The 57,671-nt window shown below is 36.9% G+C and carries 63 protein-coding genes, 2 pseudogenes and 1 riboswitch (1 of these 66 running past the window's edge); of the genes and pseudogenes, 50 read left to right on the forward strand and 15 right to left on the reverse strand.

Annotated features, from left to right (window positions below; genetic code table 11):
• Window positions 1-14 precede the first annotated feature (14 nt).
• Complete coding sequence (locus GPDM_RS02140; protein WP_008428499.1) at window positions 15-1,325, reverse strand: hemolysin family protein; 1,311 nt, start codon at window positions 1,323-1,325, stop codon at window positions 15-17.
• A gap of 169 nt (window positions 1,326-1,494) precedes the next feature.
• On the opposite strand from GPDM_RS02140, the gene GPDM_RS02145 reads away from it, so the two are divergent.
• The 6 genes from GPDM_RS02145 (at window position 1,495) to GPDM_RS02170 (ending at window position 5,428) form a co-directional block, all read left to right on the forward strand.
• The gene (locus tag GPDM_RS02145; RefSeq protein ID WP_008428500.1) at window positions 1,495-3,069 is read left to right on the forward strand and encodes an amidohydrolase; all 1,575 of its coding nucleotides are present in this window, start codon (window positions 1,495-1,497) and stop codon (window positions 3,067-3,069) included.
• Between the two features lie 2 nt (window positions 3,070-3,071).
• Complete coding sequence (locus tag GPDM_RS02150) at window positions 3,072-3,809, forward strand: SDR family NAD(P)-dependent oxidoreductase (protein ID WP_008428503.1); 738 nt, start codon at window positions 3,072-3,074, stop codon at window positions 3,807-3,809.
• On the forward strand, window positions 3,806-4,024 hold the full coding sequence (locus GPDM_RS02155) for a hypothetical protein (RefSeq protein WP_237704120.1): 219 nt from the start codon (window positions 3,806-3,808) through the stop codon (window positions 4,022-4,024). The genes GPDM_RS02150 and GPDM_RS02155 overlap by 4 nt, the downstream gene beginning before the upstream one ends.
• A gap of 289 nt (window positions 4,025-4,313) precedes the next feature.
• Window positions 4,314-4,550 (forward strand): hypothetical protein, encoded by a 237-nt coding sequence (locus GPDM_RS02160; RefSeq protein WP_008428507.1) that lies wholly within the window; start codon window positions 4,314-4,316, stop codon window positions 4,548-4,550.
• 279 nt (window positions 4,551-4,829) lie between these two features.
• The gene (locus GPDM_RS02165; RefSeq protein ID WP_006830166.1) at window positions 4,830-5,042 is read left to right on the forward strand and encodes a helix-turn-helix transcriptional regulator; all 213 of its coding nucleotides are present in this window, start codon (window positions 4,830-4,832) and stop codon (window positions 5,040-5,042) included.
• Window positions 5,039-5,428, forward strand: coding sequence for a hypothetical protein (locus tag GPDM_RS02170; RefSeq protein WP_008428510.1), 390 nt, complete (start codon window positions 5,039-5,041; stop codon window positions 5,426-5,428). The genes GPDM_RS02165 and GPDM_RS02170 overlap by 4 nt, the downstream gene beginning before the upstream one ends.
• 197 nt (window positions 5,429-5,625) lie before the next feature.
• Here the strand turns inward: GPDM_RS02170 and GPDM_RS02175 are convergent, their stop codons facing one another.
• Together GPDM_RS02175 and GPDM_RS02180 are read right to left on the reverse strand one after the other, a co-directional pair.
• Window positions 5,626-6,576, reverse strand: a complete 951-nt coding sequence (locus GPDM_RS02175; RefSeq protein ID WP_008428512.1) for a nucleotidyl transferase AbiEii/AbiGii toxin family protein — start codon at window positions 6,574-6,576, stop codon at window positions 5,626-5,628.
• Window positions 6,545-7,192: a DUF6088 family protein gene (locus GPDM_RS02180; protein WP_008428514.1), complete on the reverse strand. Its 648-nt coding sequence runs from the start codon at window positions 7,190-7,192 to the stop codon at window positions 6,545-6,547. Before GPDM_RS02180 ends, GPDM_RS02175 begins: the two co-directional genes overlap by 32 nt.
• A 312-nt stretch (window positions 7,193-7,504) precedes the next feature.
• Between GPDM_RS02180 and GPDM_RS16705 the strand changes: the two genes are divergently transcribed.
• The 4 genes from GPDM_RS16705 (at window position 7,505) to GPDM_RS02195 (ending at window position 9,912) form a co-directional block, all read left to right on the forward strand.
• Window positions 7,505-7,669 (forward strand): hypothetical protein, encoded by a 165-nt coding sequence (locus GPDM_RS16705; RefSeq protein WP_008428516.1) that lies wholly within the window; start codon window positions 7,505-7,507, stop codon window positions 7,667-7,669.
• Between the two features lie 108 nt (window positions 7,670-7,777).
• Entirely contained in the window at window positions 7,778-8,284 is a 507-nt protein-coding gene (locus tag GPDM_RS02185) for a WapI family immunity protein (RefSeq protein ID WP_008428518.1), read from the forward strand.
• A gap of 96 nt (window positions 8,285-8,380) precedes the next feature.
• The gene (locus tag GPDM_RS16615) at window positions 8,381-8,542 is read left to right on the forward strand and encodes a hypothetical protein (RefSeq protein ID WP_008428520.1); all 162 of its coding nucleotides are present in this window, start codon (window positions 8,381-8,383) and stop codon (window positions 8,540-8,542) included.
• A gap of 878 nt (window positions 8,543-9,420) precedes the next feature.
• Complete coding sequence (locus GPDM_RS02195; protein WP_008428524.1) at window positions 9,421-9,912, forward strand: hypothetical protein; 492 nt, start codon at window positions 9,421-9,423, stop codon at window positions 9,910-9,912.
• Between the two features lie 317 nt (window positions 9,913-10,229).
• Here the strand turns inward: GPDM_RS02195 and GPDM_RS02200 are convergent, their stop codons facing one another.
• Window positions 10,230-10,664 carry a hypothetical protein gene (locus GPDM_RS02200; protein WP_008428526.1) on the reverse strand — a complete coding sequence of 145 codons (435 nt, stop codon included), beginning with the start codon at window positions 10,662-10,664 and terminating at the stop codon, window positions 10,230-10,232.
• Window positions 10,665-11,269: 605 nt separating this feature from the next.
• On the opposite strand from GPDM_RS02200, the gene GPDM_RS02205 reads away from it, so the two are divergent.
• Window positions 11,270-11,797: a site-2 protease family protein gene (locus GPDM_RS02205; RefSeq protein WP_237704121.1), complete on the forward strand. Its 528-nt coding sequence runs from the start codon at window positions 11,270-11,272 to the stop codon at window positions 11,795-11,797.
• A 314-nt stretch (window positions 11,798-12,111) separates the two neighbouring features.
• On the opposite strand, the gene GPDM_RS02210 is transcribed toward GPDM_RS02205, so the two are convergent.
• On the reverse strand, window positions 12,112-12,651 hold the full coding sequence (locus tag GPDM_RS02210) for a short-chain dehydrogenase (RefSeq protein ID WP_008428530.1): 540 nt from the start codon (window positions 12,649-12,651) through the stop codon (window positions 12,112-12,114).
• An 83-nt stretch (window positions 12,652-12,734) separates the two neighbouring features.
• Between GPDM_RS02210 and GPDM_RS16825 the strand changes: the two genes are divergently transcribed.
• Window positions 12,735-13,556 (forward strand): helix-turn-helix transcriptional regulator, encoded by an 822-nt coding sequence (locus GPDM_RS16825; RefSeq protein WP_039862758.1) that lies wholly within the window; start codon window positions 12,735-12,737, stop codon window positions 13,554-13,556.
• Here GPDM_RS16825 and GPDM_RS02220 read toward each other — a convergent pair.
• The gene (locus GPDM_RS02220) at window positions 13,497-14,741 is read right to left on the reverse strand and encodes an MFS transporter (RefSeq protein WP_008428534.1); all 1,245 of its coding nucleotides are present in this window, start codon (window positions 14,739-14,741) and stop codon (window positions 13,497-13,499) included. The two genes, GPDM_RS16825 and GPDM_RS02220, sit on opposite strands and share 60 nt — an antisense overlap.
• A 353-nt stretch (window positions 14,742-15,094) precedes the next feature.
• Between GPDM_RS02220 and GPDM_RS02225 the strand changes: the two genes are divergently transcribed.
• From GPDM_RS02225 to GPDM_RS02280, 11 genes are all read left to right on the forward strand, one after another.
• Complete coding sequence (locus GPDM_RS02225; protein ID WP_008428536.1) at window positions 15,095-15,346, forward strand: hypothetical protein; 252 nt, start codon at window positions 15,095-15,097, stop codon at window positions 15,344-15,346.
• A gap of 433 nt (window positions 15,347-15,779) precedes the next feature.
• Window positions 15,780-16,436: a tetratricopeptide repeat protein gene (locus GPDM_RS02235; protein ID WP_008428540.1), complete on the forward strand. Its 657-nt coding sequence runs from the start codon at window positions 15,780-15,782 to the stop codon at window positions 16,434-16,436.
• Window positions 16,437-16,552: 116 nt separating this feature from the next.
• Window positions 16,553-17,014 (forward strand): hypothetical protein, encoded by a 462-nt coding sequence (locus tag GPDM_RS02240; RefSeq protein WP_008428542.1) that lies wholly within the window; start codon window positions 16,553-16,555, stop codon window positions 17,012-17,014.
• A 632-nt stretch (window positions 17,015-17,646) separates the two neighbouring features.
• Window positions 17,647-18,561, forward strand: a complete 915-nt coding sequence (locus GPDM_RS02245) for an ABC transporter ATP-binding protein (protein ID WP_008428543.1) — start codon at window positions 17,647-17,649, stop codon at window positions 18,559-18,561.
• Window positions 18,562-18,573: 12 nt separating this feature from the next.
• Entirely contained in the window at window positions 18,574-19,344 is a 771-nt protein-coding gene (locus tag GPDM_RS02250) for an ABC transporter permease (protein ID WP_008428545.1), read from the forward strand.
• Between the two features lie 1,027 nt (window positions 19,345-20,371).
• The gene (locus GPDM_RS02255) at window positions 20,372-21,817 is read left to right on the forward strand and encodes an NADP-dependent glyceraldehyde-3-phosphate dehydrogenase (RefSeq protein ID WP_008428546.1); all 1,446 of its coding nucleotides are present in this window, start codon (window positions 20,372-20,374) and stop codon (window positions 21,815-21,817) included.
• A 355-nt stretch (window positions 21,818-22,172) separates the two neighbouring features.
• Window positions 22,173-22,274, forward strand: a riboswitch (guanidine-I (ykkC/yxkD leader).
• An 80-nt stretch (window positions 22,275-22,354) separates the two neighbouring features.
• On the forward strand, window positions 22,355-22,738 hold the full coding sequence (locus GPDM_RS02260; protein WP_008428548.1) for an ACT domain-containing protein: 384 nt from the start codon (window positions 22,355-22,357) through the stop codon (window positions 22,736-22,738).
• A gap of 1,282 nt (window positions 22,739-24,020) precedes the next feature.
• A complete protein-coding gene (locus GPDM_RS02265; protein ID WP_008428550.1) occupies window positions 24,021-24,386 on the forward strand; it encodes a DoxX family protein in 366 nt (121 codons plus the stop codon).
• Window positions 24,387-24,516: 130 nt separating this feature from the next.
• Window positions 24,517-24,954, forward strand: a complete 438-nt coding sequence (locus GPDM_RS02270; protein WP_008428552.1) for a MarR family winged helix-turn-helix transcriptional regulator — start codon at window positions 24,517-24,519, stop codon at window positions 24,952-24,954.
• The gene (locus tag GPDM_RS02275) at window positions 24,951-25,694 is read left to right on the forward strand and encodes a pirin family protein (protein WP_008428554.1); all 744 of its coding nucleotides are present in this window, start codon (window positions 24,951-24,953) and stop codon (window positions 25,692-25,694) included. The genes GPDM_RS02270 and GPDM_RS02275 overlap by 4 nt, the downstream gene beginning before the upstream one ends.
• A gap of 125 nt (window positions 25,695-25,819) precedes the next feature.
• Complete coding sequence (locus GPDM_RS02280) at window positions 25,820-26,374, forward strand: NADPH-dependent FMN reductase (protein WP_008428556.1); 555 nt, start codon at window positions 25,820-25,822, stop codon at window positions 26,372-26,374.
• A gap of 421 nt (window positions 26,375-26,795) precedes the next feature.
• Here the strand turns inward: GPDM_RS02280 and GPDM_RS02285 are convergent, their stop codons facing one another.
• Window positions 26,796-27,062 carry a SunI/YnzG family protein gene (locus GPDM_RS02285; RefSeq protein ID WP_008428559.1) on the reverse strand — a complete coding sequence of 89 codons (267 nt, stop codon included), beginning with the start codon at window positions 27,060-27,062 and terminating at the stop codon, window positions 26,796-26,798.
• 310 nt (window positions 27,063-27,372) lie between these two features.
• Between GPDM_RS02285 and merR the strand changes: the two genes are divergently transcribed.
• Together merR and merA are read left to right on the forward strand one after the other, a co-directional pair.
• Window positions 27,373-27,774, forward strand: coding sequence for an Hg(II)-responsive transcriptional regulator (gene merR, locus GPDM_RS02290; protein ID WP_008428561.1), 402 nt, complete (start codon window positions 27,373-27,375; stop codon window positions 27,772-27,774).
• 3 nt (window positions 27,775-27,777) lie between these two features.
• Complete coding sequence (merA, locus tag GPDM_RS02295; protein ID WP_008428563.1) at window positions 27,778-29,418, forward strand: mercury(II) reductase; 1,641 nt, start codon at window positions 27,778-27,780, stop codon at window positions 29,416-29,418.
• A 295-nt stretch (window positions 29,419-29,713) separates the two neighbouring features.
• Here the strand turns inward: merA and GPDM_RS02300 are convergent, their stop codons facing one another.
• Complete coding sequence (locus GPDM_RS02300; RefSeq protein ID WP_008428564.1) at window positions 29,714-30,394, reverse strand: Crp/Fnr family transcriptional regulator; 681 nt, start codon at window positions 30,392-30,394, stop codon at window positions 29,714-29,716.
• A 218-nt stretch (window positions 30,395-30,612) separates the two neighbouring features.
• Between GPDM_RS02300 and GPDM_RS02305 the strand changes: the two are divergent.
• From GPDM_RS02305 to GPDM_RS02320, 4 genes and pseudogenes are all read left to right on the forward strand, one after another.
• A pseudogene (locus GPDM_RS02305) lies at window positions 30,613-30,940 on the forward strand (thioredoxin family protein).
• Window positions 30,941-31,117: 177 nt separating this feature from the next.
• Entirely contained in the window at window positions 31,118-31,861 is a 744-nt protein-coding gene (locus tag GPDM_RS02310) for a cysteine hydrolase family protein (protein ID WP_008428568.1), read from the forward strand.
• 4 nt (window positions 31,862-31,865) lie between these two features.
• The gene (locus GPDM_RS02315; RefSeq protein ID WP_008428570.1) at window positions 31,866-32,489 is read left to right on the forward strand and encodes a flavodoxin family protein; all 624 of its coding nucleotides are present in this window, start codon (window positions 31,866-31,868) and stop codon (window positions 32,487-32,489) included.
• Window positions 32,490-32,749: 260 nt separating this feature from the next.
• Window positions 32,750-33,190, forward strand: a complete 441-nt coding sequence (locus GPDM_RS02320; protein ID WP_008428572.1) for an OsmC family protein — start codon at window positions 32,750-32,752, stop codon at window positions 33,188-33,190.
• A gap of 72 nt (window positions 33,191-33,262) precedes the next feature.
• Here the strand turns inward: GPDM_RS02320 and GPDM_RS02325 are convergent, their stop codons facing one another.
• Window positions 33,263-33,877, reverse strand: coding sequence for a LysE/ArgO family amino acid transporter (locus tag GPDM_RS02325; protein ID WP_008428573.1), 615 nt, complete (start codon window positions 33,875-33,877; stop codon window positions 33,263-33,265).
• A gap of 148 nt (window positions 33,878-34,025) precedes the next feature.
• Window positions 34,026-35,273, reverse strand: a complete 1,248-nt coding sequence (locus GPDM_RS02330) for a bifunctional metallophosphatase/5'-nucleotidase (protein WP_237704122.1) — start codon at window positions 35,271-35,273, stop codon at window positions 34,026-34,028.
• Between the two features lie 752 nt (window positions 35,274-36,025).
• Between GPDM_RS02330 and GPDM_RS02335 the strand changes: the two genes are divergently transcribed.
• The 3 genes from GPDM_RS02335 (at window position 36,026) to GPDM_RS02345 (ending at window position 37,715) form a co-directional block, all read left to right on the forward strand.
• A complete protein-coding gene (locus GPDM_RS02335; RefSeq protein WP_008428577.1) occupies window positions 36,026-36,841 on the forward strand; it encodes a PP2C family serine/threonine-protein phosphatase in 816 nt (271 codons plus the stop codon).
• A 45-nt stretch (window positions 36,842-36,886) separates the two neighbouring features.
• On the forward strand, window positions 36,887-37,384 hold the full coding sequence (locus GPDM_RS02340) for an NUDIX hydrolase (protein WP_008428579.1): 498 nt from the start codon (window positions 36,887-36,889) through the stop codon (window positions 37,382-37,384).
• Between the two features lie 85 nt (window positions 37,385-37,469).
• The gene (locus tag GPDM_RS02345) at window positions 37,470-37,715 is read left to right on the forward strand and encodes a hypothetical protein (protein ID WP_008428581.1); all 246 of its coding nucleotides are present in this window, start codon (window positions 37,470-37,472) and stop codon (window positions 37,713-37,715) included.
• Between the two features lie 447 nt (window positions 37,716-38,162).
• Here the strand turns inward: GPDM_RS02345 and GPDM_RS02350 are convergent, their stop codons facing one another.
• The 3 genes and pseudogenes from GPDM_RS02350 to GPDM_RS02360 all read right to left on the reverse strand — a co-directional run bounded on the left by GPDM_RS02350 (window position 38,163) and on the right by GPDM_RS02360 (window position 40,029).
• A complete protein-coding gene (locus tag GPDM_RS02350; RefSeq protein ID WP_008428585.1) occupies window positions 38,163-38,630 on the reverse strand; it encodes a GNAT family N-acetyltransferase in 468 nt (155 codons plus the stop codon).
• 678 nt (window positions 38,631-39,308) lie between these two features.
• Window positions 39,309-39,611 carry a putative quinol monooxygenase gene (locus tag GPDM_RS02355; RefSeq protein WP_008428587.1) on the reverse strand — a complete coding sequence of 101 codons (303 nt, stop codon included), beginning with the start codon at window positions 39,609-39,611 and terminating at the stop codon, window positions 39,309-39,311.
• Between the two features lie 35 nt (window positions 39,612-39,646).
• Window positions 39,647-40,029: pseudogene (locus GPDM_RS02360) on the reverse strand (VOC family protein).
• A 145-nt stretch (window positions 40,030-40,174) separates the two neighbouring features.
• On the opposite strand from GPDM_RS02360, the gene GPDM_RS02365 reads away from it, so the two are divergent.
• The 3 genes from GPDM_RS02365 (at window position 40,175) to GPDM_RS02375 (ending at window position 42,046) form a co-directional block, all read left to right on the forward strand.
• The gene (locus GPDM_RS02365) at window positions 40,175-40,588 is read left to right on the forward strand and encodes a VOC family protein (RefSeq protein WP_008428590.1); all 414 of its coding nucleotides are present in this window, start codon (window positions 40,175-40,177) and stop codon (window positions 40,586-40,588) included.
• Window positions 40,589-40,684: 96 nt separating this feature from the next.
• Window positions 40,685-40,921: a hexameric tyrosine-coordinated heme protein gene (locus tag GPDM_RS02370; protein WP_008428591.1), complete on the forward strand. Its 237-nt coding sequence runs from the start codon at window positions 40,685-40,687 to the stop codon at window positions 40,919-40,921.
• A gap of 186 nt (window positions 40,922-41,107) precedes the next feature.
• A complete protein-coding gene (locus tag GPDM_RS02375) occupies window positions 41,108-42,046 on the forward strand; it encodes a magnesium transporter CorA family protein (protein WP_008428593.1) in 939 nt (312 codons plus the stop codon).
• A gap of 105 nt (window positions 42,047-42,151) precedes the next feature.
• On the opposite strand, the gene GPDM_RS02380 is transcribed toward GPDM_RS02375, so the two are convergent.
• Window positions 42,152-42,703: a biotin transporter BioY gene (locus GPDM_RS02380; protein WP_008428595.1), complete on the reverse strand. Its 552-nt coding sequence runs from the start codon at window positions 42,701-42,703 to the stop codon at window positions 42,152-42,154.
• 196 nt (window positions 42,704-42,899) lie between these two features.
• Window positions 42,900-44,561: a M4 family metallopeptidase gene (locus tag GPDM_RS02385; protein WP_008428597.1), complete on the reverse strand. Its 1,662-nt coding sequence runs from the start codon at window positions 44,559-44,561 to the stop codon at window positions 42,900-42,902.
• 385 nt (window positions 44,562-44,946) lie between these two features.
• On the opposite strand from GPDM_RS02385, the gene GPDM_RS02390 reads away from it, so the two are divergent.
• From GPDM_RS02390 to GPDM_RS02455, 15 genes are all read left to right on the forward strand, one after another.
• Window positions 44,947-45,813: an aminoglycoside phosphotransferase family protein gene (locus GPDM_RS02390; protein ID WP_008428598.1), complete on the forward strand. Its 867-nt coding sequence runs from the start codon at window positions 44,947-44,949 to the stop codon at window positions 45,811-45,813.
• Window positions 45,814-45,860: 47 nt separating this feature from the next.
• Window positions 45,861-46,580, forward strand: coding sequence for a nucleotidyltransferase domain-containing protein (locus GPDM_RS02395; protein WP_008428600.1), 720 nt, complete (start codon window positions 45,861-45,863; stop codon window positions 46,578-46,580).
• Between the two features lie 31 nt (window positions 46,581-46,611).
• Window positions 46,612-47,673, forward strand: coding sequence for a hypothetical protein (locus tag GPDM_RS02400; RefSeq protein ID WP_008428603.1), 1,062 nt, complete (start codon window positions 46,612-46,614; stop codon window positions 47,671-47,673).
• A 57-nt stretch (window positions 47,674-47,730) separates the two neighbouring features.
• A complete protein-coding gene (locus tag GPDM_RS16830) occupies window positions 47,731-47,910 on the forward strand; it encodes a hypothetical protein (RefSeq protein WP_008428605.1) in 180 nt (59 codons plus the stop codon).
• A 38-nt stretch (window positions 47,911-47,948) separates the two neighbouring features.
• A complete protein-coding gene (locus tag GPDM_RS16835; RefSeq protein WP_237704123.1) occupies window positions 47,949-48,197 on the forward strand; it encodes a GNAT family N-acetyltransferase in 249 nt (82 codons plus the stop codon).
• Window positions 48,198-48,236: 39 nt separating this feature from the next.
• Window positions 48,237-48,797: an AAA family ATPase gene (locus tag GPDM_RS02410; protein WP_039862762.1), complete on the forward strand. Its 561-nt coding sequence runs from the start codon at window positions 48,237-48,239 to the stop codon at window positions 48,795-48,797.
• A 127-nt stretch (window positions 48,798-48,924) separates the two neighbouring features.
• Window positions 48,925-49,956 carry a DinB family protein gene (locus tag GPDM_RS16955; protein ID WP_008428613.1) on the forward strand — a complete coding sequence of 344 codons (1,032 nt, stop codon included), beginning with the start codon at window positions 48,925-48,927 and terminating at the stop codon, window positions 49,954-49,956.
• Between the two features lie 111 nt (window positions 49,957-50,067).
• Window positions 50,068-50,466: a nucleoside 2-deoxyribosyltransferase gene (locus GPDM_RS02420; protein WP_008428615.1), complete on the forward strand. Its 399-nt coding sequence runs from the start codon at window positions 50,068-50,070 to the stop codon at window positions 50,464-50,466.
• 31 nt (window positions 50,467-50,497) lie between these two features.
• On the forward strand, window positions 50,498-50,881 hold the full coding sequence (locus tag GPDM_RS02425) for a nuclear transport factor 2 family protein (protein ID WP_008428617.1): 384 nt from the start codon (window positions 50,498-50,500) through the stop codon (window positions 50,879-50,881).
• 80 nt (window positions 50,882-50,961) lie between these two features.
• Window positions 50,962-51,735 carry an SDR family oxidoreductase gene (locus tag GPDM_RS02430; protein WP_008428619.1) on the forward strand — a complete coding sequence of 258 codons (774 nt, stop codon included), beginning with the start codon at window positions 50,962-50,964 and terminating at the stop codon, window positions 51,733-51,735.
• 378 nt (window positions 51,736-52,113) lie between these two features.
• Window positions 52,114-52,680 carry a GNAT family N-acetyltransferase gene (locus tag GPDM_RS02435; RefSeq protein WP_008428621.1) on the forward strand — a complete coding sequence of 189 codons (567 nt, stop codon included), beginning with the start codon at window positions 52,114-52,116 and terminating at the stop codon, window positions 52,678-52,680.
• Window positions 52,681-52,715: 35 nt separating this feature from the next.
• Window positions 52,716-53,489: an SDR family NAD(P)-dependent oxidoreductase gene (locus tag GPDM_RS02440; RefSeq protein WP_008428623.1), complete on the forward strand. Its 774-nt coding sequence runs from the start codon at window positions 52,716-52,718 to the stop codon at window positions 53,487-53,489.
• 55 nt (window positions 53,490-53,544) lie between these two features.
• A complete protein-coding gene (locus GPDM_RS02445; RefSeq protein ID WP_008428625.1) occupies window positions 53,545-54,285 on the forward strand; it encodes a WbqC family protein in 741 nt (246 codons plus the stop codon).
• 39 nt (window positions 54,286-54,324) lie between these two features.
• Window positions 54,325-55,299, forward strand: a complete 975-nt coding sequence (locus GPDM_RS02450; RefSeq protein WP_008428627.1) for a glycosyltransferase family 2 protein — start codon at window positions 54,325-54,327, stop codon at window positions 55,297-55,299.
• A 294-nt stretch (window positions 55,300-55,593) separates the two neighbouring features.
• Window positions 55,594-57,671: the 5' portion of an ATP-binding protein gene (locus GPDM_RS02455; RefSeq protein ID WP_008428629.1), read on the forward strand. Its footprint extends 784 nt past the window's final position; 2,078 of the gene's 2,862 nt are visible here — the first part of the coding sequence; it begins with the start codon at window positions 55,594-55,596; its stop codon lies off the right edge, out of view.

The following is a 57,671-nucleotide window of genomic DNA, read 5'->3' on the forward strand; positions in this document are numbered from 1 at the left end:
GTAGTAGTATTTTTTTAGGTTTTAAGGTCTGTATGACGTGACAACAACACACGGATAATTTGATGATTTTCCATCTCACGAACTGTAATCGTGTGGTGCGGCAATTCGACCGATTCACCTTCACCAATATCCGTATTTTTTAATTGAATCCATCCACCGATCGTATCAACGTCTTCGCTATCATCAAACTCGATGGCAAAGCGATCTTCTAAATCAGATAAAAGTACCCGTCCATTCAATAAATAATTATTAATATCAACGGCTTTAATCTCATCGCGTTCGTCTTCATCAAATTCGTCACGAATTTCTCCAACAATTTCTTCTAGAATATCTTCCATTGTAATGACACCAGCCGTTCCACCGTATTCATCAACAACAATGGCCATATGAACATGTTCTTTTTGCATTTTCAACAACACATCTTGTATGGGTGCCATATCATGAACAAATGGAAGATCGTGAACGACGATGCTGTCATTTAAATCTTGTTGGTACGTGTAATTGGTCAGCATTTCTTTAACATTAATAAACCCGAGAATATCATCCTTGTCCCCTTTTTCGGTAACAGGGTAACGGGTATATTGATGATCACGGACAATCTCCATTAAATCATCATGGCTCATCTCAAGTGAAATGGTCTCCATTTGTGTTCGTGGCAACATAATATCTTTTGCCAATCGTTCATCGAAAGAAAAGATGTTCTGCATATACGATAATTCCGTTTGATTGATTTCGCCGCTATGGTAGCTTTTTGTCATGATGATTTTCAATTCTTCTTCTGAGTGAGCTTGCTCATAAGCTGCGGGTTCGATACCGAATGCACGTAAAAGCAATCTTGCTGAACCATTCATCAAATAGATAAACGGTGCGAAAATCAGCCCGAAAAAGTAAAGAGGGCGAGCAAAGATAAAGGCCATCTTCTCTGCATATTGAATGGCTAGCGTTTTAGGTGCCAATTCACCAATCACGACATGTAAAAAAGTAATCATGCTAAACGCGATAAAAAAAGAAAAAATCGATGCAGTCGGTTCTTCGATTCCAAAGTTTTCAAAAACCGGATACAAGAGCCGTTCTACAGTTGACTCACCTAGCCAACCAAGGCCAAGCGCTGTTACGGTAATCCCTAATTGGCAAGCAGATAAATAATAATCCAAATTGCCAATGATTTTCTTCGTCAAGTTGGCATTTTTATGCCCTTCTGAAACGAGTTGATCAATGCGGGACATTCTGACACGAATAATTGAAAACTCCGATCCAACAAATAAAGCGGTCAGCCCGATTAAAAGCGCGACCATAAACAAATTGAGAATGAGTATACTGTCCAATTCGTCCCTCCGACTAGGAGGGTTCACCTCTGCTTTCTATAAGTAAAAATAGTATAACATAAATGAAAGTGCTTTTGCTTTAGGGATGAATCATTGAAAATTCAATTCAAACGTATTGAATGCAAGAGCGATTAAACTTATGATGAGAAGAGAGAAAAGGAGTGGTTAGATGAAAGTGTTATGGCATGGGGGAACAATTTATACAATGGAAGCAGAAGGCGCGACTGCAGAAGCGGTTTTAGTGTCGGATGATCATATAGAAAAAATTGGAACATACAAAGATTTGAAACAATTTGCTGATAAAGAAATCGATTTGCAAGGAGCAACGATGTATCCAGGATTGGTCGATAGCCATATGCACATGATTGGCCACGGCGAAAAATTAATGCGTGTTGACTTATCCATCATTGAAAGCTCAGAAGAAATGCGTGAACAATTAATTGAATCCACAAAAGATCTGAAAAAAGACGATTGGTTTATCGGTGAAGGCTGGAATGAAAATAATTTTGCAGACCGTAAAATTTTCCACCGCAACGAACTTGATGAAATAAGCACGTCACCAATGTTGTTAAAACGGGTTTGCCGTCATGCGATTTTAGCAAACTCGAGCGCATTAGCATTAGCAGGTATTACTAAAGATAGTCCAGATCCTGAAGGTGGTTTAATCGTACGTGATGCGGACGGGGAACCAACCGGTTATTTGTTAGACGCTGCACAAGATTTGGTAGCCAGTCAAGTTCCTGAAGTAAGCGTAGATTATTTAACACGCGCTCTGCAAAAATCAGTGGATCATTTGTTATCGCTTGGTTTAACGGGTGCTCACACAGAAGACATGGGCTATTACGGTCATTATTCACGACCACTCGATGCATTTAAAAATGTCATCGGGGACAAAGTGAAATTTCGTGCACATTTACTTAGAGCCCATATTGCTTTTGAAGAAATGATGGAAAATGCTTCTTACGCAGAACCATTTATCGATCCGGGTCCGATGAAAATTTTCGCAGATGGATCAATCGGCGGTCGTACTGCGCTTTTAAGCAAACCGTATAACGATGATCCATCTACTATCGGAGTTGCCATTCAATCAGACGAAGAACTAAAACGTCTTGTATCAATTGCCCGTAAACACGGTGAAGCAGTAGCGATTCATGTGATTGGGGATCTTGGTTTAGAAATGGCGCTAGATGCCATTGAAGCGCATCCAGTGCCTCAAGGAAAACGCGATCGTCTTATTCACACAATGGTCGTACGAGAAGATTTAGTCGCACGTATGCAACAAATAAATGTCGCATTAGATCTTCAGCCAAGCTTTGTCACATCTGATTTCCCATGGGTCGTGGAACGTCTCGGCGAAAATCGTTTGGAATGGTCATATGTATGGAAGAAACTTTTAAATCACGGGCTGATTTGTGCAGGTGGATCAGATGCGCCGATAGAAGAAGCAGACCCGCGATTAGGAATTTATGCAGCTGTTACGCGCAGAAAACCTTATGAAACTCACGAAGGGTTTTTACCAGAAGAAAAACTAACACGCTTTGAAGCGATTCAATTGTATACAAGTGGAAGTGCCGCAGCAATTGGCAAAGAAAACGAGCGCGGCGTCATCCGTGAAGGTTTTGATGCGGACTTTACCATTTTCAACCGCGACTTATTTGCAGGGCCAGAAGAACAAATTTTAGAAGCGGAACCCGTAATGACGGTTGTGGCAGGCGAAATTATGTACCAAAAAGGTGGGCAATAAAAATGACAAAAGAAGCTTATATTATAACAGGGGCATCTAAAGGGATTGGGTTGGAATGGAGCAAGCAACTTATCGATAAAGGTCATCTGGTGATTGGTATTGCGCGCACACAACCAGAAAATTGGCCAGGTGAGCATTTTCTATCAGTTGATTTGACGCAGCTCGAGGCTATTGAAAAAACAATGGAGCAAGCGTTAGGGCAACTGCCAACAGATATAGAACAAATTGTGTTGGTTAATAATGCAGGAACCATTGATCCCATTGGACTGGCTCATACAAACTCCACAGCAGAAGTGAATCAAAGCATCATACTAAATTTGACGGCGCCTATGTTGCTATGCGGCGCATTTATCAATCAACTGAAAAATAGCCAAGCTGAAAAAAGAATTATCAATATATCATCAGGAGCGGGTCGCCATGCTTATGAGGGATGGAGTGCCTATTGTGCAGGAAAAGCAGGACTCGATCATTTCAGCTCGTGCATCGATGCAGAAAACGAAGACGTTAAAGTCGTCTCTGTCGCACCAGGAATCATCGATACGGGCATGCAAGAAAAAATTCGCCAAAGCGATGCCACAGATTTTCCGCTCATTGAAAAGTTCTTAGACTACAAAGAAAGCGGATTACTTAGCAGTCCAGAAGAAACGGTACGAATGTTAATTGAGATGAACGAAAGAACAGACTTTAACGAATTGCCAACCATTTTAGATATTCGTAACTTACCAAGAGAAAAGGAGTGATTGTATTGAGCAAGACACCAGAAAACATCCTGACAAAACTTGCTGACGCAAACCAAGCGGGCATTAACATGACGAGCCCGAAAGCCGTTGTAACTTATTTGCTAAGCCAAGGCGAAAAAGAGTCAATCCTCTTTTTCTACAAACCAAATAGTGTTGAATTCGATTTTGATAAATACGACAAAGCAGTAGCGGAAATGAAAGAGCGCAAAAATTAACCAAACCGAAATGCGTTCGTAAATGTCCTTAGAATCCCTTGAACGTTCGTAAAGTGTGCAGCCATCTTTACGAACGTTCTTTTTTGTGGTTTTGGATTGATTTTAGAGCGTTCGTAATTGTGTACCTTTACGAACGATTATCTATGGAATTTTTTCAATATATGTACTTCATGCAATCCAATGGTAAAATAAATACATTACTTGGATGCGCAAAAGGTGAAGTACTTGATCATTTACGGTAAACCAAGTGTCAATTGTGATTAGAAAATATTGCTGAGGAGAAATTAATTTGAACAGTGAATTTATATCCGCTAGCCTAATAACAATTTTCGGGATTTTTTCTTTCTTATGTGGTTTCGTGCTTATAACTAAGAAAAGATTTATGGAAGATAAGAATTGGGTGGCTTTTCGAGAATTTACGCCATTGCCAGCAATCGCTAATTATTGGTTAGTAAAAATTTTTATTATTATTTCTTCAATTATTGTTATATATGTGGGTGGATATGGTATAGGGATATTTCCTTGAATATTTGTAATCAGTTGTGAAAAACTTATTACATATTAAAATAAAAAAGGGAATTCATATTTATTATTAGTTTACATATCATAAGTTATCGGAAGTTCAGTATAAACAAATAAAAACTTTGAAGTATTTAGGAATGACGGATGTTTTCTACATAACATTCGTCATTTTTTGATTACTTTTATAAAAAAAAGTAAAGATTTCTTTACATTTAAGTTTTTAGCTTTTATAGTTTATGTAAAGATATATTTACATCCTGATTTCTGGAAAGTAGGGAGAGGCATGCCGGTTAAAAACAATATTCAAAAAATCCGTAAAGAGAGAGGGATTAAGCAAATTACGATGGCCGAAGATTTACAGGTTACAAGGCAGACGTTCACGGCAATCGAAAAAAATAAATACAACCCAAGTCTGGAATTGGCATTAAAAATCATCAAATATTTTGACCTTCCGATCGAGGAAGTTTTTATTCTGGAAGAGGAGGAAGAGAAATGAAAAAGAAAAAATACGCGCAGTGGAATATTACAATCGCATCGACAGGCGGATTAATAGGTGTAATTATTGGAACGTTTATTTTCAGTGGAGTAGACTGGTCGGCCATTCTTGGTGGTATTACTGGTTTGTTTATCATTTTCCTGGGAAATCTTTTTTACGTAAGATCGAAAAAGGATAAAACTCCAGAAGTTGATGAGCGGACCTTGAATAATATGCGAAAGTATTACGCAATTATTGCGAACCTGTTCTTAGGCGCTCTATTTCTAATGTTGGCTGCTATAACGTATATGGGGTATGACCAAATTTCAATTTCTTATCTATGGATTTTTGTCATAGCTTATATGCTAATAAGTGGAATTGGCGCTCTTATTGTTAGTCGTAGATGAGGTAGGAAAACTGCAAGTAAAGAGTGACTGGTTTACATATGACTAATTATCGGAAGCAGAACCATCTATTAATGAAACCGAATGATTTACTGAAGCTCGAAAAGAGGAAACAACTCCAGTTTTTTCGATAATTAATTAAAAAGCAGAGCTTTTATGGTTTCTACAAAAAACGCCCAACCAGTTAGCTGGTTAGGCGTTTATATTTTGATGATAGTTGGTAAAAAGTCACTGTCGATAATTTTTTTCAAGCTATCGATAGTTTCTTCATAAGACACGTCTTCTGCCAGGAACGTTTTTGTGTTTCGGTTATAGTCCTGCTTATAGAAATCAGTACGAATGATTTCCTTCAATGTCTTTTTTAGTTCATAGCCAGGCTGACAGGAAGCCGTGTCCCGACCATCCCTCCGAATCTCGATCACTTCAGGAATCAGCATTTTCAATCCTTCTACATCGACAAACCCACTTCTCTCAATCATATGAAGATCATACAAGTGCCTCGAATAGCGAGTGCTTTCTTTTTTTTCATAATAATCACAGATGGCAAAGATTTTATCAAGAAACGTCCGATCAATCGTCTGCACATTAGCCGCAAAAGGTCTCATGCCGTATTCATCCATAAACTTTTCTTTTTCTGATTCGTCCCCCTCTGCGGTTATGACAAACTTCGTGATGTAATTACTTACCTCAAGCTGTTCAAATGGAAATGGCTTATAAGCGACATTCGTTTCCACTAGAATGTGGGGGGATATCTCGCTGTCACCTTCAAATGCTTTTCGATAGCCAATTTCATACTCGTTAAACTCTCGGCCTGATCGGATCTGGTCCGGATTAAGCAGTGAAAATCCGAGGTCCTCAATCACAGATTCGATTGCCGCTTTCAGCTTCTTTTTTTCGCTTCTCGGCAGCTTATTGCTGTCTCCAAGCGGAACGCTGAGATCCAGGTCTTCTGAAAAACGCTTGATGACATCGTAGCATTTTGAGAGGGAAGTCCCACCCTTAAATACAACGCCAGGGAAGTTAGAGACCAGCTTCTTCAGAAGCAGCGATACGTAATAATCCTTTTCGATCTGGAAATTTTGCAGCCCATACGCTGCAGCTGCCGACCGGACTAACTCATTAAACAACTCGTTCTCTTCGTGCAATCGCATCTAATAACCCCAATTCATATACTCTTAGTTTTGTTTTTATCGGGTACGCATCGAGATATTCCTTCACTTCCTGTTCATTCAATGACACGCTCTCTAGATAGGACAGGATTTTCTCTTTTGCCGCTTCAAGCGGTTTTTCACTGTACTGCTCATAATTATTCAACAGGTCGAGCACTTGAAGAAGCTTGTAGTTGGATTTATTCACGTTTGCTCTTGGTTTTCGGATGATGACCCTTTTTTTGTAGACGTTCACTTCCCGCTTGGCTGCGGATGCATTATTTGTCACGATGGTCGCAACCGCTGCTGTTTGGGAAGTCAGGCCCAAAGCATTGGCAAAATTGGTACCTGACTTGTAACCGATAATACGATCCCGATCCTCTAAAAATTTCTTTCGAATAACCTTGTCTATATCAAGCACAGCCGAGCCAAACATCGGTTTCTTTTTTGGAATGAAGTAGATGCCGTTCTGGACTTTCACAAGCAGCCCTTTGTCAGAAAGGCGCTTGATATACTGTCTGAGTGTACTTGGATTCAGCTTGAGCTTCTCTTTTAGTTGCTCCGTGAGAATAGGTTCATCGTATCCGTATTCATCTAATAGATATTGATAAAGTTCCATCGGTACTCACCTCTTTCCTATATTGTAACATATTTATAATATAGATTTCAAAAAACGTTACAATCGATACTGCTGAAACCAAAGGGAGAACTTCTCTTTTTTTAAGCGACGATATAGTGCGTTAATAAAATAGAGGAGGGAGAAATATGTCAGCTAGAGGTGCATTTTTTCTGATATGTTCGTAATTGTGTACTTTTACGAACGCTTTTTTAGCTAGAAATAATTTTTCGGCTTCTATCTATAAAACTCAAGAATGGTAAAATAAGTATTATAGAGAAGAGACACAAAAATGAAAGTGAAGGTAATAGTAGAATGACACATCCATATGAAAAATATGAAAATACAGAGCTATGGAAAAAAATAGAGCAGGCACTAGATGAGTTAGTTGAAAATCAGGACATCGAAGAAATAACAAAGAGAGAATACATCGTAGGATATATTTGTAAGAAGCTCGCAGAAACGGAAGAAGCAAAATAACGCAAAATATTAAGGAGGTGAATGTAACTTAAGTGCAGTTAAGTTACATTCAGTTAAAAGATTATTGGACGAATAATAAAATGATTCTTTAGAAAAAGAGGGTGTCCCATGAAAAAGTTGGATATTTTAGGGTCAGAAACCAAAATCGAGATTAAGATATTGGAAAGACTTTATCCTGAATCAATTGGTTCATGGGAAGGGGACTGGGTTAAGGCGGACATAAAAGTTGAAATCCCTGGATATTCCGCTGATTTCTTTGCAGATATGAGAGCAGAAGAATTCAAGGACTTTCGTGATCAATTAAATACAATGAATCAAAAGTTAGAGGGGACGGCCTCCTTGATTTCAACAGAGAATGCTATCGAAGCGAAAGCAGTGATGGATTCTTTGGGAGGAATTTATTGGGAAGTGAGCACTCGTTATCCAATCAGCACTGGAGCTGTACTCACTTTTGAATTCGGTTCGGATCAGAGCTATTTAAATCAATTAGTTAAGGAACTAGATGAAGTACTAGCAGAATTTCCTGTGCTGGAACGCCAAAATGACTTAAAAAGCCATGTAACTGATTTTTTTAGAAAAATGCGCAGTTCTAAAAGAAAAAAAGGCGCTCTATAAGGGACACTTAAAGGAATTTATTCTATTTTTGAATGTAACTTAATGTGAATTAAGTTACATTCGGATCCGCAAAAAGTATAGGAAGAGGAAATTGAGATGAAATATATCATAAACGGTTTAATTACTGTTTTATTATCTATTATCGGATTTTATGCGATTTTGACTCTTTTGATTTTCACGGTGAGCGATAGTGATGAAGTGGTGCTCTATGCATTTGCAATTTTCATCGGAATTTTACTTATGGTTATCATCAATTAATTGGCTCTATTAAATGACAAATCGAAAAAAACACGAACGTATTGTGTAGTGCAAAATAAAAGTACAGAGTTATGAAGCGAAAAAGTACATAACGCTGCACTGGGCAAAGCTTTAGTAATTAACATGCTATTGCTTGCACCTCTAGGAGTATATTTGCGAATAAAGAATATAAAATTTATTGTTTCATGGCAAACTATTTTTTATAGTAGTCTGATCATAGAGGGACTTCAGTTTTTTTACAAAGCGTGGATCCTTTGATGTGGATGATTTATTGTTAAACACTATTGGCGGCTGTGTAGCGTATTTTGTAGTAGGAAATGTCAACAGACGAATCCTAAGAAATAAACTTTCTACTTCATCTAGAAAACTGTTATGAAAGAGTCTTATAACTAATTTGCAGTTAAGTTCCATCCGGGCTTTTTAAAAAAGATTGTTCAAGCTTTTAAAAACTGATAGGGAAATGGTGATACTATGTCTGAATTCGGATTGTTTGGAACAGGGAATTTACTAGGGATTTTATCAACGACTTTACTTATTGCTAGCATATATTTTACTTTCACTTTCTTTGAACACTTGAAAAGTGGAGAGAATCGGCTAAGAAAACAAAGTAAAATAGCTGCACTGATTTGTCTCACAGGGGCGCTAATGATTCCTGCTTTTTATAGTATTTATGTTAACTATGAAATGATGAAATGAGAATTGAAGTCTTCTAATAAAAAGTGAAGATTACTTATCGTGAATTATATTACATTCAAAAGCCCCCCATTACGGGGGCTTTTCTTTGTATATTATTACTTTTAACGGGTTCTCCATAAGTCTTCTTCTGTAACCAATGTTTCATCTTTACGTCTAAACTTGAAATAAGGAGGAATAAGAAGATGAAAGCCAAATTATTATTATTATGTATGCTGGTTATTTTTGGGATAGTTGGCTGTTCTCAAGAAACGAAAGTTATTAAGCACGGAAAAAACAATAGTAATTCTGCGGAAAATACAAAGGATATATCTCAAAAACCACCTAACTTAAAAGTAAGTGTAAATGGAGAAGAGTTTGTTGCTGCTACTAATGGCTATTCTTGGAATTATTATGATGATGAAGAAAAGAGCATGGCTGGTATAGAGGCTGAAGTTGTATCTGTATCTGATTTAATTGGGAACCGGAAAGGTCCTACTGTAAATTCGGATACATCTATTGAACTTAAATTTGAAGAAAAGCCAATCTCTTACGAGGTGTACGTTTTGGGATCTTTCACTCATAACAGGGGAACTGACGTAGTTTTAGATAAGCAAATCGGGAGAACAGTATATGAAGTTAAAGCCACTTGGGTACAAGGGACTGGATACTACGTTTTTCCTTTAACGATCGAATAAATCCCTCAACATCAACTCACGTTCCTTTCTCAAATGTAACATAATGGTAATTAAGTTACATTCACAATTACTGTTTGTAAGAAGTTAGCAGTATGCCAAGAAAAAATAAGCTTGCTAGAAAAAATGATACATTCAAAACGCTATAATAAGACGTTTATGTCTATGTATTTTCGTGGTCAGTAACTATAGTCTTCCTCTTATTCGTAAAGAGTGTCTATTTTAGAATTCTTAAAACCACGATGTGTTTGTCTTTTTTTGTTATACGTAATTTTTTGATAAGAAAACAGCTCTCTATACGCCATTCTAAAAAACTACTTCTAATTTTTTATAAATTCGATAGGTCTATCTTTATCTAACTTAAAGGCTAAATTCTGGAAATAGCTTATTTTATCAGGATCAGTAATCTGATAATCAACATTGTTAATTAATGCGTAATACTCACTAAAATCTTTATCACTTTCTGCAACGCCAATTGTTATTTCTAAAGACTCATTTTCATTTTCATAATAAAGAATAAGGTTATCGTCGGTTAATTCATAGGCTCCTTCTCCGTAGACAGTACTCGTAAATGTAGTTTCGTTTGAAAATTCTAATATTGTAATAGAGCTATACCTATCTGGACTATCAATGTCCTCTTCAAGTACTGGCATATAAGCAACATTGAAAGTTTGCCCAACTAAATCATTATTACCGTTACAAGCTGAGAGTAATAGTACAGAAGAGAGTAATAAAAAAGCAAACCACTTATTCATAATGTGTAGCCCCTTTCTTGAAATAAACTATATTTAGTCTATATGTTACTTACGTAGGTGAAGTTCAAAAAGTTTCAAAATATTCGATAAACTAACAATTTTATAACATGCTCTTTTGGTAGTTTCTTTAAAATAGGCGTTATCAGACAAATGAATAGCTCTATAGAAAACATCCCAAAAGTCATGAACAAAACTTTTAATGAATAGTTAAAAAATGTTTAAATAAGCGTAAATTTATAAAGTGAAAATATCGAATTATATTAGTTAACATACTTAGGGTTATTGGAAACTACATAAATAGAAAGGGAGAGTAGCTGCATTTTTGAATCGCATCTACTCTCCCTTTTGTCTGCAAAAAGTGTACTTTTACGAACGGTTGTATAGATTCTAATATTCGATCAACATTAAAGAGTCAGAAAGTATTTACTATTTTTACTTAAATGGTAAAATATAGATGTATGATTTTCGAATATTCTTTCTAAAATAGAGTCATTTTAAATTACTTAGCTACTTAGAGATGAAAAAGATTCTGAATAAACAATCTAGACTACTCTGTAAGAAATCTTATAGCATTGAATTAATTATGATTAAAATTAAGGGGAATGGTGGAGAATATTTTGGGGATGCTTTTCGAAGTGGTGATGGTCCTACTGATTATTTCAGCGGCTCTTTTAATTCATGAGCTGGGACATGCAGTTGGATTAGTAGTAAAAAACAAGAAAGTAAAGCCAGAAGTCTATTTGGGATCTTTAAGTAAAGAGAAAAAACTAAAGCTAAGTCTCGGAAGAATTACATGCTATATAACCATAGCCCTATCAGGAATATGTCGTATTTCAAACGAATCAGAAATATCACCACTCACAAATAAACAAAGAATTATATTTGCGGCAGGGGGACCAATTGCTTCGTTGCTTGGTTTTGCCATTTTTTATCTAAGTTCTCATTTTGTTCCTGGCGTGATGGGAATTGTAAGTAACAGAGTTGCATTTGTTAGTTTAATTACCTTTTTCCTCACAGTGATTCCTTATAATTATCCTGCTTTTTTCAAACATGTTAGCGGTTTTCAGTCTGATGGATTGTATATTTTGAATATAATTAGAGAGATGAAAAATCATAGCAAAGCAGTTTCATAGATATACCTCTTTGATAAGGATAGTTAGACCCAGATTATTTAGCATAGCATGAGTAATCAGAAGTAGCTGTAATTCCAATAACAAAATAAAAAGAGGAAGATGAATGCTGATTGATCAGCGTCCGTTTTCCTCTTTTGTCTATAAAAGTATAATTTTACGAAAGAGCTGAATGATTTTATCGACAAACTCTTTTCAAAGAGACAAAATTCGACGATAAAAAACCAGACCTATGGATGAAATAATTTAGTGGGATTTAAGCGTATAGTAATACTAAGTAAAGATATGGGAGACAGAATTGGTGACATCGTCAGTTTCTATGGCCGTTTCTCCCAAGGGGTAATTGTTCCAATCACATGTTTTGATTTATTTTCTCGGATGGCTTCTATAACCCCATCGGAAATCTCATCATGGGTTAACCAGCGAGACAAGCCACTTTCAAGCTTAAACCCCAGTTGAATTTGATGATAATCAACATATTGAGGAACCGCCGTTTTGGCTTTGATGTCCTCAAGATTTGAACTGCTGCCATTAACGTGAAACAGATCCCACGATTGGAGTCGAGGAAGGGATTGAGTTAAACAAGGAATCACTCGTGTTCCGTTAGCATGAATCCAGGCAACCACCAAATGGATAGGGCCATTCTGTTGCTGGACATGATCTAGTTGTTCCGCTAATTCGCTCGTATTCGTGTAGTCAACCAAAACCGGTGTTAGCTGTGCAAGGTTTTGGTCTAGGAGCCGTTGCATTTTCTCCGGATTCCGGCCGATCACCGAAACATGGTAGCCGTTTTCTGATAACCAGATGGACAATTTGGCCAGCATTCCTGTGCCGCCTATGACAAGTGCGTGTTTCATTTCAAACATTCCTTTGCTGAGTAAAATAGTGTTCTTGTATCTAATTTAATTTTCTAATAAAACTGCTAGAAAGGATGGGATGAATGACTACTTTAGTGGAAGCGTCTAATTGTTTGTTGTTATCTACCAATCAAAAGAAATCGGAAAGTCTCTGGCGGAACGACCCCTGTTATAAATTCCTGTTTTCGTTGAAAGGATCCATGAACTATCAAAGCAGACGAAACGATTTTTCGTTTATGGAAAATGAGTTTCTGGTCTTCAATCCCCATGATGAGCATCGTCAACTTGCCGTAGATGATCACAAGTTTCTAGTGGAACTGGACGCCGTATTCCTCAATGAAGCAACGGCTGCTATTTCAAACATTCAGGGAGACCTTTTCTTTGCCCAAACTACGCAAAAAAATCCACTCGTTGAGCAATGGGTCCACTTTGTTCAGCAATACGTGCTGCTGGAAGGAGAAGCTGGTAGTGTGTCTTCAAACGTGTTCTTGGAGCACAGCTTTGCTCAACTCAATCTCTTGTTAGCTAAGTCTGCTATTGGCACACATACTTCTGACTTGATTACGGACCCATTTCGCGCGGTTCAGCCTGCCCTTGTTCAAGTGATGGGATCTTTAAAAGACGATTATCAACATGCTTGGACCTTAGAAGAAATGGCAGCGCTGCTGGGTATCAGCAAATTTCAATTCGCGCATCTGTTTAAAGAAAAATTCGGGATTTCTCCTTATTCCTGGCTCCAGCTTTACCGACTGGTTCGAAGCCAGGAACTGCTTTTGCATACAAAGCGGACCATAACGGATATCGCCCACAGCTGCGGCTTTTCTTCCGTCGGGGTTTACAATCAATTATTTAAACGCCTCTATGGATTTCCGCCGAGCTTTTTCCGTGAGCGTTATTCGAATTAAGTAAAAGACAGCACAAACGACCATCATGCTGCCACAGAAGATAAAGAGAGCGCTGATATCGATAAAAGAAGCGAGTGAGCCAAACACCATCAAGGAAATGACGTTAGATCCATAGAGAAGGACCGCATTGAAACTAAATGCACGACCCAGCTTCAGTGCTGGAACCAGTGTCTGAATCAAATAAACACGGGAGAGACTGGAGAGTGGTAAACCAGCTGCCGCAATCAGGACTCCCAAAAAGTAAAGGGAAAGGTTAGTGGCGATCCCTAATCCTAAGATTCCGATTCCCCATACAACAGAGGCAATCAAATAAATGGTAAACGTCAGATTTTTCCAGAAAAATGGAATGATGACGTTGATTAGAATGACCCCGATGCCATACCATCCCAATAAGAGGCTGTAAAATTCTTCCCCTTGGCTTGGGTAGTGTTGAAGAAGAAGCAAGAGCAACCCGACTTGCCATACCCAGGTGTTAAAAAAGACCATCAGAAACGTCACCATAAACAACTTTTTTATGGTTTCTTCGTCTTTTACCCATAGAAAGAACGACACAATCGACTGGAAGATTCCTTCCTTTTCCCCTCCCAATATATGCTCCTCGGTTAACGGTTCGACCCAATGGATTTTCAAGATAAAAAGCGCACTCAGTACATATGTAAGTGCATCAATCGAATAAAAATGGATCGTTTGCCCGGCACTCAACAGACCGATACTAAAAATAGGGGTGAGTACCTGAACGCCTCTTGTCACCGTGTCCAGCAGACTATTGACGGTCGTACGGTCATCAACTGGGGTGACGAGTGGCAAAACGGCCCGGTATGCCGGATTATAAAAGCAACCCAGGCTCTGAATCACGAAACTGACAATCAGTAAATGCCAGAAGGCTAACAGGTCGAAGTGATGGAAGATAACCAGTGAGAGAATAATGGGAACGCGAATAAAGTCGATCCACAACAGCAGCCTTTTCTTCTGGAGACGGTCTGCAATAGCACCACCAATTAATCCGAACAACAGATAAGGTACCGCCTGTGAAATGGCAATCATGGTAGTCAAGCTAGCTGATTGCGTCAAATCATAGGAGATAAAAAGAAAGGTCAACCCCGCGAGGATATTTCCCAGCTGTGAAATGCCGGCGCCTGCCAAGTAATAGAGCACGTTTTTGTTTTTTACCACATTTCGATACAACGTAACCACCTCATTTACAGGTTACGCCGTAGTTTTGGATGCATCTATATGAATCTTGCTGTTTTTCACGACAATATTCAGGAAAGAAACAGTAAGTGCTAACTTTATTTGAATAACATAGTACAGGCGTGAGTTTATACATGACACCTTACGGGAAGAAGGAACTTTGTTTGAAGTTCCTTCGCTTTCTCGTTTGTGAACCTGTACTTTTACGAACACTTTTAACCAAAAGTATCTATGAAATATAAAAGACGATTTTGTCATTATCCTTGGTTAAAGTGGAATCTGAAATTGATACACGAGTAAAGAAAGCCGTGATATACTAAAAATTAGGAGAAGAGGGGGTATTTAGAATGAACAAAAGGGGAACTGGGATTAGTTTTATTGCAATTGCAGCGTTGTTGTTTTCTACAAAATATATTGCTGCAGCTATATTTGGAAGCAACATTACTTCTTGGGATGAGGAATTGTTTAAATCGATGCTTTCCTATATCGGAAGACCACTGAGTACAATGAGTTTTTTGGCATTATTAATTGGAATCAGCTATATAGGTTGGGCAGAATTTGAAGAAATAATTTTGAAAAAAAAGGCTAATTCTTTATAGAATTAAAAACGCCAAGACCTTCTAAGGTTCTTGGCGTTTTAGCGTAGGTGAAAGTAATTTAAGTGTAGTTAAGTTATATTCAACAAGAAATGGAGATGAATAGGAATATGAAGAATATAGGATTAAAAATGATTTGGATTATACCTAATGTCTTACTCTATCTCTTAGCCATCGGTATTCTATGGTTTATTTTTATTAATGCTCAAGGCCTTCAAGAAATCAATAATTTAGAGATTTGGGTACTTATATTGCTCCTTCTTTTACTAGTAAACTTTTTCGGTTCTTATAAAATTGTGAGCTGGATAAAACAAAGGAAAATGTAAATGTATCTTTTCTCGCATAAAGAAATATGAAGGTAAATTATTGTGTATTAAGTTACATTCATAATAGTGCTTATCAAACAGTCCCGTATAAGTTTTTGAGAGGCAGGAATATGATGGATACGGAATTACAAAAAAAGATTACGACATTGGTAGCTGACCGGAAACTGGAGACAGCTGAACGGTTATTAATCGATTACGTCGAGCAGAATCCCTATGACATCGAGGGATGGAATCGATTAATTGTACTGGAAACGCTCACGCCATTTGAAGATTACGAACAAGCCGCTGACTTTGCTCGGAACGCCTTGCATTACCACCCAACCAATCTGCTTTACTTTATCCTGATTCTTTCTTTTACTCCTTGGTACCAAGGAGAACTGGATGACGAACTGGTAGAGCAAGCCGAAGAAGTTCAACACAAAGCAAATCCGGAAATAGCAGCCATTATTTCACTGCTGCTTGCCGACCACTATCAGAGTAAAGATAAGGCTCATTACGAATTCTTATTAAAACGGTCAATCCAGGACTACCCATATATTGTTAGAAACTACACAGATTTAGGGCAGCATTATTTGCGATATGGACAAAAGGAATCAGGGAAGGCTTTGATTAAAAAAGGCTTAGCCAATGTAAAATTCGTCTACATAGAGGGTGTAGACGACAACCATGACGATCTGGATATTATCCGGTACATCAATGAAATGATAACAGGAGTCTTTACTACAGAATACAGTTATCGTGACTTGGAGAACTTGTTGCAGAAGTAAGCAGACCATGTTTGAATGACTTTTACTGATTCTAAATGTAATTTAATAGCAAGTAAGGTACATTTAAAATACTGAATAACTTACAAAAAACATCCAAGCAATTGGGAGCTGAAAAAATGTCGGAAATTACATTCTTAGCATCCTCAAAACCACTAAAAATTCCAGAAGAGATTCAGGAATATAACCAGCGTACGGGATTTGAGAACGAAAAAGATTATATGTTCTTTTCTGTCCATGAAGTAACAGAGGGTTGGCTGCAAGAAATTCGGGGGCTTTTATCTTTGCCATATATTTACGAAGCAGAAGGGGGTGGAAATCGACTATTTCTAACGTACCTTGAAAAATACATCGAAACCGGAGAGGTACTAGAGATTTACAGTGTGCCAAATCAACACGCATTGCTCAGTTACAAGAAAAAAGTACAGGAAAAGCCTGAACCGATTGAAGTGAATATGGGAAGTTACACGTATCGAGATCTATCAGGTTTGTATCAGTTAAACTCAAAGAAATGGGTAGAGGAACTAAGCCATCGAAATTACATTACTCAGCATGGCGTAACTACCTTTGTTAAGTACTAATGGTACTAATCTGAATGTAACTTAAACCTAACTAAGTTACATTCAGGCTCTCTATTTTAAAGAAGTTAGCAGTACTACAAGGGAAAACCAATTTGCTAGAAAAAATGATACATTCAAAAGGATTTAATATAAGACATTTATGTCTATGTATTTTCGTGGCTATTGTCTAGATTTGTGCCATCTTGTCTTGAATATGATCGATTTTTTTCTTTGATAAGACCATTTTTCAGCAGCCGCAACGTTTCTTGTTTCTTTCGTAAACATTGTGAAACCCGAGCGCTGTATGCCCGGATTTTAGATGTTTTATGATATTATAAGTTGGTTGCCTGAAACGATTCAAGCGCTCAACGATGATTGAAATGTGCATATTTAGGTGGTGGTAGGATTCTATCATCACCAGTTCTTTCGTGTTAAGATGGGTGTAGGTCATTCGCGATCACTCTGATGTTTTTCTTTGGACGGAAAACACATTGTGAGGTACCCGAATGACTTTTTCAGTTGTCTAGCTTAATTTCACAATAGGCGCATTTAAAAAATGTATACACAAAGCTTTATGAATATGAGCGAGTGGCATATTGGCAATTAGGTATTTAAATACAACTAATTAAAAAGATAGTTAGGAGATAAAGTGAATGACATATGCATTAGAAATAAACGACTTGAAAAAGGTCTATTCTGGCGGCGTTGAGGCTTTGCGTGGCATCGATTTGAAAGTAGAAGAAGGAGACTTTTACGCTCTCTTAGGCCCTAACGGTGCTGGGAAATCTACGACCATTGGAATTGTGACATCTCTTATCAATAAGACATCAGGAAATGTCAAAGTCTTCGGCTATGATATGGACACGCAGTTAATGCAGGCGAAGCTACAGATTGGTCTGGTTCCTCAAGAGTTCAACTTCAGTCCTTTTGAAACGGTCCAACAGATTGTCGTGAACCAGGCAGGTTATTACGGTGTGTCAAGGAAGGAAGCATTAGAGCGCAGCGAAAAGTACTTGAAGCAGTCTGATTTATGGGAGAAAAAAAATGTTCAGGCACGGATGCTTTCTGGAGGGATGAAACGTCGACTGATGATTTCACGCGCCTTAATGCATGAACCAAGTCTACTTATTCTTGATGAGCCGACGGCGGGTGTGGATATTGAATTGAGACGAGAGATGTGGACGTTTCTGAAAGAGTTGAATGATAATGGTACGACGATAATTTTGACAACACATTATTTGGAAGAAGCGGAGATGTTATGTCGCAATATTGGAATCATTCAAAAGGGGCAACTGATTGAGGATACAAGTATGAAATCATTGCTTGCTAAGCTTCAGTTTGAAACAATTATTTTAGATATTGAATCTTCAGGACAAATGCCAGTGATTAAAGGCTATGAGAGTGAACTTATGGATGAAGGATCTCTTTCTGTGGAAGTAGGGCGTGATCAAGGGATTAACGAACTGTTTAACCAATTGACCGAACAAGGGATTAAAGTATTGTCGATGCGTAATAAGTCCAATCGATTAGAAGAATTATTTTTAAAACTTACAGAAGAAACTGCTTAATGGAGGATTCACATGTTTAAACTATATTTAACAGCATTAAAGGGTTTGGCGGTCAAAGAAACGAACCGTTATCTTAGAATTTGGATCCAAACATTGGTTCCTCCTGTAATTACAACGTCCTTATACTTTATCATCTTTGGAAATTTAATTGGTAAAAGGATTGGGGAAATGGGAGGATTTTCCTACATGGAATTTATTGTCCCTGGATTGATTATGATGTCAGTCATTACGAGTTCCTACTCAAATGTCTCGTCATCATTTTTCTCACAAAAGTTTCAAAAGAATATTGAAGAACTATTGGTCGCGCCCGTCCCGACACATATTATTATTTGGGGCTTTGTGATTGGTGGACTAGGAAGAAGTACTTTGGTGGGGATACTGGTCACGATTATTTCGTTACTTTTTGTTCCGCTACAAGTCTATTCTTGGAGTATTGTCATATTAACGTTTTTAATGACGTCTATTTTGTTCTCTTTGGCAGGTCTGTTGAACGGCATTTTTGCAAGATCATTTGACGATGTGTCTATCGTTCCTACTTTTGTTCTTCAGCCATTGACTTACCTAGGTGGCGTATTCTTTTCCATCTCTATGTTGCCACCATTTTGGCAGATTGTATCACAGTTCAACCCGATTGTTTATATGATTTCTGGATTCCGATTCGGGATCCTCGGTGTAATCGATGTACCAATTCTATTCTCTGTTCTCATTTCGATTATTTTTGTGATTTCACTTTATGCTTTAAATTGGTATCTGATTGAAAAAGGCCGTGGACTGAGAAGTTAATATCTATTTTTATTAATTTAATGAATACTTTACTCTAGTATTTTATCTAAAGGTCGATAGAGTACTAGAGTCGAGCTAGCTAATATAACAAAACTCTTTTATTATCCTTACATTTTCATAGGATTGGTTAAACTATGTATGTAGAGCAGAATCAGTTTTATAAGAAGAAAACCAACTTTATAAAGATAGTCTAGCTTGCATATGACTGTTTATCAGAAGAAACTCAGCGATGAGTTTCTTCTTTTCTTTTGTTCACTAAAGTGTACTTTTACAAAAGGTTCTCTAATTGAATATCTGAATTTTGTACAGTGAATCTTGGCTTAGTAAATTCTTCTAACCATAGTTTGATTGCTTGAAAAAATGTGAATTGGCATATGGTTTGATCTATCTATGATTCAAATATGCTTAAAAGTATACTTGGACTCTTTGTTAATATAGAGCGTTATTAATTACTTATTAGATTGAGTTAGGTAACTTTTGTAGCTTTTACTCTAGATTAATCATAAATAGTCAAAATTTTTTAAAAATAAATTCGGTTTAATTTAGGTCTTGTTCATTATTTCACATGTCATCTGAGGTAGTTTACTGTTTAGAAAATTAGAAAAGTTAGGGGGAAATTAAAATTGAAAATCGATTTAGTGCCTACTTATTTCTTAAGCTAAGGTTCAATTGAAAATTGTATTGTTACCTCATTATGATAGCGTTTTCTTTATTAATCTTTAAGCTTATTTTGATACTGAAGATAAAAGAAAAAAGTAAAAATATATAGGTATAAAATGTTGAACCGTCAAATTTACGTCTGTAAATCGCATCTTTACAAGGAGTATTTTTTCTAATTAATACTTTTAAAAGTTTGGAAAAATAATTATATAAATATAAAGAAAAAACCCTCGGATGAATAAAATAAGCATCTATGTCGGCAATTCGTGGTTCAATAAAACCTTGCCTGAAAGAGTTTTCATGTGGTTTAATGGGTAACATTAATCTTTTGTAGATTAAATACAAAGAGACGGAGTGTGAAGAGAATATGATAGTACGCCAAACTGAAAGTTTATTTTATACTTTATTGAATAATGAATGGATGGGAAGCAGTAGTGGAGAAACTGTACAAATCTATTCTCCGGATGATCATGAAGTAGTAGGTGAAGTTCCTGCCTTGAGTCAGGAAGAAGTCGCTGTTGCAATTCAAAAAACAGCAGATGCCCAGGAAATGTGGGCAGCAAAAGAAGTTTATGAGCGCTCTGCACTTCTTCATCGCTGGGCAGAAGAATTAGAAAAAATGACCGATGAAATCGGTGAAATGATTCATAAAGAAGTAGGGAAGACATTTTCGGCAGGGAAAAGTGAAGTTGAACGTACTGCGCAACTAATTCGCTATACGGCAGAAGAAGGTCTTCGTACACACGGAAGCTTTATCCAAGGAGATGCTTTTCCTGGGGCTACGAAGAAGACAAAAGCCATCGTACAAAAAGTTCCTTATGGGGTGGTGCTGGCTATATCGCCATTCAACTATCCAGTAAATCTAGCCGCTTCTAAAATCGCGCCAGCGCTTATTACAGGTAATACCGTGATCTTTAAACCTGCTACTCAGGGGGCAATTAGTGGACTGTTGATGATAAAAGCCCTAGTAAAAGCTGGCCTGCCAGAAGGTGTAGTAAACGTAGTAACGGGACGAGGTTCTGTGATCGGTGATTTCATCGTTTCTCATCCCCTTATCAATATGATTACGTTTACTGGGGGAACAGCAACGGGGCAGCATATCGCCAAAAAAGCATCTATGATTCCCGTCGTGCTTGAGCTGGGTGGTAAAGACTCTGCAATTGTATTAGAAGACGCAGATTTGAATAAAGCCGCAAAAGAAATCGTTAGCGGAGCACTTAGCTATTCAGGACAACGCTGTACAGCTATAAAGCGTGTGATGGTGGTCAATAGTGTCGCAGATGAGCTTATTGGGAAGGTAAAAGAACTTGTGTCCAAACTGACAGTAGGGAAATCCCATGAAGATGCGAGTGTAACACCTTTAATCGATCAAAAATCAGCGGATTTTGTGACTAGTCTGATTGAAGATGCCCAAACTAAAGGAGCTACTGTCGTACTGGAAGGCATTAAGGAAAAGAACCTTCTGGGTCCAACTCTTCTTGACCATGTTACAGAAGAGATGGCTGTCGCTTGGGAAGAGCAGTTTGGACCGGTGTTACCATTTATACGAGTTGAGAATGAACTTGAAGCAATTGCGCTCGAAAAGCGAAACCAGTATGGTCTACAAGCTAGTGTCTTCACTCGTAATCTGGAGAACGCCTTCGCAATTTCAGATAAGCTGAATGTAGGGACTGTCCAGGTGAACGGCAAAACATCACGAGGACCAGATCATTTTCCGTTCTTAGGAGTGAAAAACTCCGGACAAGGTGTGCAGGGAATTGGTAGAAGCATTGATTCTATGTTGCGCGACAAGATGCTCGTTCTAAATCTTTAAATGGCTAATGAATTTATACTGATTAACAATATTTATCGGTATTATTTTCAGAATTTTCATTTTAATAAGTAAGAAAGAAACGAGATTGGCTCGAAAACAATATAGAAATTTGCCCTGAAGTATCCTTTTTTACGGAATAGGGAGAAAAATGCATTGTAGTTTATATGGCACACCTAACCGGAAGTCTATATTCTCTTGTGAGATTATTTTTAGGATCTGCATCAATCGCAATAGTAAGTAGTTGAATAGATGAGGAGAAGCGATAAGCCTGCTCTTTCTCACGGTACTCGATGCTCAAATCTTGCAGTACATTGACAAGTATCTGTATGTAATAGATAATTTATTTAACTTAATACAAGAAGTTTTCTAGGGTTCCGCGGGCTATTATATTCCGGTTAGGTCCGAGAGAAAACGCACAGAAACTCTGTATCCACGGAGGGATAAAAGCCCGGGAGATATCATAAACGATATTTTCCTGGGCTTTTTATTTTTTGTATTAAGTAAAAATGATAATTTGAAGAAATGGAGTTGTTAAGTGTGAAATTATCTGTACTTCCTGAAACAATGTCAGTTTTAAAATTAGATTCTTCTAAGGCTCTTCCCCAATGGGCTCTTAAAAAAAGTAGTTTTGTCTCAATTACGTATACGAACGAAGAACTTTCTATTGTTTGTGCAGAAGAAGCAGTGCCATCGCATGTAGAAGATATGGAAATAAGCGATGAATGGAGATGCATTAAAGTAGAAGGGCCTCTGGATTTTTCACTGACCGGCATATTATCATCTCTAATTTCACCACTTGCCGAAGCTGAAATTAGCATCTTCGCCATTTCAACTTTTAACACAGATTACCTTCTGGTTAAGTCAACCACTTTAGAACGGACTTTACAGATCTTAGCAGAGCACGGCCATTTTATCAGCTAATTACAGTTTGTGAGTATTTTTCGTCATTTTAAGCTAGAATTATTCGGTTTACACATCAAAAGTTATCGGTAAAAAGAAGCTACAGTGTGAGCTTCTTTTTTTGTCTTGAAAATTCATTTTCTTTTAGCCTGGATATTAATTGCCTATCGAGGAATAGATTACTTAGTCCTTCACGAAAAAGGGGTTTGTGCTTTTTTTGACTATTAATAGTTCGATTAATTAGAAAAGAAGCGGCTCATGGATTTGATAATAGTATTACACTACCTATTTCAAGAATCTAATGTTGCGGTACAAGTGGAGTGCGCATCTTCTATGAATGTTAAAGATTTGTTGAATATTACAGGTGAGTATTGCGATATGTATATTGTGGAGAGAGGCTTTTATTAGACATATGTCCTTCCTCATGAAGAAAATTTGTGTTAAACCCTTTACAGAAAATTGTCTGCAGATAATCAACTGAATTTTAGTAGACTAACTTTAAGAATTGAGTATTTCAAAATTAGATTTAAAGAAAATACTATATGTACTCGAAATTATTGGTAGCTTTAATTTTCTAATTAAATAAATTGAAAACCCTACATTTCTAGTCCAGATCTGAAATTGAAGGGTTTTTTTACATAGTTTTTGAAGGGATTCAGTACATTTAATTTGCAAAAATATCATTTAATATATAAAGTGATAAACATTAGAGTGAAAGTGCCTAATAAATATTCCGATTTTAAGGAGGAAAACTATGCCATTTCCGGATATCAGCAACAAATCATAGGAGGAGTTAATTAATTAAAAGGCCGTACTGCAGTAATAAAACGATCAGCAAACGTCTAGCGGAAGCAAGAGTTACTGAATTATCGGTGATTAACTGAAGAGACTGCGAAAGCCGCTACTGATTTATCTAGCTTTGGAGCTGAACATAAAGTCATTCAGTTGGAAGTCAGCAAATCAGAAACCATTACGGTAACCGCTGACTTTGCGATTTTATCGACAGGGCGTTTGAATAGTTGGGTAAATAATGCAGAGATATACCCTTCACAACCAGCTTTTAAAATCATAGACGACGAATGAGACTTGGTTCATGATTTAAACTTGCGTATTATCTTCATTAGTTGCCTATGCGAAAAAAGTACCTACTGGGCGATTAGGCGCGCCTAATGATGTAGCAGGTGTTCTATTATTCGTAGCTTCAGATTTAGCGAAGTTTCTATAGTAGCAAGTAAAGTTAGTTGGAAATCTGAAAGTCAGTAAAATGAAAGCAAATTAGAGAAAATAGGGAGGAATTGGAACAATGATAATAACGATAGTTTTACAGGTAGTGTTAGGTGTTTTATTTACAGGACTAGGCTTTAGTAAAATCACTGGAGTAAAGATGCAAGTAGATGAGTTTGACAGGCTGAAATTGCCTCAATGGTTTCGGATTGTGACTGGAATCGTTCAATTAATCGGGACAATAGCTTTGGTTGTAGGGATTTGGTTACCAGAATGGGCAGCATTTGGCGGGTTATGGATTGCCGTAACGATGTTCTTTGCCGCTGTAGCACACATACGCGTTAAACACCCAGTCAGAGATACAATTCCAGCCTCTGTGTTAATGATTTTGGCTCTAATTGTCTTTTTCTTAAACAGCTCAGCACTTATCAAGTTGTTCAGTTAAAGTATGAGAGAGCGGTAAAGAGGGGTTATCCAAATTATGAGCAGCTTTTCTCGTTTATAGAAAATAAGCATAATTTCTTGAAATTTTAGTTACTATCAATTAATGTATTAATTGATAGGGGCGATGACAAATGAAATACTCATTAAGAAGAATCCGACTAAGTTATATTGCATGGCTTCGTTACGCACGTTATTACAACCGCACTATGACCTGCACCAATCGTGACTTAGCCAAATGGGGATTAAGAACAGGTCAATTTGATATCATCAGTCATTTAAAAAAACATGAACGAGTTACACAATCTGAATTAGCGAACCGACTTGCGGTAACCAACTCAAATATTACGCAAATTTTAAGCAAGTTAGAAGAGGCGGGTTATATAAAACGAGAACAAGAGTGGAAGACAAAATATATTTCACTTACACCAGCTGGTGTAATTTTGCGAAACGAAGTAGTCCCCGCCCAAGAGCAATTTCGAGCAGATCAATTTTCGAATTTAACAGAAGAAGAACTTGAGCAGCTCATTCACCTACTAAAAAAAGCAAACCAAGGAGTGAACGAAGAATGAATATTTTACGAAATGAACAAGCATATTCAAATGGAGGCGGTGCTTTTTCATTGCAGTTTCGTCGCCCCGGTTTAATCGACGGAAATTTTGAAAAAGAGGACCATGCATTTGGCCCACTTAGTCGAATAGATCACGCAAAAATCGGACAAGGCACCAAAATTAGTATGCATGAACATATAAATGACGAGATTTTAAGTTATATGTGGCGAGGGGAAATGTTACATGAAGATTCTTCTGGCTTGAAAAAGTTTTGTTCTCCAACCAACCAAATGCTGATGGGGGCTGGGAATAGCTTTTTTCACGAGGAATCCACACCGACAGGTTCTGTTGAAATGCTTCAAATTTTTATCCGACCAGCAGAAAAAGATTTGGAACCCCGCGTTTTATTTGCGGACATGCAGTTACCAGAAATCAGTAATTGGCGTTTAATCGCGGGACCATCAGAAGTGAATGCTCCACTGGAACTTCGTCAGCAAATCGTCGTATACGATGTACACGGAAAACCAGGCGAAACCTTTACATTACCAGTTGTAACCGGTTATACACCTTGGCTCTATGTCATGGACGGCGAAATTACCGCACATGGGGAGAGCCTGCATAAAGGTGATGCCATTTCTAGTACAGCGGAAGAGTTGACCACGATTCAGTTGGAAAAGGATACTACTATTGTATTATTCCTTGTCGACTTAAAGGCATCGATGACACTTGCAGGTAGTTTTAGTGGCGTTAAACGATTTTAAACTGTAATCGATTTGTCACACATGAAAGTAGGATAAGTTAATTTTTCCTATTAAATAATGTTGTTTTCAATAGCCGAATTTGATTGGAGAATAAATAAAATTATAAATAGTTAGGATGATATGAAATGGTTAAAGTAGCAGTAATTAGTGGGAGTTTACGTAAAGAAGCAGTTTCCACAAAAATCGCAAAAAATGTGGCAGAGCTATTTCCACCGGAGTTTGAAACAGAGCTTGTAGAAATCGGCAATCTTCCTGTGTTTGATCAAGATTATGAAGAGGAAGGCAATACGCCAGAAGAATACACAAGATTCCGCAACACAATGAAAGAAGTAGACGCCGTGTTATTCGTAACCCCTGAATACAATCGTTCAATCCCATCTGCACTCAAAAATGTATTGGATGTAGGGTCTCGTCCTTATGGTGAAAGCATTTGGAATGGCAAGCCAGCTGCTATCATCAGTCAATCACCGGGGAATTTGAGTGGATTTGGTGCCAACCATCATTTGCGTCAAATCTTAACATTCTTAAACATGCCCAGCGTTCAGCAACCGGAAGTGTACCTAGCCAGTTCCTTTGACTTATTGGATGACAACGGCAAATTCAAAGAAGAAGGAACGGTCCAATTCCTGCAGTCTTTTGTTGATGTATTTATTGATTTAATCAAGAGATATCAAGCATAAGTTTTGGGTCAAATAGGTTTTAGGATAAAGTAGTAATTTAGTGAAATAGGAGATCCGAATTGGCGATGTCGATTCTGGTCTTTTGTTTTTGTAACAAGGTTTTTTACATTAGACCAAATATAATTTTACTAATTGGTTTATGGATTGTCATGAGGTTTTATGAGAAGAAAGCTCCTAGTAAGACGAATGCAGCTTATTGCTAAGTCGGTTACGATTAGCACTTTGAATTTATTGATCTTAGTAAAAAACTGAAATTGTAGCGAATAATAGAAGTGATTAAATGTAAAGAGAGAAAAAGTGCTGATTTAAGCTGACTTTTTCTCCCTTTTTGTTTAGGCTATATTCAAAAGACTGCACTAAAAGAAATACAAGCTAGAATTTCATCAGAAAATGGATGCTAACAGTTTTAGTAGTCTATATATTAATTTGCATGGATGTACGAATTTAGTTTGTTTTGTATCGATAAATAGTTGGTTGTAAATAATAGATATGTGCTTTGCTTCGTAACGATTACCACTCTGTCTGTTGTGCCGTAGGGCATGCCAATTCGTATAGCAGTTTTTTCTTTACCACCATACGTGTCATCAGTGGTAATTGTTACTATATCGGCTATTGGAATTTTTATCTTTGTGAATAGCCATTTAATTACAATATCAGTATCAACTTGTTTTACATATACTTCAAACAAAATATCCCTCCTTTATACTAATTAACTTATTTTAACATGTTTAGAACTATTACACCTCGCTGTGCCTATTCAACAGATATGAATAACTAATTTACAACACAAGTTTATACATCATTAATTGACTTTAAAAAAAACGAGAAGTGAGATTTCTATCCCATTAGTCTTGAGAACATATCCGTATGCAAATTTTTTTATAAAATAGAACTCTTTAAATCTATCTGATTCATATTATGTAAATAGGAAGTAATAGAGTAAGTTATTTGACTATGTACCATAGTACATAGTTTATACTTTTTATGAGGTGAACAAAATGAGCTATCGAATCAGTGAGTTGGCAGCTTTATGCCACGTAAATAAGGAAACCATCAGGTACTATGAGCGAAAAGAGTTATTGGAAAAACCAATAAAAAACAACTCAGGATATCGTATATATTCTGAAGAAACGGTCAAACGGGTGGGATTTATTCGGAGACTGCAAGAATTGGGTTTTTCGTTGAATGAGATTTATAAATTATTAGGGATCGTGGACAAAGACGATATACGCTGTGAAAATATGTTCACTTTTGTGTCCGAAAAAGAATTGGAAGTCCAAAAGCAGATTGAAGATTTAAAGCGCGTAGAACGAATGTTAGGTGAGTTGAAAGATCGGTGTCCAGATAAAAAAGAGTTACATGAATGCTCAATTATCGATGTATTGATGAAGGAGGAATAGAGTATGAAAAAGTATCGCGTAGAAATTCAAGGGATGACGTGCACAGGATGTGAAAGACATCTAGCAAGTGCACTTGAAGAAATTGGCGCAAAAAAAGTTCAAGCAGACTTCCAAAAAGGAGAAGTTATTTTTGAATTACCAAAAGAGATCACGATTGAAAAAGCAAAAAGTACAATAGAAGAAACGAAATATCAGCCGGGCAAAGCAGAAGAGTTAAGATTCGAAGATGTCGTTTATACGGAAATAGAAAGCGAGTATGACTACATTGTTATCGGTTCTGGGGGTGCTGCCTTTTCTTCTGCCATCGAAGCAGTAAAAAACAATGCCAAAGTAGCGATGATTGAACGGGGAACTGTAGGTGGTACGTGTGTGAATATTGGTTGTGTGCCTTCTAAAACCTTAATGCGTGCCGGAGAAATCAACCATTTGGCTAAAAATAATCCGTATATCGGGCTGCATACCTCTGCGGATAAAGTAGATTTAGCTCGTTTGGTCAATCAAAAAGATGAATTAGTGACAGATCTTCGAAACAAAAAATATGTTGATTTGATTGATGACTACGGATTTGAGTTAATCAAAGGGGAAGCCAAATTTTTAAATGAGCATACGATTGAAGTGAATGGGAAGAAGTTAACGGCAAACCGCTTTTTAATCGCCACAGGGGCAGCTCCTGCAATTCCAGCGATTACAGGGTTAGACAAAGTGAATTACTTGACCAGCACAACTTTACTAGAGTTAAAGAAAGTGCCAAAGCGCTTAACCATTATTGGCTCAGGCTATATTGGCGTTGAGTTAGGTCAGTTATTTCACCATCTCGGTGCTGAAGTCACATTAATTCAAAGAGGGGCGCATTTGTTTAAAGAATACGATCCAGAAATTTCAGAAGCTGTTACAAAAGCTTTAAGCGAGCAAGGCATGCGGTTAATCACAGGTGCCACGTACGAAAAAATTGAACAGGATGAAAAAGTGAAAAAGGTTCACATTCAAGTTGACGGTCAGCACAAAATCATTGAATCGGATCAATTGCTCATTGCAACGGGCCGAAAGCCTAATACAGCAAGTTTAAATCTACAAGCTGCAAGTGTCGAAACAGGAACTCTTGGAGAAGTTCGAATTGATGATTATGCTAAAACGACAAATGACCGAATTTATGCAGCCGGAGACGTTACGCTTGGTCCTCAATTTGTTTATGTGGCAGCTCATCAAGGGAAAATAGCCGCACGAAATGCGGTAGGTGGGCAGAATGAAAAATTGGATTTGGCTATTGTGCCGGGTGTGACGTTTACAGCACCAGCAATTGCTACAGTTGGGCTGACAGAGAAGCAGGCAATAGAACAAGGCTATCATGTTATGACATCGGTCCTGCCATTGGAAGCTGTTCCACGAGCGTTAGTGAATCGAGAAACAACTGGAGTTTTCAAACTGGTGGCGGATGTGAATACTCGCAAGTTGTTGGGAGGACATATCGTCGCAGATAATGCAGGCGACGTCATTTATGCATTGACACTTGCTGTGAAATTCGGTTTAACGATCGAGGATATTAGCGATACCCTTGCACCTTATTTAACGATGTCAGAAGGTGTGAAGTTGGCTGCTCTCACATTCGACAAAGATGTATCACAACTTTCCTGCTGTGCCGGCTAAGGCGAAAGCAGACAACCAACGACAATTTCCCCTATCACAATCTGAAGATGCGATTTTGATGTGAAATAATCAGAAAAAGAAGAGCTTATTACAAAAGCTCTTCTTTTTTTATAGGTTATGTAAGTGTTTTTTGGTAGTTATGATGAGCTGAATTCAGTTGTTTCATCCCAAACAGGATAAAAAAAGGGCAAAAGCCCTTCATGCTGTACCGAAAGAGGCGGGGGCAAAGGACTTTTTAGAAATTGTATTGGTGTTAGTAATGTGTATCTCATCTTTTTTAGACACAAAGAAAAAATTATTCCATCAGTATTTTCTTTATCTCATCAGCTTTTATAGAATAGCCAAGCAACATTTTCTTCATAAGCCCTTCTTTTTTTAACTTGCTCATCAAAAGAGAAATTGTTTCTCGTGAAGAGCCAACCATTGTAGCAATATCTTCGTGGGTAAATTTCATGTTGATCGATTGCCATTCCTTGTTTCGTGTCCCATTTTTTTCACTCATTTTTAGCAACAAGAAAAGCGTGCGATAGCGTACGTCGCCAAGAGCGATTTTTTCGCTAAGGTCATAAGTTTCCTTCAGGCGATACGATAAAATTTGAATAAGTTTGAGTGATACATCTGGTGTTGTTCGAATAAAAGATTCGAATTTCCCCTTATCCATTGTGCATACGTGACAGTCGGTCATTGCCTCTGCAAAGGTTTGTTTATCCGTCAGCATGAAAGATTCAGTTTCCCCGAAAACATTGCCATCGACAAGAATATCGGTAGTAAATTGCTTTCCTTGAGGAGTCATTCGATATAGGCGAACTTGTCCTTTTTTCAGAAAGAACAGCACATCCAAAGGTTGTTCCGGAATCATAATTTGCGTTCCTTTTTTCATTGGTATCATTGTACTGTTTTGATCGATTAAATCCATGTCTTCCTTTGGCAACTCATCAAAAAGATTGATATGTGAAAGGAGTGTTAGTTTATCCATAATTAAAATCTCCTCTTCTCCTCTAATAATCTGTTAAGTAAGGACATTATAGTTGTTGTATTAAGTATACTTGATTAATCTAAAAATACTGTAAGGTATATTACAAATTGAAATAACAAGCAGTTATTTTGCATAACGTAACCTAGCTCACATTTTTATTTTCAAATACCTATTATGCTACGTACATAAAGTAAATATCAATTAGAGGAGTGGTTTCAATGTTTGAAAATATTTTATCAGAAGACCAATATAAAAATGTTATCAGCCAGGAGCAGCCTGTTTTAGTTAAATTTTATGCTGAATGGTGTCCAGATTGTAAGAGAATGGACATGTTTATAGGGGAAGTTTTGTCGGAATTTCAAAAATATCTCTTCGTATTCAATCGATAAAGATCAATTTGAAGAGCTTGCGAACAAAGAAGATGTAATGGGTATACCAAGCCTGCTTGTTTTTCAAAATAATCATAAATTAGGTCATCTTCACAGCGCGAATGCTAAAACCCCTGATCAAGTAAGTGAATTTCTTGGGCAATTCTTTAAGAACTAAAAATGGTCATAATTATGTAAATAGAAGGATTGAGTATCGGAAATCGGTATTTAATCCTTTTTATTTTGACCTATTAAATGCTTCAAAATGTTGTGTAGCTTACATTTTTTAAATGAATATTCTGATAAATTCAATGAGAGATATATATGCAGTAAGGAGATGTTGCGGAGGCAAGAAATGAAAGTTCATGAGCAATCAAATGATTTTGAGAGGACTGATGAGAAGATGACTTTAGAAGAACAACAAGATTCAATTCTACCGGTAGGAAAAATGGAAATTAATCGCGAAAATACGGCATTAGTTATTGTTGATCCTCAAAATGATTTTTTACGCGACGATGGTGTAGCGTGGGAATTAGTGAAGGAAAGTGTGGAGGCTAATCAGACAATCCAGAATCTGGAGCTATTATTGAAAGCCGGGGAAAAGAATAACTTGAAGCTTTTCATATCCCCGCATTACTACTATCCTACGGATGGTGACTGGCAATTTGGTGGACCGCTAGAGAACATGATGCATAAAGGCGGAATGTTCAAAAGGGAAGATCCTCTATCCTTGGAAGGGTTTGAAGGGTCGGGAGCTGACTTTCTGGAAAGCTTGAAACCATTTATAAAAAAACCTGAAACCATTGTGGCAAGTCCGCATAAAGTCTATGGTCCACAAAATACGGATTTGGTTCTGCAATTGCGAAAACATGGGATCAGCCGTTTGATTCTTGCAGGAATGTCTGCAAACCTTTGCATCGAATCACACCTTCGCGACTTATTGGAGCAAGGATTTGAAGTGGCCGTCGTATCGGATGCAACCGCAGCGGCAATTCTCCCTGGACTTAACGGAGAGCAAGCAGCAAAAGTCAATGTCCGCATGATCGCCAATGCCATGTGGACGACAGAGGAAACTATAAAACGATTGGAGGGGGAGTAATTATATGCAACCACTAAAAGCTCTATTTTTAAATACTTCATTAAAGAGTTCGGAAGAACCGTCTCATACCGAAGTTTTTATGAACGATGTCCAAGTTCACTACAATAAATTAGGTGTCGAATCCGAAATTGTTCGACTGGCTGATTACAAAATCGCCCTTGGTGTGCAGGAAGATATGGGTGGAGAAGATGAGTGGCCGAAAATCTTTGAAAAGGTAAAAGCGGCCGACATTCTCATTATCGGCACGCCCCTATGGCTTGGAGAAAAAAGTTCGTTAGCTACCCAAACCATTGAACGGCTTTACGGCAGCAGCGGTAAAACTAACGATAAAGGACAAGCAGTTTTCTACAATAAAGTCGGAGCAACAGTCATTACTGGCAATGAAGATGGCGCAAAACATGCTGCAGCTTCTCTTTTATACGGATTATCGCACATCGGATTTCTAGTTCCACCGAATGTCGATGCTTACTGGGTAGGAGAAGCTGGTCCGGGTAAATCGTATATGGATGCAGGGAGAGATAATGAATTTTCGAAAAAGGCTATTAGAAGACTCGCCTATAATACCTACCATCTTGCGGGCATGCTGAAAAACACACCTATCCCGGCAGAGGGAAATACGTTAGCCTAAGATAAAACTACGTCTCTGTTCATAATAAAATAGGATGAAGCATGCATTTTATATAGGCGATGAAAAAAATAGACTTTTAAAAAGAGCTTAAAGAATTTCTTTAAGCTCTTTTCGATTGAAATAACACATGTTTTGAAGGCTAATCTACAAAATAAAGCAATCATTTTCATATATGAGAAGTCGTTGTAAGCCACCTTACATATTTGTGTGGAAGTTGCTGTTAAAGTAAAAAAGAATTAGAAATAAGGAGGAAATTCAACATGGCAAACACAGTAACATTTCAAGCAACAGGTACATCAAGTAAAATGAAAACAGAGCTCAAAATGGGAAATCACGGAATGATAATTGATGAGCCACCAAGCATGGGTGGTACTGATACAGGACCTGATCCACTTTCAACTCTTCTTGCAGCATTAGCTGGATGTGAAAATGTAATAGCAAATTTAGTCGCAAAAGAAATGAAATTTGATTTGCAAGGAATCGAGTTTGATGTAAAAGGTGACTTAGATCCTCGCGGTCTTATGGGGAAAGCGGATGTTCAGCCTTATTTTAATCAAGTTTATGTATATGCAAAAGTAACAACAGATGAGACAGTTGAACGTATCCAAGAACTAAAAGAAAAAACGGATGCTCGTTGCCCTGTTTTCACTACATTTGAAGCAGCAGGAATCCCGATCGAAGCAAACTGGGAAAAAGCATAAAGAATATCAAGAAGAAGCTGATTTTTTTCAGCTTCTTTTTTTAATATTATTTCATTATTGCTGTTAACATACTTATTTTGAGTACAACTGGTACAAAATGTACAACGCCATCATCCAAATAATCAATGCGGATAGTTGATTAACTCTTTTCAAGAGTCTACCACTGGTATCGATTTGACCAATTTTTCTTCCAGCAATGGCCAATGAAAAGAACCAAATCCATGAAACGCCAATAACCGCTGCAGTAAATATCCATTTATCTACCCCTATATAGACGAGTGAACTTGTCCCTATTACACCGACGATATCCATAATGGCATGTGGATTTAGTATAGAAACAGACGCTGCAAATATAATTTGTCGTTTAGCAGTTAATGGACTGGATTGGGTATTCGAACGGATTTCTGGATTCGTTTTCCACATCACCCTTCCCATATAAGACAGAAACACAAAGCCCCCTAAAAACAAACTTGTTTTTAACCACTCAAAACTGAAGACTACAATCGAAACGCCGGTAACAGCTAAATAAATGAGTAATGTATCACAAAAGGCGGCCGTTATGACTGATGGAAAGGCAGAAGAGAGTTTTCGGTGGGTGGCTCCTTGATTGAATATAAATACGTTTTGAACACCTAGGGGCAATATGAGTCCAAGCGCTAATAAAAATCCATGAAGTAATGGTTCCAAGATTGTTCCTCCTAACGTCTACTTGTTTAGTATAGAGAAAGATGAGCGTGTTGAGCTATTAAAATAGAGTACAGAAATTTAAATAAGACCCACAGCGAAAGTCTAAAAACGACTTTACTGTGGGTCTTTGTAGTTTAAAGAAGTAGGATTAAACACTAATTACGTTTGCAGTAGTTGGTATTTTATAAGGACCATGATCTTTAATGTAGGATTGAATAACATCGATAGCAAAAACGCCTTGATAGTTTTTCTTGTCTTCGTGATTTTTAAAAGACTGACTTCCACCACCTACAACTCGGTATGTTTTATCGCGTTGTAAAGTACTGTCGGCAATTTGAAGAGTTTGAATGCGGTGTCCTTTTGGATTATATGGCTTATAAGTCATATTTATTCCGCTAGAACGGAGAACATAACCTCCTTTTTGTTCAAAAGGATCCGATGAATAAACTTGTTCTAAATTATGTTCTAAAGCATCTAATAATTGTTGTCCCGTCAATTCCAATGTAAACAATTCGGGATTGGTCGGAATGATAGTGTAAAGATCGTAAAGCGTTACGGGTCCAGTTGCTATAGGGTGACCATATCGCCAACCGTGTGAAAAAGCAGCATCGCATTCTAAAGATGACAAATAAGCATCGGTGATTAACTTATCCATAGGCGCTTCTTCCAAAGTCATTCGGTGAAGCAAAGTTTTAGTTTCACCTGCGATAAATGATCGTTCTTTTTCATATTCGACTAGTAGTTCTTCCACAAGTCGTTTAATTTCCTGGTCTTCCTCGAATTGTTCATCGATCACAATCAATTCGTATTGGATATCCAATATAGCTCCATCTTCAAAGTTCACATCAAGCCTCCCTAAGAAAGAACTACTCGAACCTGCTTGGACAATATGAGTGTTGTTTTGGATAATCGGTTCATGGACACGATCGTGGCTATGGCCGGAAAGAACGATGTCGATTCCGTCTACTAAAGAAACGAGCTTAACGTCTAAGGGCAGACCCATATGGCTTAATAAAACGATAACATCAACCTGGTCCTGAAGCGCTTCAACGGCTTCTCTCACTTCTTCTACGCCTTTAGTAAAATACAAGCCTTCTGAAAAATCTGGGGGCATGGTGATGTCGACATAAGGATAAGTTAGTCCGATTACGCCAATAGTTATCCCATTTAACTTTTTTATTGTGTATGGAGTTAAAAATACATCGCGCGTTTCATCGTCCATCACATTACAAGCAAGCGCGGGAAATTGAAGCTTTTTGGTCAACTTTTGAAGTTGTTTTTTTCCATATGCGTAATCCCAATTCCCCGGTACAAAGCCATCAATCGGCATCTTTTCAAGAATGGGCAATAGCGCTTCTCCTTTTGTAGCAACCAGAGGTAAAGTACCATGAAACAAGTCCCCACCATCAAAAAATAAGACATTTTCATTTTCTTTTTTAGGTTTTTAACATATTGACTGATTCTAGAAAATCCTCCAGCTTTTTTTAAGGTTGGCCCATCCGTTCCCCAAAAAAGTTCTTGATGTTGTTCAAGGCATCCATGAGTATCGTTTTGCTGAATCAATGTGAATTTCATCCTTTTCCCTCTTTTCTGGAATATTGCGAAACTTCTTTTACTGTAATGCAAAAACTCTTTTTTGACGAGTTTATTAACTTCTTCAGAAACTAATAAGAACTTAGTAAAAATTAACCTGATAGATAAAGTGGTGGATACAAGTGGAACTTTGAAAAACTCAGCTTTATTAGTTTAATCATCATATCGGGTGTTCAAAAGATTACTACCATTCTAGTTATAGAAACACGCGTTCATCCAACTACTCAAGCTCCTTTCTAATAAGGTTATTGACAGTCTATTTTGATTTCAGTAAAATAATTCCAATATGGTAAACACATGGATCAGTATTGCTAAGAAAACTTGAATACATAGAATGCTGCTATTTGCTGAAACGCAACCAATTCGCCTGTGAGTGGTCAGGGTGATAAGAAGATCAAACGAGTGAAAAAGAGTGGAACGCCGCTAGGAAAAACTATCACCTCTTTTAGAAGGTGATAGGTTTTTTGTTTTCTCAATGAAGTTAAAGAGGAGCGGTGGAATATATCTTGGAGATAGTGAAGAAGTGAGTAGATTGTGCAACGGAGGTTAATCCATATGAGTAATGGTCTTTACAATAAGGAATTTAGTTGGGTGGGGAGTCAGTCTCACTATGTTGATGAGATTGATGTCCGCCAAATACAACATGTAACTATGGGGCGCTTCGGAGGCAATTCAACTGCAGGTCAATATAAAAATGAAGATGCTTGTCTCGTTTGGACAAATGAAAAGGAAGATTGGGAATTTGTTGTTCTTTTAGATGCGCATCACTCGGCAGAAAGTGCCGAACTGGTGATATTTACAGTCAACGAGTTAAAAGATGTTATCCAAAAAAATTTGAAGTTGCCGATCAAACAGGCATTCGAACAAACAGCAGACACGTTATTAACAACTTTTGAAAGTTCCGACTTTAAAGAGGCATGTAAGAAAGTGCAAGGAGAAACAGCGGTTTTATGTGTAGTCCGGAAAGGCAAATTTCTCTGGTGGCTATCTATCGGAGATTGTCTTCTTTATCTATTTCATCCAGAACTATTAGCCTTGAATGAAACTCAACAAAATCACCGCAGTTTTTATGAATGGATTGGACAAGTAAATACGTTTGAGCTACCGGTTCCTTGTTACAGTGTCGGAACGAAAGAATTAAGAAAAGGAAAAAATCACATATTGTTGACTACTGATGGGCTTGTTGAATGTCCAAACACCAACTTTTGGGACTCATATGAAGTCGGAAAACCATTTGAAACTCTTTCGAACAAGCAAGGTGTACTAGCCTTACTAGAAGAGATTAAAGGAAAAAATGTCCGTGACAGTACAACAATCTTATCTTGGTTTATAAATATAGACGTTGATTCAACTCGTCCAAGTAATGGATGAGCTACAGTCAGTTAAGAATTCAACTCAAATAGGGGGGCATTTTCATTGGAAATTTGGGGTTTAGTAGATGAAGGTAGAAACCCGTTAGGTAAGTTTCATACTAGGGGGACTGAACTTCCGCCTAGCGAATTCCATGTGGTTGTGGAAATATTTACGATAAATGCTGACGGGCGAATTTTATTGACGCAAAGAGACGCTCTTAAGACGTATCCATTGCTTTGGGAAAGTACAGGCGGATCGATTACAGCTGGAGAAAGCAGTGTGGAAGGTGCTGTTCGGGAACTTGAAGAAGAGACGGGAATTGCTGTAACCCCCAAAGAGCTTCAGTACTTAGGAGAAATTAAAAAAGGCAATTATTTCTTAGACAGTTATGTGTTCAGAAGTACGAGAGATATTGAAATAGGTGATTTGATTTTGCAACCGGGTGAAGTATGTGATGCGAAATGGGTTACGTTAAAAGAATTAGAGGATCTGAACAAGAGAGGAAAAATCGTTCCTGCCGTCTGGGAACGATACCAATTGTATTTGAACGAACTAGAGTGATGAAGGCGTGACAGAGAACCTGATCGTATTATATAGAGAAGATTTAATGTGTGGGAAAAATATCTGTTTAAGGAGATGTAAAACGATGAAGTTTCTAAAGTACCTACTATTATTCGCTTTCATATTACTTCTGGCTTCTTGTTCTACAGGGTACCCAGCAACGGAATTAGAAGGAGAAGAACCGATAGTAATTGGACATATTATTGAGGTATTAGAAGAAAAAATTATTTTTGTCGTTGAAGGAATGTACAAAAAAGGGGACAAAGTTGCTGTCTGGAAATTTGAAGAAGGCCCTGAGATTGCGGAAAAGATTGTGCTCTTGGAAAAGTGAAATTCGCAGAAGTTTTAACGGTGAATGAATCTAATTATCACGTACGGCGGAAACTTCACTTCTTATCGATAGAAGAATGCAGATCGACCCATTACAAGAAACGATTTTTGAGAAAGACAGAATGGCATTGATTGATAGTGGAGTAACATACATGAAATTTGTAGAAGAGAAGAAAAAACGCCATTCCAATTGGGAATAGCGCTTTTTTATTGAATTCATGAAAAAAACATTGAAGCAAAAGTAATCATCCACGACTTGCCAAAAATACAAGAGCATCTACAATCACGTTTAATTGGTAGCCGATAAATATTCCCGATCCTGCAATTATCATCAAACAAAGTAGCAAGACTATTCGGAAAGTTGATTCACTCAAAGGTAGCACCTCAATCTGATTTTGAATTATAACTAATAAGTTAATACGATAGCAAGATGGAATTCAATGGCTACTTATTTATCTTGCAGATTATCCAACTGCTTTACTACAGCCATTACTTTGCCGAACCGATCTCCTAAATCCTCAAAGCCTAAGCTTTTATATAAATTATGAGCATTTAAGTTGTCAGGGTGATAACCCACAACGATTTTTGTTGGGCCCAACAATCTGTTCATCTCAGCAAGCATTAAATTGGTTGCGGCTTTGCCAATTCCTTGTCCTTGGAATGCTTGATCCACCATTATTCGGTAAACCCAATAGCCACCAAGTTCTTCAGGCACAGAATTATACATTAAAAAGCCAACTGTTTGATTGTCTTTACAAATCGCGTAAGGTTTTAAGCTAGGTTCAAACTTTGATTGGGCAATGGATACGGCATTAGGCTCCATGTATTGTTTTTGATCTTCTGAAACTTCGAGTTCGCAGCAGTCATACCAATTTTCTGCATTTAATTCGACGATTTTCACATCGTTTGTTTTCATTATTTTTCCCCTTTCGATTTTTGGGGAACGCAAAATCAAGTCTGGATTAGGCGTAAAACCCCTCGTATTCTCTAATAGTATAGATAGGTTGAATTGTCATATTGAACGCCTCCTTAGTTAGCTAATGTCTTAATGGTATCATTATTTAACTTCCTACACTATGCATTTAAGGAACAATAATCCAACAGCGGCAATCACAAAAGTATTTTATTAGTAGGAGTGGTAATTTATCTGTTCAAACTCCGAGTATGTAACGGCTGGTTTAACTAAGGAAAACCGATTTTGCAAACAAACTTGAGTTTATCGCAAACAAACGCCGTTATCGCGCAAACAACCAAAGTGAAACTGCAAACAAACTACATATTTGCGCAAACAAATCTTCTTATCCCGCAAACAAACGCATTTTCTTATAGTTCGACCAAGAATGTTGAGTGGGAAATATAAAAATGCATGGATAGGATCCATGAAGAATCACTTTCTAGCTCACAATATCCATTTCAAGATTCTTTTTTCATTCGAACGCAGGAAATTTACCATCAAACACGTATAAAAAAAGATTAACTTTTTGAGGGCTGGATTCTTGCTATATTAATTTCTACTAACCACCAATTGTTTGGAACAAGTAAAAGAAGTGCAGCAAAAGCTGCACTTCTAAAAAGTTTAGTAAAATTAATTTGTCTATCTTTTTCCACCCCTAGACTGCAAAGTGTTGATTCTTTCCATTCCTGTAATAATGGGCTTTGCTCGCTTTATCAACAATTTCGTTGCATCTAGTGACAATGATGCTAGATGTGCTTTTACACTTTTCCAAACTTCATAAACATATACGGAATCAGGTTTTTCTTCAGCAGTACCTACTAAATAGACTTCGCAATCGTCCAAGCTTTGCATTGATAATGCGGCTTCTAACAAAATATCTACTAAAGTTTCGCGATGTTCAGCTTGTACTTTAAACTTTCCATACAACCCAAACTTGTTCATCCAATACCTCCTTAAAAGTTTAATGAAAATAGTGTTTAAACAATCTCCATCACAGCAAAATAATTCCATTCATCATCTGCGAAATTAAAGCTTCTCCCAGTACCCATATTTACCAATTCACCCGTTTCAATATTTTTTTCTTAAATTCTGCATGCAACTTCTCAATATGATCCGAGTAGAACATCAATGATGGTGTACCTAGATTTAGGTCAGGTGACATTTTTGAAATAACTTCTTTGTCATGTAAAACAATCGTCGTTTCAGCATCTTCAGTAGGGGCAATTTCAATCCATTTCATCCCCATTTCTTCAGAACCTCCGTAAGCAATTGCTTTAAATCCAACTTTGTCTTTCCAAAATACCTCTGCTTTGTCTTGATCTTTCACATACAACATTACTTGCCCTAATTTGTTAATCATCAAAATCCCTCCGAAAACAATAATTTATGTATTTGTAACTATTATATACAGAATATTCAAACAAAATCAAAAACAAAAAAATTATCAGGTATAATAATGAAGAGTAATTAAAAATTAAAACAGCTTAAAGGGGGAATGATTAATAATGAAGCATCAAATTACGCCGTATTTAATTTTCAACGGCAACGCAAAAGAAGCATTAAAATTTTATAAAGAACTGTTTGATGGTGAAATTTCAGATGTGCAAACGTATAAAGAGGCTGATTTTCCAACACCACCAGAGGCAGAAAATAGAATTATGCATGCAAGATTTAAAAAAGGTGAATTGTTTTTCATGGTATCCGACTCTTTCCCCAATCAAGATGTAGAAACGGGGAGTAACATTTCATTAGTTTTAGAATTTGATAAACAAGAGGAGATGGATACTGTTTATCATCATTTAGCTGAAAATGGAACAGTTGCAATGGAGTTGCAAGACACTTTTTGGGGAGCGCGTTATGCAAAAGTAAAAGATGCTTTTGGTGTAACTTGGGATCTAAACTATACTCATTCAAAATAAGTCATAGCATCATAACTGTATTTTTATATTTTCCCGTATGGAAGAAATAACTAAATTCTAGTAGAGGAATTCTTTTAAATGTTAGGAGGAACCCAAATGAGTCAACAATCATGGTTACCTACGTTAAAAACGAATACTCCTGAAGAAGGATACGAACTTGCAGTGAAACTTGCGCGAAAAGCTGTAGGTATGATTCAACCCGATGAAAATGTTCGAAAAAAACTACGACTAGATTATGCAACAAATGCGGATAGTTTAACATTAGCATCCCAAGTGGTGGCTATTCATTTTCAAACAGTTGCAGCTGCGAATAATTATTGGAACGATAAGTGAATATAAAACATTCGCATTCCGAAACCTTAAGATTCAGTCCGAGGTTTCGTTTTTTTGCGACATGTGAGATTAATACAGACTTAATCAGGGTATAACTAAGTTTTGTAGAAAAAACTTTTTTAAAAAGCATTTTTCAAGTACGCTTGAATTAGTGAGACTTGGATAAAACAGAAAGGGGGATATAGGGTGTTCCATATTTATAAATCTTCACTTAGTGGAAAACTAGAAACCATAGAGAATTTTGACAAGAACTGCTGGGTCAATATTACGGCACCGTCAAAAGAAGAACTTGAAAGAGTGTCTAAGCACTTTAATATCCCTATGGACTTTTTAGTAGATCCTTTAGATTTAGAAGAAACCGCACGAATTGAGTATGATGAAGAAGCAAATAGTACATTGCTTATTAATGATTTTCCGATACCAGATACGACAAACGACCGGTTTAATTCGTATATCACGATTCCGATCGGAATTATTATCGGAAGCGACTATATAGTCACCATATGTCAGCAACCAAGTAGCTTTCTGACAGGTCTTATTAAGAAAAATGTAAGCACATTAATGAGAAGTCGATTTGCTTTAGAGGTTTTATTGTCAATTTCAACGTTGTACTTGGACAATTTAAAAACGCTCAACAAACAGCGTCTTAAAATTGAAAGTAATTTGCGTGAGTCGTTTACGAACAAGCAGTTGTATGACTTGATGGAAATCGAAAAAAGCTTAGTTTATTTCCTTACGTCGTTAAAGTCTAATGGAGATGTCGTTACGAAACTGTTTCGTGTTCATTCCATCAAACTTTATGAGGATGATAAAGATCTTCTAGAGGATGTGAAAATCGAAAACAATCAAGGAATTGAAACGACCGAATTGTATACGAGAATATTGGATAGTATCACAAGTTCTTATTCTTCACTGATCTCAAATGAATTAAACAATACGATGAAAACTCTTACGTTGTTTACTGTATTTTTAACGCTTCCTACACTTGTATTTAGCTTTTTCGGAATGAATGTCGCTTTACCGATAACCGATGACGACCCGTCTTCTTGGATGAGCACACTCGGGATATCGTTAGTTTTTGTTTTACTGATTGGCTGGGCATTGTGGAAGAGACGAATTTTTTAATAGCATACATAAGCAAAAGCAGTCGACCATCGTTTGGTCGACTGCTTTTTGTTTGATAAAATTTTAAACTACGCATTAAAAACTCTCTTTAACTTAATTGAAAGCTTAAACATAAAGTAGCTTCGCGGATTCTAAACGTAATCTAACTAAAATACCAATCCATGCAGCAAGTGCGGCTTTTATAAGTCCTACTAAAATGAACGGGAAAAATCCTCCCATAAATGCGCCGGTCCATGAAAGGTTTGCGAAAATCATTAACCAAATCGTCCCGAATGTTAAGGTAATAAACATGCCAATTACATTTGCAATTAATGCGTTCATAAACGTATAGCTAGTTTTTTCGAGGTAATAGCCAATAATAAAAGCGGCTGGTAGAAATCCGATTAAATAGCCACCAGTTGGTCCAAATAAGCTACCGAGACCACCGGACATTTGGGCGAATACGGGTATACCAATTGCACCTAGTCCTAAATAAACCAAAACAGACAGCGTTCCATATTTAGCACCTAAAATTGTAGCAGCCAGGCCAATGGCAAGAGTTTGTCCTGTAATAGGTACAAGTGGGAGTGGGATAGTGATTTGTGCGAAAATGCCAATGATGGCTGCGAACAAAGAGGTAACAATCATCATTCTTAGTTTTACATTTGCTGTTGTCATAATACACCCCTTCGATTGAGTTAACTTATTAATTAAATAAGTTAACTAAAATGGTAGCATAGACAAATAATGACTGTCAATAAAATGTAAAATAAGAGAACTACTAAGACATTCAATACAAAACCCCAGTGAAATGGATTCACTGGGGTTTTGAAGTACAGCAATCGAGAAATACAAATCGCTAATTAGTTAATAATCAATTAACGCCTACAGCTGTAAACGCAGCTTTCACACTTGCAACTTCTGCGCTTGAAGCTCCGTATAGGTCAGTTGCTGCTTGAATCGTCGAAACGCGGAAATGACTGTAGTTTGAGTTAGGCGTTAAATATTGAGTTAATGTACGGTAATAAATAGCGCCTGCTTTGTCATTGCCAATTCCATTGACACTTACTCCGTAATGCGTTCCGCCATTTGCTAATAAATAAGCCGCTTTGTTGCTAATTCCTGAATTGATATGAACGCCGCCGTAGTCACCAGAACCTGTGTAACGTTTAGAATAATGGTCAGGATCCCCGCTTAATGTAGGATCTTGCATTGAGCGAAGTGCATCACCTGCAATGTTTGGTGTGTAAATATCTTCTCCAACTTGCCAATCAGGGTTGTTGTTGAAATGGAACTCAACGAGTGTTCCAAAAATATCAGACATAGATTCGTTAATAGCGCCTGATTCGTTTTGATAAATTAAATCAGCTGATGTATCTGTCACAGCGTGTGTCAATTCATGAGCAATTACATCTAGAGCACCTGATAGGGGCACAAACGTATTGCCGTCCCCATCTCCATAAACCATTTGAGATCCACTCCAGAAAGCATTGTTATAATCACGGCCGTAATGGACAGTGGATACTAAATCAGCTCCATTGCCATCATAGCTATTGCGGTTATGAACATCTTTGAAATAATCATAGGTTTGACCAGCATATGCATGAGCATCAACTGCAGCACCATCATATGCAGCGTTATAAACGTTGTCGCTATCAAGCCATAAAGTTCCTGGTGTGCGTGTGCGATTTTTAGCATCGTATGTGAAAATACCATTTCCGCGAGTTCTATCCAATAAATATGAACCACTGCTGTTGGTTAAGGTATTGAAAGTTTTTGTGTCTCCTAATACACCTTTACCTGTACCAGTGGAGTCGCTTCCTGTTATCCCTTGTCCACCTGTTGAAGGTTTTGCTTCATGGATTTGGTTGTATGAATCTAAAATTTCGCCTGTTTTGGCATCGACAAAGTATTGATAATTACCAGGTTCTGGATATAGGAATTCAAATTCTGCACTGTAGGCATAGTTCGCATTTCCATCTTGGAAGTAAACAACTAGCTCAGGTGTTACTTCCGATTCTAACTCTGGAGTACTGCCGATTTTTTTATTTAAATCAGCTTTTGCTTTTTCAAGTGCTGCGTCTGCTTTTAACGTAGCGCCTTTTTTCAATGATTGCTTATCGTATAATTCTGGCGTTAAATTACCTGAAACTGAGTTCAATACGCCATCTTGGTCCACATGCGCATTGATTACTGAACCGAAAACAGGAACGCCTTTAAACATTTGTTGCATTTTCAGTTTCGTAAAGCCAAGATCATCTTTTTCCTGGCTAACAACTTTAAAGTTAGAAAGTTCCTTTTTGCCAAATTTATAGAGTTCCTCATTTTCTTCTAAGTATGTAAACACAATTTCCTTAGCTGATTTATTGGATGGAGTCGTTAGTTTCCCATAAACCATGTCAGGCATTTTGGTTTCTTTATTGATATGAACCTTTTCTGTTGTTTCTTGTGTTGGGGCGGTATTTGCAGAAACCGCAGTTGCTGATAACGCTAGTGATGCTGCCAAACTTAAAGTCAGTAATTTTTTCTTGTTCATCAAATTCACTCCTTCTCGTTTTACCGGCATCGAAGCTCGGTGTACTCAGCATAACTTTTTAAGTATTCTGAATATATAGGGTGGATTAAGTATTTTTCGAGAGTCGAAAAAGTGATTATTTAACTACTGTAAATTAGTGGGTAATAGCGAGTGTATAATTTATAGGTATATGTATTTTAGAAATTTCGTAATTCGTTATATTTTTGATAAATATTAATAAAATATTCTGTATACACTGAATAATTAAACTAATTTTAAACTAAATTGTTGTACAAAAAGTCATGCCATAAATGAGATTTCAAGTGGGAATTAATGTTAATATTGAATTAGTAGAATATTTGCTTTATAGATAGATCATACATATGAGAAACAAGGGGAGAACACCGTGATAAAAAAAGTGCTAGAGAAATTTGCAGTGCAACCTGTCGCAATGCACAAAGTAGAAGATTCTTTTAGTTCAACCGTATACAAATGCGCGTTACATACAGGTGAACATATTTATGTGAAAATAGCTTATACGAAATTGAAGTATGAACGAGAATTGGATGCTTATAAATTGTTGGCAGGAAAAGTACCGGTACCCCAAATGTTAGATTACTGGTCTGGTGATAGCGAATGTCCAGGTGCTTTTTTGTTGTCTGAACTAAAAGGGAAGACTTTAACTACAGATGTTTCGTCAGAAGTGGCGTTTCAAGTGGGGATTTTGCATGCCCAAATGCATGCGGTGTGCCCACCGGTTGGCCAAGAAACAACAAGTATTGAAAATGAGTTTTCTAATTGGCTCAATTTTATTGAATCTAAGTTTCTTGATTTTGCAGAAGACGTAAAAGAGATTGTTGAAACTGCGTTATATGAAAAAAGTATGAATAAATTTAGTGAATTAAAACAACAATTACCTGCTCCAGTCGGTCCTAGCTTTATCCACATGGATTTTCGTCCTGCCAACATCATAGTAGATGGTGAAAAGGTTTCAGGAGTGATTGACTTTGAAAGTGTGCGATTTGGTTCAATAGATATTGACTTCACGAAATTGTATCGGGATTTTTTAAGTGTTAACGACGGTTTTTATCAAGCTTACCAAGATGGGTACCGCACGATTAAACCATTGTTGGACTTGAAAAAGGTCCTGCCGTTTTATCAATTTTTAGATGCCTTTAACAGCATCGGCTGGTGCAGACGTCGAGGCATTGAAAAAAACGCTACTTTTCTAGAAGAAAACTTAGTTATTTTAAAGAAAATAGTTAATGAATAAAATGTATTGATTTGGTCAGAACAAAGAACAAAAGGGTGGTTTGAGCAATGGAAGATGATAAAAAACTTGAACCTGTAAAAGCAGCTGAATTATTCATAAATAAGCATTTTCCTCAGTGCCAAGGAGCATTGTTAGCGGGAAGTGTGGTTCGAGGCGAAAGTACTGATACATCCGATTTAGATCTTGTAGTATTTGACCAAAAACTTTCTTCTTCATACCGCGAATCATTTTTAGCGTACGGCTGGCAGATTGAAGTATTTGTTCATAACCAATCGACGTATAAATCTTATTTTTTGAGTGATTATGAAAGAGCCAGGCCATCTATGCCACAAATGGTAGTTGAAGGTATGGTTTTAAAAGACAATGGGATGATTACAGCGATAAAACAAGAAGCAAGAAAATTACTTGAAACCGGACCAAAAGAATGGTCAACTGAAACGATTGTACAAAAACGCTACTTTTTAACAGATTCTCTTGATGACTTTATCGGTTGCAATGATCGGGCAGAGGGGATCTTTATTGCGGCTACTTTGGCCGAACTTGTAAGTGAATTTATTTTAAGGGTTAACAAACGGTGGATCGGCAATTCAAAATGGATTGTTCGCTCATTAAAAGCTTATGATGTTGAATTTGCCCATGACTATGTTATCGCTTTTGATGAATATTATAAAACGAGTGAGAAATTAAAAGTTGTTCAACTTGTGGATAGGGTACTAGAACCATACGGTGGGCGTTTGTTTGAAGGTTTTTCAAGTGGTAATGAATAACTAAATAGAAAGAGGGAGTATAGTGAGGGAAATGAGATTGGAAGCAGCGCTGGAGCATGCAGGTCTTGTGTTAGTGGGATTTCTCGGTGAAGGCGCATGGCATTACGCTTGGCAAGTATATCGTAGTGCACAACAATTAGTTTTAAGAATACCGAAGACGATAGCGTACGGAAAGCAAGTTGCATTTGATGAAGTTGCATTAAAAGCAGAGTATGCTGGAACAAAACTTTACTATCAGACTGTAAACAAAGCACAAGTAGGAGCGGCACCGTTATTCTTTGACTACTATGTCACCCCTGAATTGACTTATACGATAGAAACTTATGCTGGTAGTCAAATTGATTTGCACACAATAACGCTAGAAAAAGCTTATAAAATAGGTTTGCAAACAGGTGCAATTCACAAGGCGACGGAAGAGATTCCTCATAAGTTGACTGGGTTTGGTTATTTAGCTTGGTCTGAAGAAAAAGGGTTGCATGGTACTTTTAACGGTGATGTTAGGAAGTTCATATATGAAGAAAGCGAAGAGCATCTAGCGGATTATCAAGCTCTTTGCGAAGCGTTTCCAGACTATGATGACATCCTAGTGAAAAAAGCACTTCAATTAGCTGCAAACTTGAGAAAAAAGGCATTCATCAAACCACTCTTAGGAAATCAAGATGTATCGCCGGAAAATATTTTATGCAATGGTGAAAATGTATGTTTAATTGATCCTTATCTAAGCATTTATTATGCCAGAGGAATGGCAGGGAATTTTATGAACTTATATGAAACGTACTTTGTCACGTTAGCCGATACAGAAAGGTATAAAAAACATCATTTTCAAGATTGCATAGAAAATTTAAGAATGATCGCTAAAGGATTTATAGAAGGATACAGTGCAGGAAACCAGCAAATAGTCGGTGAAGTTAGAGGAGAGCAGTTGCTTCAATTGCTCGAAACGGCACATAGTCATTTTCGCTTGTTGTCAGAAGACATAGCGAGTGAAACTGAAATTCGGTATGGCAATAAGGAACAAATTAAAAAAAGACTTGTGACACTAAGTAAAGAATTAAAAGAATTAGCAACTTCTCAAATCAAGGTGCTCGTTTAAAACCACATGTTTATTTGAGAAATACTAACTACGTGAAAACCAAAAGTGGGTGGAAACATGAAGGGTAATCCATTAGAAACAATGCACATTCAACAAATTACAAAGGTATACGAAACGGAAGCTAAAGAATTAGTATTAAAAGGATTAGAAGAGCATTTTGGTTTTATTGATGCTACCTGCAACCCAGATTTGGAAAGTATCATGGCCAGCTATAGTCAGGAAAAAACTATTTTTTAATTGGTATTTGTGAAGGGAAAGTAGTTTGTACAGGTGCGATTTCTTGTGAATCATTAGAGATTGGAAGAGTAGAACGCATGTCTGTGATCAAAAACTATCGAAGAGCAGGATTAGCAAAAAGAATGATCGCATCTCTGGAGATATGGGCAAAAGAGCAAGGGTATCGGCAACTTGTATTGGAAACTAATAACGACTGGTATAGCGCAATCAATTTTTATAAAGACAGACAATACCAACGCTATTTAAATGATGGAATGTGTAGCCACTTTAAAAAGAGTTTATCGTAATCGTTCAATTTAAGAATTTTTCGGGATGGAGTTATGGTTATGAGAAGATTTGTTATCATGACAGTCGGTAAAACACATAGTGGAAAAACCATATTCGCTAAAGCATTAGAAAAAAGAATGCCTAATTCAGTAGCGATTGATCAAGATGTTCAAGCTGAAATATTATCAATATTTTACCCGAATTTAATTCCTAAAGAAGGTACAAATACGATTAAATATGCACTGACTCAAACGATTGTCGACTACACAGTAGAGCAAACAAATTGTCATATTATCTTGAGTAACTCTAATCGTAGTTATAAAGCCCGCGAAAAGCTTCTCAACTATTTTAAAGAAAATAACTTTATTTGTATTCTAGTTAATTTTGAAGTTCATGATCGTATTTTAGAAGAAAGAATAAAAGAAAGTCACCGCGATAAAACCATCCTTAGAACAATGTCTTTTTTTGAAGAAGTTCTGATACAGCAACAAAAGGATGCTTTTTTAGAGAAAAAGAATGCTCCTACAGAAAAAGAGGCAGATTATTTATTTAGAATAAAGAGTAGTGGCGATTTTAATATAGTGATATCAAAAATTACGGAATTACTAATAAACACTTGATAGTGAACAGTTCAGGGAGGAATTGTAGTGGGATCTAGAGTTATGCATTTAATTATCGCAAACCAACTCTCCATGAAGTTACCAATTGACAATAAAGGCATATTTCTTTTAGGTGGAATTGCGCCAGATGCAACGTATTCGAGAGAACAAAAAAACAGCATCGCATTTTTTGGAAGGAAGTTTAGAGGACGGAACTAGATTTGTGAATTACGAGCTTTTTGTTAAGAAGTACAGTTCTCATTTTCAATTCGACTACATACTCGGGTATTTAACACATTTAATAGCTGATGATATATGGTTAAAGCACATATACTTTAAGAACAATTTCAAAAAGCGTGTAGATGCGGATCCGAGCTTATTGGAAAGATGGCATAATGATTTTAGGAAATTAAACGGTAAGTTAATTGAATGGTTTAATTACATAGGGTTAAAAAATGAGTTGGAATCTAGTAGAGTACCGGTAACTAACATTCAAGAAATCAAATCTGAAAATCTTCAAAAATTTAAAGAAGAAACGCTTTTAGACTTTTGTTATTCTGCTGAATATTTAAATGAAGAGTTGGAAGTTTATACATTTGAACAAATTCTAGAATATATTGACTTGGCAGTTAATGCAGTTCTTAAGAACGATAAATTAATCAATTTAATCGAGAGGAGAAATTGTATGAGCGGCAAAGAAATACTTTCAGTATTCAGAAACGATCTTAGTAATTATTCTCCAGCGCAGCTAACACATATTCACGAACAAGGCGTTTGGTCGATTGGGCAAATGTATGACCATATTATTTTAGTAGCGCATGAGTATCTCGACAATGCAGAAGCTTGTGCTAGGTTAACAAAAGAACCGCCTTTAGGAAAAACTCAAATGGGTGAGCAGTTAATGAAAGATGGCGGATTTCCGCCTGTCAAAATCAGACTTCCGGATGAAATGAATACCCCTCCTAACAATACGGATAGTAAAGAAGTGCTCGCTAATAGAATCGACAAAGTGATTGAAAGACTAGAACAGTGGGAAGTGAATATAGATTTAGTAAATCCAAATTACAAGATTGAACATGGGGGATTTGGCTGGTTAAATGCAAAGGAATGGATTGAACTAGTTGAAATGCATTCTCGACATCACCTGCGTCAACAAAAAGAGCTAGAGCGTTATATTTAACGAAACCAATTTAAAAATCTTGTTATTTTCTCTGCATCTCAAAAAAGCCGCTAATTAAATTGGTGGCTTTTTTATAGACTGTTATGAGTGAAAAGTTAAGGGGGGAAACAATTGAGATTTTATGTTGCATCAAGTTTTAAAAACAAAGAACAAGTAAAGTATGTTAGTCATCAATTAACAATGAAGGGATATGTGCATTCGTACGATTGGACTAAAAATGACCGTCCGACCACTTTAGAAGCATTAACAGAGATCGGAATTAAAGAAAAAGAGGCTGTGATGAATTCAGATGTTGTGATTGTTTTGCTGCCAGGAGGAAAAGGAAGTCACATAGAGTTAGGAATAGCGATTGCTGCTCAAAAGAAGATTTTTTTGTATTCTCCGGATAATGACATTGATGATTTAGCATCAACAAGTACTTTTTATCAGTTGCCAGAAGTTCAAAAAGTAATCGGGACGCTAGACGACTTACTAGTAACCGTATGCTCAAAATACCAAATGATTACTTAAGAAAAAGCGAAAATAGAGAGGGGAAATGGTCATGAAGCACAATTTAAAAACGAATAAAAAGAATGCGAAGGAATTTTATGAAATGGCTTATTTGGGCAAGCCAGCTGAAGCTGTTCAAAAATATGTAGGAGAAGAATACATTCAGCACAATCCGGATGTCGAAAATGGCAAAGAAGGGTTTATAAAATATTTTGAGAAAATGCATAAAGAATTTCCCGACAAAAGTATTGATTTTGTTCGGGCGATTGCACAATATGATTTAGTTTCTCTCCATACCCATCAAGTTTGGCCAGATGAAGAAGAGTATATAACTATGGACTTTTTCCGTTTCGATGAGCAGGGAAAAATTGTGGAGCATTGGGATGCCATTCAAAAAATTCCACAAACCTCGAAATCAGGAAATCCAATGTATTAGTTGTTGGAGACAAATCATTAGCAAGTAGATGAACAGATTACACGTTAAAGAAGACAATATTTCGAGTTGAGGTGGAGTTAATGAACCAATTGGAAGGGAAAATCGCGATAGTTACAGGGGTAAGTCGACTTCAAGGAATTGGAGCTGCGATTTGCCGAGAATTAGCAAAAAACGGCTGTCATATCTTTTTCACTTACTGGACAAAGTATGATAAGCAGATGCCTTGGGGGCTGGAATTAAACGAACCAATGAGCTTAAAAGAAGAGTTAAAGAAAGCAGGCGTAAAAGTAGCGTGTGAAGAAATAGATTTAACTCAATTTCATCATTTAGAATCCCTTTTAGATAAAGTGTTAGAAGATGTAGGAGAGCCGGACATATTGATAAACAATGCAGCTTATTCCACTAACAATAACTATACAACTTTGACTGCCGAGGAACTTACTCAGCATTATATGGTGAACATTGGAGCTACCACGTTGCTCAGTAGTGGTTTTGCCAAGCGCTTTAAGAAAAAAACAGGCGGAAGAATTGTCAATATTACTTCTGGTCAGTTTCAAGGTCCAATGCCAGGAGAACTAGCCTACGCGACGACTAAAGGTGCTATCGATGCATTAACCATAACTTTGGCTGCAGAAGTTGCTCCGGTCGGAATAACGGTTAATGCGATAAACCCAGGTCCAACTGATACAGGGTGGATGACTGAAGAAATCAAGCGTGAATTGGAGCCGAGCTTTCCTTTCGGTCGGCTAGGCGAACCTAAAGATGTTGCGAAAACGATTAAGTTTTTAGTAAGTGATGATGCGGAATGGATTACAGGTCAGATTATCCATTCGGAAGGTGGATTTAGAAGATAAACCAAAGACGTCTAGAAGGGTGTGTTTCGCCTTCTATGCGTTTTTTTATTGAAATAAATATCATGTATTATTAGAACCAATTAATTTCCAGTAAAAAGAATATAAGATGCTAATTAGAAAATATTTTATAAATTCATGTCTTAATTTTCAGATAATATGGTATTATAGAACTGAGATTAGAAATTAAGGTAGGTTTTTAGTACTCTTTCTCAAAAATCATTATTATTAGTAGGTCAAAAGGCTTTGACGGAGACTTTTTAATTATCTGGCATGTTTGACGCTAATTAATGATGTTCAGTTTTAGAGAACTGGGGTCAGTAGTGTTTTACCATTAAATACACACATTAAAAAAACAAGTAAAAGAAGGGTGATGAGAATATGAATGTTAAGGGGAAGAAGATAACGCTTCGTGCGCTAGAGAGAACAGATATGGAAGAATTGAGAAGTTATTATAATGATCCAGAAATAGCACCCTTACTAGGAGGGTGGACGATCCCGATTTCTTCTGAACAACAAAATCGATGGTTTGATCGATTAGAATTTGATAACCGAAATCTGCGTTTAGCAATTGAAACAGAAGAAGATGGATTTATCGGTATCTCAAATATTTTAAACATTGATTATCGAAATCGCTCTGCGCATCATGGGATTCTGATTGGGAAAAAGAATATGCGTGGACATGGATATGGTCGAGATACGGTCATGACCACCATGAAATATGCATTCGAGGAACTTCAATTGCACCGTCTAGAAGGAGACATTCTAGAACATAATGTGCCTTCGTATAATTTGTTTATAAAAAAATGTGGATGGGTTGAAGAAGGTAGAAAGCGGGATTATGCGTTTCGTAATAACCAGTATTACGACCAAGTCATTGTGAGCATTTTAAAAACTGAGTATGAGCAATTGTGCCAAGAAACTGGATATTGGAAGACAGAGAGTTAATAATTTTTGATAGTTGTTTGTTTGGAGGAGTATATATGTCAGATAAGTTAAAAGGAAAAGTAGCGATAATTACAGGTGCTGCAGGTGACTTGGGGAAAGCTGTTGCAGAAGTTTTTTTAAATGAAGGAGCGAAAGTCGCTCTGGTAGATCGCGATCAGCAAGCTCTTCATAATTGTGAAAATTCTTTAACTCATATTGGAGAAGTGTTTGGAGTAGTTGCAGACGTTACTTCCGAAAGTGAGGTAGCCTCTTATGTCGATAAAGTTATGAAAAAATGGGGAAGAGTAGATATATTCGTCAACAATGCTGGGATTTTAGGCAAAGTGGCTCCGCTAATCGAACAAACAGTTGAAGATTTTGATGCAATTTTAAATGTTAATGTTAAAGGTGTTTTTCTTGGCTTAAAGAAAGTCATGCCAGTAATGATTCAACAAAAGTGTGGGAGCATTATAAATACTTCTTCGGTTTCAGGCTTAATGGGAAGCAGTGGGAATTCACTTTATGCAGCTACTAAACATGCAGTTGTTGGTTTGACAAAGACAGCAGCTTTAGAAGCAGGCTACCACTCAGTTAGAGTGAATTCGATTCATCCTGCACCACTTGATTCAACCATGATGAGAAAAAATGAAGAAGGGATTAATAGTGAAAACCCATCAGAAGTCAGAAAAGTCATTTCTTCTCGTATTCCTCTAGGAAGATACGGGGAAATGTCTGAAGTAGCAAAACTTATTTTGTTTTTAGCAAGTGATGATTCTCAGTTTATAACCGGCAGTCAGTATCGAATTGATGGTGGTATGGGCGCACGTTAACAATATTTAGCAATGGCAAAATGAGGATCGGCTTAAAGTAAAAGGGGATGAGGTTATGAAAGTAGGTATCATGCAGCCATATTTCTTTCCTTATATCGGTTATTGGCAATTGATTAAAGCAGTTGATAAATACGTGATATACGATGATGTGAATTATAAAAAAAGAGGCTGGATTAATAAAAATAATATTTTAATCAACGGAGAAGCAAAACCAATTTCGTTAAGGACGTTTAAAGTTAGTCAAAATAAACGTATTAATGAAATTGAAATTGATCATGATCTTGTTTACAAAAAAAAGTTGCTGAAAACCATTAAAGAAGCGTATGGCAAAGCACCTTATTTTCAAGAAGCTTATAGCGTAGTTGAAAAAATAATAAATCAAAACGAACCCAACTTGGCGACATATCTGGCAAATTCAATAAAAGAAATCTGTGCGTATTTAAACATACGCACAGAAATTATTCTTTCCTCTGAGTTAACAAAAAATGAACATCTGAGAGGACAAGATAAAATCTTAGAAATTTGTGGGCTTTTTTCAGCGGAAGAATATTTAAATGCTGCTGGAGGACTCCTGCTATACTCACCGCTGGATTTTCAAGCACAAGGAATTGAATTGAAAATCATTAAGACAAATCATATCAGTTACCAGCAAAAAGACGTAAGAGAGTTTGTTCCTAATTTATCAATTATTGACGTCATGATGTTTAATAGTCCTGAAGAAATTGATGCCATGTTGGGTGATTTTACTGTGCTAAATAATTTTTCTGATCTTCTTCAAACCAGTACAAATGGTTAAGCAGGTATGTATACACAATGACAACAAAGGGTGAAGGTTATGGGGAAAGATATTTTAGTAAGTGTGGATTGTCTAGCATACAATCATGAAGATTTTATAGCGGAAGCAATTGAAAGCTTTTTAAAGCAAAAAACAAATTTCAAATTCGAGATCTTGATCAATGATGATGCTTCTACAGATAAGACGGCCTCCATCATCAAAATGTATGAAGAAAAGTATCCTGACTTAATAAAGCCATTATATCAAGAACGAAATTTGTTTTCTCAAAGCGCTACAATGCTTCAAATCAACCAGCGTAGAGCAAAAGGTAAATATATAGCTATTTGCGAAGGTGACGACTTCTGGACCGATCCATACAAATTACAAAAGCAAGTGGATTATTTAGAAGCAAATCTAGACTGTGACTTATGTGTGCATTCAGCTTATCAATATTCCGAAGCTTTAAATAAGGTCGTAGGAAAAGTAAGACCAAGTCGAAAGAGTCGAGATTTTTCTGCTGAAGAAGTTTTTTTAGGTGGAGGCGAGCTATTTCCAACCAATTCCATGGTGTACCGTCGGGAAAAAGCTGATGATGTTCCCGATTTCTATTTCGATGCGGGCTTCGGAGATTATCCTTTAGCCATACACTTGGCACTTTATGGGAAAGTCCATTACTTGGATGAGCAAATGTCAGTGTACCGTGTAGATGTCAAAGGGGCTTGGTCTGAAAAGACTTTAACTACCACTATAAACGCAACAAAACAAAATGATGCAACTGCAGACTTATTGGACAAGATTAATCGCCATACAAACTACCAATATGATAAAACAATTGAGAAAACAAAAAAGAAAAACTATTTCTATTTATTAATAAGACAGCAAAAATTCAAAGAGGTCTTTACTAAAGAGTATGCAAGGTTTTATCTGGAACTCGAATTTGTAAGACGAATTTGGAGGAAAGTGTTGAAATCTCACTACTATTTCAAAGGTAAGGCTAATCACTTTCTGGTGAAACCGCGAAAAAAGTTAGCTTGATTAAGTTTCTACGAAAAAGGTAAATATAGCACTACACCAAACACCTTCACTTTATTCGATTTCATGATGCACTCATGTTAATCAAATAAAGTGAAGGTGTTTTGCTGTGTCATCTAGATGCTTTGTTCAATTTTGTCCTATGTAAAAAATTTCATAATTTTTTATTTGAAAAAGTAATTATTTGAAATGCTAATGACGTATACTGTATTTAAAGAAGTTTAATATCGAGTATGTTTATAGCGCTATTTTAATAAGTAGTGTATTGAAAATAGCTGAACATCTAGGAGGACCTGCATGCGAAATTTAAAGGAAAAAGGAATAAGGTATAAATATTTAAAGTTAACTTTTTCTTCAGTAGTAATTTGTACATTTATGATTATTGGGATTTATTTTTATATGCACGATCAACAACTCGAATTAGAAGCGGAATATACAGAACTTAGAGAAAAGCAGGAAACATTTAATGAGCTTTCACGATCGTTAAACCAACTGTTTTTTAGAACAAGAGGATTTTATGCTTTTCAAAATGAAATAGAATTGGATTTGGCATTTATCGAATTAGATACTTTAAAAAATGCGATAGCTAAAATGAATAGTTTATCAATAACGCGACAAGAAAGAGTTCGAATTATCGAGTTAAGTAATTTTATTAGTTCGTTTGAAAAAGATGTATTGCCTGCAGCAATTGCACTCGTGCGTGATGGCGATTACGAAGGTTTACGCGAGTTGTCTCGTGGCGGTACAAACTCAACGGTAAATGAATTTGTTGCGTTTTCAGATGACAACGAAGCTGTGACTAGGCTGGCGTTACAACAAGTAAATGAAGAAATGTTAGCACAAGCTGAAAGATTATCTTTTGTGTTAATTATGCTATTTATTCTTTTATTTATTATTACCGCATTAATAATTTTACGGGCACTAAATGATATTGTGAAGCCAGTAGAAGGAATGCGTCAATCAATAGAAGGGTTTGTAAAAGGTGAGGAATTGACTTACAAACCACTCAAACGTTCCGATGAACTAGGCATTTTATCAATGACATTTCATAACATGATCAATACAATCCAAACAAATCAAGAAAAACTCACTTCTCAAAATGAAGCTTTATTGTTGAACAAAGGTGAATTACAAGAACAACAACTCAAATTGAAAGAGTCTTTACAAGAAACAGAACAAACTAAAGACCGGTTAATTCGATACAATGATTTGAACCATATTTTGTCTTTCACATTAGATAAACAAAAGCTGATTGATGCAACGCTTGAGTATTTTAGTGAAACTTATAAAATTGATACAGGAGCTTTGTGGCTACCTAAATCGAGAGAATACGCATTAAAAGGTTATACGCCGACAATGTTTAAACAACTAAAAGAAGAGCGGGTAGAGTATCTTTTAACTCGATTAGAAGAGTGTGATTCATTCACAGTAAAACGAGAAGCTCAGTTAGAAAAAGGATTTGCAGTAGATAGAGTGTACATTCACGACTTATATGCTGCAGTGAAAAACGAAGATGAAGACACGGTTGCATTAATCGGGTTGTCTCGAATAGGAAGAACGTTCACTAGCGAAGAAGAACTAGATATAAGTGGCTTGTTAAAACGTATTCACTTGGCAATTGATCGTATTCAATTATATGAAGCTGCTGTACACGAACGTACACTAAATGAACGTATTATCAATAACATCAATGAAGGCATTCAGTTTATTTCAAAAAATGGAGATATGGTACAACATAACGCCACTATGTGCACAATGTTGAACTGCGGAAATGGACCACTTGATGCCTCTATTCCTAAAGGAATATGGGTCAAGAGAATGGCTGAACAAACAACAGCTCCGGAGTTAATGTACAAGTTTTTAAGCAATTGTATTCAAATAAAGGATAAAGAAGCTAATACATTCCGCTATACCGTGAAAGTACCATATGAACGAGTTATTGATGTATATAGTACACCCGTAATTGTAGATGGTGAAAAAACAGGAACCATTTTTGTACACAGAGACATTACCCGAGAACACGAAGTGGATAAAATGAAGTCGGAACTTGTTAGTACAGTCAGTCACGAACTTCGAACGCCGTTATCAAGTGTTCTTGGATTTACTGAGTTATTGTTGAACAAACAATTGAAACCCGAAAAACAAGAACGCTATTTAAAAACCATTTATAAAGAAGCAAAACGATTAACCAACTTAATAAACGATTTTCTCGATTTACAACGCATGGAGTCTGGAGACCAAGTATATCGTATGGATAAATTAGCAGTAAACGAGCTGATTATCGAAACGGTTGAAAAATTCCGTACACAAAACATGCATTCAATTGTCTTTATAGATGATGCATCAGATGTGATTGTTGAAGGTGATCGTGAGCG

The organism is Planococcus donghaensis MPA1U2 (genome assembly GCF_000189395.1).
GTDB classification, from domain to species: domain Bacteria; phylum Bacillota; class Bacilli; order Bacillales_A; family Planococcaceae; genus Planococcus; species Planococcus donghaensis_B.

Bases quoted from the DNA above. Each gene is read 5' to 3' on its own strand.
- GPDM_RS02145 (WP_008428500.1), top strand. From the start codon at position 1,495: ATGAAAGTGTTATGGCATGGGGGAACAATTTATACAATGGAAGCAGAA.
- GPDM_RS02150 (WP_008428503.1), top strand. From the start codon at position 3,072: ATGACAAAAGAAGCTTATATTATAACAGGGGCATCTAAAGGGATTGGG.
- GPDM_RS02165 (WP_006830166.1), top strand. From the start codon at position 4,830: ATGCCGGTTAAAAACAATATTCAAAAAATCCGTAAAGAGAGAGGGATT.
- GPDM_RS02170 (WP_008428510.1), top strand. From the start codon at position 5,039: ATGAAAAAGAAAAAATACGCGCAGTGGAATATTACAATCGCATCGACA.
- GPDM_RS02175 (WP_008428512.1), bottom strand. From the start codon at position 6,576: ATGCGATTGCACGAAGAGAACGAGTTGTTTAATGAGTTAGTCCGGTCG.
- GPDM_RS02180 (WP_008428514.1), bottom strand. From the start codon at position 7,192: ATGGAACTTTATCAATATCTATTAGATGAATACGGATACGATGAACCT.
- GPDM_RS16705 (WP_008428516.1), top strand. From the start codon at position 7,505: ATGACACATCCATATGAAAAATATGAAAATACAGAGCTATGGAAAAAA.
- GPDM_RS02185 (WP_008428518.1), top strand. From the start codon at position 7,778: ATGAAAAAGTTGGATATTTTAGGGTCAGAAACCAAAATCGAGATTAAG.
- GPDM_RS16615 (WP_008428520.1), top strand. From the start codon at position 8,381: ATGAAATATATCATAAACGGTTTAATTACTGTTTTATTATCTATTATC.
- GPDM_RS02195 (WP_008428524.1), top strand. From the start codon at position 9,421: ATGAAAGCCAAATTATTATTATTATGTATGCTGGTTATTTTTGGGATA.
- GPDM_RS02200 (WP_008428526.1), bottom strand. From the start codon at position 10,664: ATGAATAAGTGGTTTGCTTTTTTATTACTCTCTTCTGTACTATTACTC.
- GPDM_RS02210 (WP_008428530.1), bottom strand. From the start codon at position 12,651: ATGAAACACGCACTTGTCATAGGCGGCACAGGAATGCTGGCCAAATTG.
- GPDM_RS16825 (WP_039862758.1), top strand. From the start codon at position 12,735: ATGACTACTTTAGTGGAAGCGTCTAATTGTTTGTTGTTATCTACCAAT.
- GPDM_RS02225 (WP_008428536.1), top strand. From the start codon at position 15,095: ATGAACAAAAGGGGAACTGGGATTAGTTTTATTGCAATTGCAGCGTTG.
- GPDM_RS02235 (WP_008428540.1), top strand. From the start codon at position 15,780: ATGATGGATACGGAATTACAAAAAAAGATTACGACATTGGTAGCTGAC.
- GPDM_RS02240 (WP_008428542.1), top strand. From the start codon at position 16,553: ATGTCGGAAATTACATTCTTAGCATCCTCAAAACCACTAAAAATTCCA.
- GPDM_RS02245 (WP_008428543.1), top strand. From the start codon at position 17,647: ATGACATATGCATTAGAAATAAACGACTTGAAAAAGGTCTATTCTGGC.
- GPDM_RS02250 (WP_008428545.1), top strand. From the start codon at position 18,574: ATGTTTAAACTATATTTAACAGCATTAAAGGGTTTGGCGGTCAAAGAA.
- GPDM_RS02255 (WP_008428546.1), top strand. From the start codon at position 20,372: ATGATAGTACGCCAAACTGAAAGTTTATTTTATACTTTATTGAATAAT.
- GPDM_RS02265 (WP_008428550.1), top strand. From the start codon at position 24,021: ATGATAATAACGATAGTTTTACAGGTAGTGTTAGGTGTTTTATTTACA.
- GPDM_RS02270 (WP_008428552.1), top strand. From the start codon at position 24,517: ATGAAATACTCATTAAGAAGAATCCGACTAAGTTATATTGCATGGCTT.
- GPDM_RS02275 (WP_008428554.1), top strand. From the start codon at position 24,951: ATGAATATTTTACGAAATGAACAAGCATATTCAAATGGAGGCGGTGCT.
- GPDM_RS02280 (WP_008428556.1), top strand. From the start codon at position 25,820: ATGGTTAAAGTAGCAGTAATTAGTGGGAGTTTACGTAAAGAAGCAGTT.
- merR (WP_008428561.1), top strand. From the start codon at position 27,373: ATGAGCTATCGAATCAGTGAGTTGGCAGCTTTATGCCACGTAAATAAG.
- merA (WP_008428563.1), top strand. From the start codon at position 27,778: ATGAAAAAGTATCGCGTAGAAATTCAAGGGATGACGTGCACAGGATGT.
- GPDM_RS02300 (WP_008428564.1), bottom strand. From the start codon at position 30,394: ATGGATAAACTAACACTCCTTTCACATATCAATCTTTTTGATGAGTTG.
- GPDM_RS02310 (WP_008428568.1), top strand. From the start codon at position 31,118: ATGAAAGTTCATGAGCAATCAAATGATTTTGAGAGGACTGATGAGAAG.
- GPDM_RS02315 (WP_008428570.1), top strand. From the start codon at position 31,866: ATGCAACCACTAAAAGCTCTATTTTTAAATACTTCATTAAAGAGTTCG.
- GPDM_RS02320 (WP_008428572.1), top strand. From the start codon at position 32,750: ATGGCAAACACAGTAACATTTCAAGCAACAGGTACATCAAGTAAAATG.
- GPDM_RS02335 (WP_008428577.1), top strand. From the start codon at position 36,026: ATGAGTAATGGTCTTTACAATAAGGAATTTAGTTGGGTGGGGAGTCAG.
- GPDM_RS02345 (WP_008428581.1), top strand. From the start codon at position 37,470: ATGAAGTTTCTAAAGTACCTACTATTATTCGCTTTCATATTACTTCTG.
- GPDM_RS02350 (WP_008428585.1), bottom strand. From the start codon at position 38,630: ATGAAAACAAACGATGTGAAAATCGTCGAATTAAATGCAGAAAATTGG.
- GPDM_RS02355 (WP_008428587.1), bottom strand. From the start codon at position 39,611: ATGAACAAGTTTGGGTTGTATGGAAAGTTTAAAGTACAAGCTGAACAT.
- GPDM_RS02365 (WP_008428590.1), top strand. From the start codon at position 40,175: ATGAAGCATCAAATTACGCCGTATTTAATTTTCAACGGCAACGCAAAA.
- GPDM_RS02370 (WP_008428591.1), top strand. From the start codon at position 40,685: ATGAGTCAACAATCATGGTTACCTACGTTAAAAACGAATACTCCTGAA.
- GPDM_RS02380 (WP_008428595.1), bottom strand. From the start codon at position 42,703: ATGACAACAGCAAATGTAAAACTAAGAATGATGATTGTTACCTCTTTG.
- GPDM_RS02385 (WP_008428597.1), bottom strand. From the start codon at position 44,561: ATGAACAAGAAAAAATTACTGACTTTAAGTTTGGCAGCATCACTAGCG.
- GPDM_RS02395 (WP_008428600.1), top strand. From the start codon at position 45,861: ATGGAAGATGATAAAAAACTTGAACCTGTAAAAGCAGCTGAATTATTC.
- GPDM_RS02400 (WP_008428603.1), top strand. From the start codon at position 46,612: ATGAGATTGGAAGCAGCGCTGGAGCATGCAGGTCTTGTGTTAGTGGGA.
- GPDM_RS16830 (WP_008428605.1), top strand. From the start codon at position 47,731: ATGAAGGGTAATCCATTAGAAACAATGCACATTCAACAAATTACAAAG.
- GPDM_RS02410 (WP_039862762.1), top strand. From the start codon at position 48,237: ATGAGAAGATTTGTTATCATGACAGTCGGTAAAACACATAGTGGAAAA.
- GPDM_RS16955 (WP_008428613.1), top strand. From the start codon at position 48,925: ATGCAACGTATTCGAGAGAACAAAAAAACAGCATCGCATTTTTTGGAA.
- GPDM_RS02425 (WP_008428617.1), top strand. From the start codon at position 50,498: ATGAAGCACAATTTAAAAACGAATAAAAAGAATGCGAAGGAATTTTAT.
- GPDM_RS02430 (WP_008428619.1), top strand. From the start codon at position 50,962: ATGAACCAATTGGAAGGGAAAATCGCGATAGTTACAGGGGTAAGTCGA.
- GPDM_RS02435 (WP_008428621.1), top strand. From the start codon at position 52,114: ATGAATGTTAAGGGGAAGAAGATAACGCTTCGTGCGCTAGAGAGAACA.
- GPDM_RS02440 (WP_008428623.1), top strand. From the start codon at position 52,716: ATGTCAGATAAGTTAAAAGGAAAAGTAGCGATAATTACAGGTGCTGCA.
- GPDM_RS02445 (WP_008428625.1), top strand. From the start codon at position 53,545: ATGAAAGTAGGTATCATGCAGCCATATTTCTTTCCTTATATCGGTTAT.
- GPDM_RS02450 (WP_008428627.1), top strand. From the start codon at position 54,325: ATGGGGAAAGATATTTTAGTAAGTGTGGATTGTCTAGCATACAATCAT.